Genomic DNA, 44,531 nt, shown 5'->3' with positions numbered 1-44,531 from the left:
CGCACCTCGCGCGCGCCGCCACGGCGCTCCGACGCGGCGACGTGCAGGGCGCAGCGGCCGCGGTGCCGGCGGTGCTCGGCGCCGGGGCGGCCACCGCCGCCACGATGCTGATGCCCCAGCAGGGCGCCACCGCGGCGACCACCGTGCTCCCCGCGGGCGGGGCGATCGTCGAGACCGAGGAAGAGGCGGTCGAGGAGAAGAAGCGCAGCCCGTGGACGTGGCCGCTGATCGTGCTCATCGCGATCCTCGCGATCGTGCTCATCGGCACGATCATCGCGCTCGCACTCAACTCCGGCGGCGACAAGCCGGCGGCCAGCACGACGAAGCCGCCGGCCTCGTCGACCGCGGCGCCGCCCTCGTCGAGCACGCCTCCGCCGCCGCCCACGAGCGAGGCGCCCGAAACGGTGCAGATCGACCGCGCCGCCTACATCGGCATGAACGTCGACGACGCGCGCGCCGCGATCGAGGCCCTCGGCCTGCCCGTGAGCACCCAGGAGGGCGCGGCCGCGACCACGCCCGACCAGGCGAACACGGTGTCCGACGTGAACCCGAGCGGTCCTGTGGCGCCCGGCACCACCATCACGCTCACCTACCTCGCCGAACCGGTCTCCCCCGATGCACCCGGCGCCGCGCCGACCGTGAACCCCGCGGTCGCTCCGGCCGGCAGCCTCGTCAATGTGAGCTGGCCGGCCGCGTCGTGCCCGGCGGGCCAGACGCTCAGCGGGTACGAGGTCGCCGTCACCGGCGACGCGACCCCGCCGAGCCCGGTGGGCGCGAACACGACCAACGTGAACGTGCAGGCCGGCACCCAATCGTTCGAGGTCACCTACCGCTACTTCTGCGGCCAGCTCGACTCGCCGTTCTCGCCTGCGGCGCCGGTCACGATCGCACCGTAGGCCGACCCGACACCGAATCCCATCGACAGCAGGCAGACCGAGGACGGAGGCACCGTGGAGGATGACGGACGCATGCTCGCGGGACGCTACCGCGTGGGCGCCCTCATCGGGCGCGGTGGCATGGCCGACGTGCATGTCGGGACCGACACCCGCCTCGGTCGCCGGGTCGCGATCAAGCTGCTGAAGCCGCAGCTCGCGACCGACCCCGCGTTCCGCATGCGGTTCCGCCAGGAGGCGCAGTCCGCCGCCCGCATGGCGCATCCGACGATCGTGCGGGTGTTCGATGCCGGCGAGGAGACGGTGATCGACCCCTCCGGCCACGAGGTGCAGCTGCCGTTCATCGTGATGGAGTTCGTCGAGGGCCGGCTCCTCAAGGACATCATCCACGAGGGCCCGCTCGACCCGGCCGCGGCCGTGCGCGTGATCGACGGGGTGCTCACCGCGCTCGAGTACTCGCATCGCGCCGGAGTCGTGCACCGCGACATCAAGCCCGGGAACATCATGATCACCACCACCGGCCAGGTGAAGGTCATGGACTTCGGGATCGCCCGCGCCGTCTCCGACTCGGCGACGACCGTCGCGCAGACCACCGCGATCCTCGGCACCGCCTCGTACTTCTCGCCCGAGCAGGCGAAGGGCGAGACCGTCGACGCGCGCACCGACCTCTACTCCACGGGCGTGGTGCTCTTCGAGATGCTCACCGGGCGGCCGCCGTTCCGCGGCGACACGCCCGTCGCGGTGGCGTACCAGCACGTCAGCGAGCGGCCCGTGAAGCCGAGCGTCATCAATCCCAAGGTCTCCCCTGCGCTCGACGCGGTCGTCATGCACGCACTGGCGAAGGATCGCGACGTGCGGTACCAGACGGCGGCCGAGTTCCGTGCCGACGTCGACACCGCGGCATCCGGTCGTGTTCCGGTGCACGAGAAGCCCGACGAGACCGCGCTCCTCTTCGGCGCGCCCACCGGGTCGCTCTCCTCGTCGGAGCTCGCACTGCGGCAGCTCACCGAGGACGACACGATGGCGCGCACGCAGCGGCGTCCGCCGGCCGTCTGGATCTGGTCGGGCATCATCGGCGTGGTCGTGATCGTCGTCGCCGTCATGTACTGGGCGTTCAACCTGCAGCCTGCCGACGAGATCCCGTCGAACGCCCGCGAGGTTCCCACGCTCACGGGCCTCACGTGGGAGGAGGCCGCCGACAAGCTCCAGTCGCTCACGCTCCCGGCGACGAAGCTCGAGGAGACGAGCGACACGGTGCCGGCCGGACAGGTGATCCGCTCCGAGCCCGCCGCGGGCGAGATCGTCGACACGGGCACGCCGGTGAACGTCTACGTCTCGAGCGGACGCGCCGCAGTCCAGGTTCCCGAGCTGAAGAACAAGCTCATCGACCAGGCGAAGGCCGATCTCCAAGCGGCAGGCCTCACGCCCGGCAGTGAGACGCGCCAGAACTCGCCGACCGCGGCTGCCGGCACCGTGCTGTCCACCTCGCCGGCCGGCGGCGAGTTCGTCGAGGCCGGCACCACCGTGAACTTCACGATCTCGAGCGGCAACGTGACGCTTCCCGACCTGATCGGACAATCCCTGGCCGCGGCATCCTCGTACCTGACCGCCGACAACCTGCAGCTCGTGGCGACGCCCGTGCCCGATCCGAGCTGCAAGTCGGAGCCGGGCTCGCCCATCACGAAGCAGTCGCTCGCCCCCGGCGACGTGCCGCAGCGATCCGAGGTCGAACTCACCTACTGCGCCGGCTGATCCGCTCGGCGGCGCAGGATCGCCGGCGGCATCGAGCGGGGCGCGCACCGGGTGTCCGCCCGCGGGCGTCAGTCAGTTCGAGCGCACCAACGGGTTGAGCGACAGCGCCCGATGCTTCGCCTCGGGAAGGCCGGCGGTCGCGAGCCAGTTGCCGAGCATGCGATACCCGCCCTCGGTGAGCACCGACTCCGGATGGAACTGCACGCCGTAGATGGGTGCGCTCACGTGGCGGAGGCCCATGATGACCCCGCCCTGGGTGCGGCTCGTCACGATGAGGTCGTCGGGCACGGTGCCGTCGACGACCGCGAGGGAGTGGTAGCGGGTCGCGGTGAAGGGTTGCGGCACGCCGTCGTAGAACTCGCTGTCGTCGTGGGTGATGCGCGACGTCTTGCCGTGCATGAGCTCCTCGGCGTTGGTGACCGTGGCTCCGAACGCCTCGGCGATGGCCTGGTGCCCGAGGCAGACCCCGAGCAGTGGCTGGCCGGTCGCCAGCGCCGCCTCGACGACGGGGATCGACACTCCCGCATCCGCCGGCTTGCCGGGCCCCGGTGAGATGAGCACCCCGTCGTACTCGGCGATGCGGGCGGGCACGTCGGCGACCGCGATGTCGTCGTTGCGCACGACCTCGGTCTCGGCGCCGAGCTCCTGCAGGTAGCCGTTCAGCGTGTAGACGAAGCTGTCGTAGTTGTCGATGACGAGGATCCGGGTCATTGCTCCACCGTGACGTCTCTGGGGGTGATGATGCCGTCGACCCAGGGGAAGACCCAGGTGAACAGCGCGTACACGACGCCGGCGGCGATCGCGATCAGGATGATGACGCGGACCCACACCGGACCGGGGAGGATGCGCCAGAGGGCTCCGTACATGCTCACGCCCCCCACGTCGCGACCTGCGCCGCGATCTCGGCCGGCGGACCCGCGGAGGCGGGCTGCCAGGACTCGAGCACGCCGTAGGCGATGATGCGCTCGGCGGTCGAGTAGAGCGGGTTGCAGCTGGTGAGCGTGATGATGCGGTCCGTCGGAGTCAGGTCGGGGTGGTGCGGCACCGGCGCGAGCACTCCGACGGCATCGGGCGTGACGTACTCGAGGTCGCGGAACCGGTAGGTGTACCACCCGTCGCGCGTCTGGATGTAGATGGCGTCGTCGAGCTGCAGTTGCTCGATCTCGTGCATGCCGCCGCCGTAGGCGCTGCGGTGCGAGGCGATCGCGAAGTTGCCGATCTCGCCGGGCATCTGCGTGCCCGGATAGTGCCCCACGCCGGTGTCGTAGCTGTTGAGCACGTCGAATCCCGTGCCTTCGGCGATTCCGCGCTGCGATCCCTCGCCGAACCGCGGCACGTACATGATCGCGAACGCCTCTCCGTTCGCGTGGTCGCTCGTGTCGACGAGCGGGTCGCCGTAGTCCCCGGTCGCGGGCGCCGCCGCGTCGCCGTGCGTCGCGCGATCCTCCTCGGCCCATTGCGCCGAGAGTCCGGATGCCGCGTCGGACTGCTGCGCGGCCATGATCGCGTCGTTCCACCAGAGCTGCCAGCCGAGGAAGAGCAGGATCAGCGCTCCGGCGGTGAGCAGGAGCTCGCCGAGCACGCCGACCACGCTGACGCGCCGCCGCGCCGCAGGCGCGGACTGGTGCGCGAGCGTCGTCGCGTCGGGATCCGGCTCGGGCATACGGGAGATTCTATTCGGCCCGGATCGGGGGGCGCTCGGGAAGGGGCCCGCGTCGATTAGAATCACCCGCATGGCACGTACGAATTCCTCGAAGCCCGCGCGCGCGGAGCAGCCGAGCGGCGAAGAAGCGCCGAACCCAGTCTGGTTCAAGCCCGTCATGTTCGGCTTCATGCTGCTCGGGCTCGCGTGGATCATCGTGTTCTACGTGAGCCAGGGCGCGTACCCGGTCGCGGCGCTCGGCTCGTGGAACATCCTCATCGGCTTCGGCATCGCATTCGTCGGCTTCCTCATGACCACTCGCTGGCGCTGACCGGCTGATTCGAACCCAGGGCGGATGCTGCGGCATCCGCCCTTCGTCGTGTCCGGGATGCTTCTCCCCAGTTTTCTCCACATTCTCCACAGGCTGTGGAGAGACGGTTCTCGCGTGTTTCCGGGCGACTGCCGGAATCACAGCCGTGTAACTCTCCCCAACTGTGGACGGTGTTGTGGATAACTCCGGGCCGCCGGTCTAGAAGGCGGGGAGATAGAAGTAGCGCAGGCTGAGCACGACGAGCACGAGCACGAGGGCGACGAGCAATCCGATCTGCAACGCCTTCTGCTCGCGCTTGCGCGTCTCGACGAAGATGAGACCGACGAGCGCGCCGCCGACCAGCCCGCCGAGGTGCGCCTGCCAGGCGATGTTGAAGCCCGGCACGAAGCCGATCACGAGGTTGATGCCGACGAGCACGAACAGCTGCGTCGCGTTGCCGCCGAGTCGACGCTGGATGACGAGGAAGGCGCCCATGAGGCCGAAGATCGCGCCCGATGCGCCGACGACGCCCGTGAGCGGATTGCCCAGCCAGAGCACGCCCACCGACCCCGCGAAGCCCGAGATCAGGTAGAGGGTCAGGAAACGCCCCCGCCCGAGCAGCCCTTCGAGCAGTTGCCCGAAGATCCACAGCGTGTACATGTTGAGCAGCACATGGAACAGCAGGGTGGTCGAGTGCACGAACACGGAGGTGAGCATGCGCCAGGGCTCGAAGTTGCCGGGCGTGGAGTAGAGCCCCGCGTACAACAACCGGTCGGTGAGGGCCAGGCCCGGGATCAACTGCAGCACGAAGATCGCGAGAGTGATGCCGATGAGGGAATACGTCACCACCGGGGCGCCGCGACCCGCGGCCGAGCGCACGCGCGTGAGCACGGCCGGCTTGGTGCGAGGCGCGGTGGCGCGCTGCTGCGCCATGCACTCCGGGCAGATCACGCCGACCGGCGCCGGCGTCTGGCATTCACCGCAGATGGTGCGACCACACCGCTGGCACAGCACGAAGCTCTGCCGATCGGGATGCCGATAGCAGAAGTTCGAGCGCTCCGGCGTCTGGTCGGTCACCGACGCAGGCTCAGAGCTGTTCGATCGTCACGTGCTCGAGCACGACGTCGTCGAGCGGGCGGTCGCGACCGTCGGTGGGCACGGAGGCGAGCTTCTCGACGACCGCCTGGCTCGCGGCATCCGTCACCTTGCCGAAGATGGTGTGCTTGCCCTGCAGCCACGTGGTGGGACCGACGGTGATGAAGAACTGCGAGCCGTTCGTGCCGCGGCCGCCCTGCGTGCCCGCGTTGGCCATCGCGAGCACGTACGGCTCGGTGAAGTCGAGCTCGGGGTTGATCTCGTCGTCGAAGCGATAGCCGGGGCCGCCGACACCCTGGCCGAGCGGGTCGCCGCCCTGGATCATGAAGCCGGGGATGATGCGGTGGAAGACGACGCCGTCGTAGAGCGGCGCGTTGGACTTCTCGCCGGTGGCCGGGTGCGTCCACTCGATCTCGCCGGTCGCGAGCCCGACGAAGTTCTTGACGGTCTTGGGCGCGTGGTGCCCGTAGAGGTCGACCTTGATGTCGCCGTGGTTGGTCGTGAGGGTGGCGATCGCGGTGGGATTCGGCATGTCGTCCATTCTCGCATGGTCGGATTCGCCGATCGGCATGGAAACCCGGCACTCCCACCTCGCTTCCAGCCGGTTCGGTGGCAAGATGGAGTGGTTCGCTGCACAACGATGGAGGTCGAGATGAGCCTGTCACGCAAGCGCCGGAAGGAACTCAAGCGGCTGCGCAGTAGTGCGGAGGAACTGTGGGGGAACCAGCAGAACGTGCTCGAGCACGCGAACGCCGTCGCACGTGAGGCCAGCCGGCAACTCGGTTACCTCACTCGCGAGGAGGTCGTTCCGCGTGTGCGCACGGGCTACGAGAGCTACGTACGTCCCGGACTCACGCAGGCGCGCAACGTCGCGCGTGGTGCCGGCGACTCGGTGGAGCGCGGACTGGGCACTGCGCTCGGGTCCGTGCTGTCGATCGGCGACATCGCCAACGACGCCCGCGTCCGTCGCGCGCTCGAGCGCGTGACGCCTCGCTCCGTCGTGGTCGAGAAGAAGGGCCCCGGCGTGGGCACCTATCTCGCCATCGGGGCCGGCATCATCGCCGCGGCGGGTGTCGCCTACGCGGTCTGGCAGACGTTCCGCGCCGACGACGAGCTGTGGGTCGCCGACGACGAGCCCACGCCGGCCGAACCGGCGTCGCCGTCGATCTGACCCCCGGAGTTCCGACGCTCCCGAAAGCCCCGCCTGCACCAGCAGGCGGGGCTTTCGATGTGTCCGCGTGCTCACCGAGAGCTGGATTCGCATGTTTTCGGCGAGAACACTTGCGGCGCTGCACGGGATGCCGCTATCGTCGTCACTCGGCCAGAGATTCTGAGCTGTGAGAGGAGGGATACCCGATGTTCATCACGCCGCACATTCACGTTGCCGCCCACACCGGAGGAACCCTCCGCGTGTACACGGCCTGCTAGCACCGGTGTTTCGGCGCGCCTGATTCGCGCGCTCCGCACGCCCTGTCGCCCCTGACCGCTTCGACGCCTTCCGTCGTCCGCGCTGTCGCTCCCCGGTCCTCGAGACGATCGTCCGACTGACCGGGTCTCCCACCCAGCACGCATTCGCCGTCGCGCGAGTCCGGGTCGAGCCACCTGCGTTCGTCCGGTCGCGCGCGCCTGCATCCGAGGCGGCACGTGCCGTCGACCCGGCGTGAGGCGATCGCCCACGCCGTCACCACACCGATACCGATGAAGGAATCACCGTGAATACCACCTCACTCACCGCAAGCCGATCCGGTTCGGATCAAGCTGCCGTCGTGCGCGATGGCGCGCGCCGCGTACGCGAACGCGCGTCCGTGCGGCTCGGCCTGGCGCTCGTCGCCTGGGGTCGCCGTGCCGACGCGCGACGCACTCGCGAGGCGCTCGCGCTCCGTCGCTCCAACGAGCTCGCAGCCGACCGACTGCGCGAGGGCAACTTCGCATCCATCGTGCTCCGCACCGGTCCGTCGTTCTGACGGCCGTGATCGACATGGAGCGGCCGATCGCAACGGCCCCGTCTGCTGGTCAGACGGGGCCGTCTGCGTCTGCGGCCGGTGCGATGCCGTCGGCCGGCTCGGCCTCGTTGAGCCGCAGCGCGATGTCGAGCAGGCTCACGCGCTTGAGCCGCGAGACCTCGTCGAGGGTGAACCATCGCGCCTCGTCGCTCGAACCGCCGACCTCGTTCCGCAATGAGCCGCCGATGACGCTCGCCCGGTACACCACGCGCATCGCGTACAGCGGCGCGGCTCCGGAGTGCCGCTTCGCGGCAGGGACGACCATCGTGTCGATGCCGAGCAGCCGGTCGATGGATGCCTCGTAGCCCGTCTCCTCGAGGATCTCGCGCCTGGCCGCGGCCGCCGGGTGCTCCGCGCCCTCGATGCCGCCACCGGGCAACGTCCATCCGGACCGTCCGTGCTCGTTCCAGTGGGACAGCAGGATCCGGCCGTCTCGGATGATGACCCCGTACGCGGCGATGCGGATGTCCATCCCGCAACTGTACGTCGTGCGCGACGCCCGCGTCGGGCCGGCGCCCCGCCCCGATGCAGGCGGTGGGACACGCCGGCGCGGTGCGACCTCCGGCAGTGGGCAGCTGCCGAGCAGACGAGCGACGACGAACGCTGCGGTTCGACGGGCGCGGAGGGAAACTGTGGAGCCTAGGAGATTCGAACTCCTGACATCCTGCTTGCAAAGCAGGCGCTCTACCAACTGAGCTAAGGCCCCGGGCGGATGCCGTGGCATCCAGGTGTGGAGTTGTTCGGAGTGGGGATACGAGGACTTGAACCTCGGACCTCTTCGTTATCAGCGAAGCGCTCTAACCGCCTGAGCTATATCCCCGAATTTCGGCCGAACAAGAGACTACCCGACGCTGCGGGAATCTCCGAATCGGGCCGAGATCGGCCTCAGTTGTTGGTGAAGCCCACCAGGATGCCGCCGGTGATCTTGACGCTGAGGTTGTACAGCACGGCGATGATCGCGCCGAGCGCCGTCGTGACGACGAGGTTCAGCAGCGACGCGACGACGGCGAACCCCATGACGTTGCCGAGCGAGAGGATCGACGAGAGGTCGCCGCTCGAGCCCGCGACATCCCGAACCAGGTTGTTGACCTGGTCGAAGATGCCGGTGGAGTTCAGGACCGTGTAGATCAGCAGTGTCGCGACGATGTTGATGACCGCGAGGCAGACCGCGACGAGGAACGACAGCTTCACTGCCGACCAGAAGTCGATGTAGACGAGCCGGAGGCGCACCTGCTTGGCAGGGGGCTTTCGGTTCGACTTGCGGGCCAGCTTCTCGGCGACGCTACTCATGGACGGTTACTCCTCTCCCGCGGGCTCGGCCGCTTCGGACTCTGCGGCCTCATCCACGAGATTCCGTTCGGAATTCTGCGCGATGGCGATGATGCGGTCGTCGTCCGCGAACTTCGCGAACACGACGCCCATCGTGTCCCTGCCCTTGGCGGGGACTTCGGCGACGTCAGAGCGTATCACCTTGCCGCTGGCAAGAACCACGAGGACCTCGTCGCCCGACGCGACGATGAGGGTGCCGGCGAGGTCGCCGCGCTCTTCGCTCAGCTTTGCCACCTTGATGCCCAGGCCGCCGCGCTGCTGCTTGCGGTAGTCCTCGACGCGCGTGCGCTTCGCGAAGCCGCCCTCGGTGACGACGAACACGTAGGTGTCGCTCGGGCTCGAGCCGTTCCCCTCGGCCTCGACCGCCGCGGCATCCGCGGAACCGGAGACGACGGATGCGGCGAGCAGTTCGTCGCCCGAACGGAACGACATGCCCTTCACGCCCGAGGTCGACCGGCCCATGGGGCGCAGCGCCTCGTCGGTCGCGGCGAACCGCAGCGACATGCCCTTCTTGGAGACGAGCAGGATCTCGTCGTGCTCGTCGGCGAGCATGGTCGAAACGAGCTCGTCGCCCTCGCGGAGGTTGATCGCGATGATGCCGCGCGAGCGGTTGGTGTCGTACGCGGTGAGCTCGGTCTTCTTGACGAGGCCGTCGCGCGTGGCGAGCACGAGGTACTGCGCCACTCCGTAGTCGCGGATGTCGAGGATCTCGGCGATCTGCTCGTCGGGCTGCATCTCGAGCAGGTTCGCGACGTGCTGGCCCTTGGCGTCGCGGCCCGCCTCCTGGATCTCGTAGGCCTTCGCGCGGTACACGCGCCCCTGGTTGGTGAAGAACAGGAGCCAATGGTGCGTCGTGGTCACGAAGAAGTGGTCGACCACGTCGTCGGCGCGCAGCTGCGCGCCCTTCACGCCCTTGCCGCCGCGGTGCTGCGAGCGGTAGTTGTCGCTGCGGGTGCGCTTGACGTAGCCGCCGCGCGTGACCGTGACCACCATCTCCTCTTCTGGGATCAGGTCTTCGACCGACATGTCGCCGTCGAAGCCCGGGAGGATGTGGGTGCGACGCTCATCGCCGTACTTGGCCACGATCTCGGCGAGCTCGTCGGAGATGATCGAACGCTGGCGCGCCGGGGTCGCGAGGATGTCGCGGTAGTCGGTGATGTCGGCCTCGAGCGCCTCGGCCTCGTCCATGATCTTCTGGCGTTCGAGGGCGGCCAGGCGTCGAAGCTGGAGCTCGAGGATCGCGCGGGCCTGCAGCTCGTCGATCTCGAGGAGCTGCATGAGCCCGTCGCGGGCCTCCTCGACCGTGGGCGAGCGCCGGATGAGGGCGATGACCTCGTCGAGCGCGTCGAGCGCCTTGAGGTAGGCGCGCAGGATGTGCATGCGCGCCTCGGCCTCGCGGAGGAGGAACTGGGTGCGGCGCACGATGACGTCGACCTGGTGGTCGACCCAGTGGGCGATGAAGCCGTCGATCGAGAGGGTGCGCGGCACGCCGTCGACGATCGCGAGCATGTTGGCGCCGAAGTTGTCCTGCAGCTGCGTGTGCTTGTACAGGTTGTTGAGCACGACCTTCGCCACCGCGTCGCGCTTCAGCACGATCACGAGGCGCTGGCCGGTGCGGCCCGAGGTCTCGTCGCGGATGTCGGCGATGCCGCCGATCTTCCCGTCTTTCACGAGGTCGGCGATCTTGATCGCCAGGTTGTCGGGGTTGACCTGGTACGGCAGCTCGGTGACGACGAGGCAGGTGCGGCCCTGCAGCTCCTCCACGTTCACGACGGCCCGCATGGTGATCGAGCCGCGACCGGTGCGGTAGGCGTCGTTGATGCCCTTGACGCCGAGGATCTGCGCGCCGGTCGGGAAGTCGGGACCCTTGATGCGGGTGAGCAGCGCCTCGAGCAGTTCCTCGCGCGAGGCCTCGGGGTGCTCGAGGTACCACTGCGCACCGGATGCCACCTCGCGGAGGTTGTGCGGCGGGATGTTCGTCGCCATGCCCACGGCGATGCCGACCGAGCCGTTCACGAGCAGGTTCGGGAAGCGCGCCGGCAGGATGGCGGGCTCCTGGGTGCGACCGTCGTAGTTGTCCTGGAAGTCGACGGTCTCCTTGTCGATGTCGCGCACCATCTCGAGCGCGAGCGGAGCCATCTTCGTCTCGGTGTACCGGGGTGCGGCCGCGCCGTCGTTGCCCGGCGAGCCGAAGTTGCCCTGGCCGAGGGCGAGCGGATACCGCAGGCTCCAGGGCTGCACGAGTCGCACGAGGGCGTCGTAGATCGCGGTGTCGCCGTGCGGGTGGAACTGCCCCATCACGTCGCCGACGACGCGGGCGCACTTCGAGAACGCCTTGTCGGGGCGGTAGCCGCCGTCGTACATCGCGTAGATCACGCGGCGGTGCACGGGCTTGAGTCCGTCGCGCACGTCGGGAAGCGCGCGGCCCACGATCACGCTCATCGCGTAGTCGAGGTAGGAGCGCTGCATCTCGAGCTGCAGGTCGACCTGGTCGATGCGACCGTGGATGCCGGGGTCCTCGCCCTCGGCTGCGCCGGGGTTCACAACGTCAGATGTCAAGGAAACGCACGTCCTTCGCGTTCTTCTGGATGAAGTTGCGGCGGCTTTCGACGTCTTCGCCCATGAGCGTGGAGAAGATCTCGTCGGCGGCGGCCGCGTCGTCCATGGTGACCTGCAGCAGCGTACGGGTCTCGGGGTTCATCGTGGTCTCCCAGAGTTCCTGGTAGCTCATCTCGCCGAGGCCCTTGTAGCGCTGGATGCCGTTGTCCTTCGGGATGCGCCAGCCCTTGGCCTGCCCGTCGACGAGCAGCGCGTCCCGCTCGCGGTCGGAGTAGACGAACTGGTGCTCGGCGTTCGACCACTTGAGACGGTAGAGCGGCGGCTGCGCGAGGTAGACGTAGCCGAGCTCGATGAGCGGCCGCATGTAGCGGAAGAGCAGGGTGAGCAGCAGCGTGGTGATGTGCTGGCCGTCGACGTCGGCGTCGGCCATGAGCACGATCTTGTGGTACCGGGCCTTCTCGGGGTTGAAGTCCTCGCCGATGCCGGCGCCGAACGCCGTGATCATCGCCTGCACCTCGTTGTTCGCGAGCGCCCGATCGAGGCGGGCCTTCTCGACGTTCAGGATCTTGCCGCGCAGCGGCAGGATCGCCTGCGTCTCGGGGTTGCGGCCCTGCACGGCGGAGCCGCCGGCCGAGTCGCCCTCGACGATGAAGATCTCGCTGGCCGAGGGGTCCTTCGAGGAGCAGTCCTTGAGCTTGCCGGGCATGCCGCCCGACTCGAGGAGCCCCTTGCGACGGGTCGCCTCGCGCGCCTTGCGGGCGGCGAGCCGGGCGTTGGCCGCTTGGATCGCCTTGCGGATGATGTCGCGCGCCTGCGACGGATTGCGTTCGAACCAGTCGCCGAGCTGGTCGCCCGTGACCTTCTGCACGAACGACTTCGCCTCGGTGTTGCCGAGCTTCGTCTTGGTCTGGCCCTCGAACTGCGGCTCGGAGAGCTTGACCGAGATGACGGCGGTGAGTCCCTCGCGCACGTCGTCGCCGGAGAGGTTGTCGTCCTTCTCCTTGATGATGCCCTTCTCGCGCGCGTAGCGGTTGACGAGCGTCGTCAGCGCAGCGCGGAAGCCCTCTTCGTGGGTGCCGCCCTCGTGGGTGTTGATCGTGTTGGCATAGGTGTGCACGGACTCGGTGTAGGCCGTCGTCCACTGCATCGCGACCTCGAGCGCGATCCGGCGATCGGTGTCCTCGGATTCGAAGGAGATGATCTCCTCGTTGACGAGGTCGGACTTCTTCGAGCGGTTGAGGTACTCGACGTAGTCGACGAGGCCCCGCTCGTAGAGGTAGGTGTCGGTGCGCGGGGCGGATGCCTCGCCGGTCTCGGCGGTCTCGGCCGTGTCGTCGGGGTCGATCTCGACGTGGCCGCTGCGCAGGTCGGTGAGGGTGATGCGCAGTCCCTTGTTGAGGAACGCGTACTGCTGGAACCGGGTGCGGAGGGTCTCGTAGTCGAACTCGACGGTCTCGAAGATGTCGGGGCTGGGCCAGAAGGTGATGGTGGTGCCGGTCTGGTCGCTCGCGCCGCCCTTCGCGAGCGGTGCGTCGGGAACGCCCACCGTGTACGACTGCGTGTAGACGGCGCCCTGCCGTCGCACCTCGACATCGAGGCGCGACGAGAGGGCGTTGACCACCGACGAGCCGACGCCATGCAGGCCGCCCGACACGGCGTACCCGCCGCCGCCGAATTTGCCGCCGGCGTGCAGCACGGTGAGCACGACCTCGACCGTGGAGCGCCCCTCTGCCTTGTGGATGTCGACCGGGATGCCGCGGCCGTTGTCGGCGACGCGGACGCCGCCGTCGGCGAGGATGGTGACGTCGATCGTGTCGCAGTAACCGGCGAGGGCCTCGTCGACCGAGTTGTCGACGATCTCGTACACGAGGTGATGCAGGCCTCTGGGCCCGGTCGAGCCGATGTACATGCCCGGCCGCTTGCGAACCGCTTCGAGGCCCTCGAGTACCTGGATCTCATCAGCGCCGTATTCGGGCTGCTGCTGGGCCTTCGTGGGTTCGGCTGTCATGTGTGAATCGGGCTCCTGACCGTCATTCTGGCGACCCTTCATCCTATCAAGTCCAGGGCTCGCCGCAGGCCGGAAGCGCCGATCTGGGGCGTTCGGACGGCACGAGTGACCGATTTTGCCTTGTCAGCCGTAGGTATCGCGTGGACCGCGCCCTGGGACCGATCTGGGACCCTTTTTCCAGGTGGGGGCGTCGGGCCCTTGGAAGCGGATCGTCTCGACCCCCGCCCCGGGGTACCGCTCGAGGATCGCGGAGAGGAGGTCGACGCGCATGAGCCGCAGTTGCGTCGCCCACGCCGTGGACTCGCACCGGACCTGCAGCACACCGCCCTCGACGGCGATGGGCTCCGAGTGCCGGGCGGTCTCCTCGCCGGCGATCTCGCCCCAGGATGCGAGGAGCTCGTGCTGTGAGAGCGGCCCGCTCCAGCCGAGCTGCGAGGTGAGCGCGTCGATCGTCGCGCCGAGCGGCTTCGGATCGCGGCCCGGCGTGAACGGCTCGCTCCCGGATGTCTCGCGCACGCGAGTACGGCTCCGTCCGGGTCGCTGGCGGGGCTCGCCGCCAAAGATCTCACGGAAGTGCTGGTAGGTGCGTGCGGCCTCAGACATCGGATGCCTCCGGCACGGCCGGTGACGGAACCGGCGCATCCACGATGCGCCCCGCCTCGATGTGCACGACCCGCGCCGCGAGCGGCGCCGGCACGTCTTCGAGCACGGCGGCGGTGACCAGTACCTGCTCGAACCCGCCGATCGCGGCGGCGAGCCGCTCCCGCCGAAGGCGGTCGAGTTCGGCGAACACGTCGTCGAGCACGAGCACCGGATCGCCCGTCGTCGAGTCGCGGCGCAGCAGCTCGGCCGAGGCGAGCCGCAGCGCGAGCGCGAACGACCACGACTCGCCGTGGCTCGCGTAGCCCTTGGCAGGCAGTCCGTTGAGCAGCAGCAGCACGTCGTCGCGGTGGGGGCCTGCGAGGGTCACGCCGCGCTCGAGCTCCTTTCGCCGCAGCGTGCGGAGTGCCTCGGTGAAGCGCGTCGCGGTGTCTCCGGCGGATGCCGCGGCATCCGTGCCTGCGCCGGCTGCGTCGCCGCCCGTGGTGTCGCCATCGTCGGGGTCGGCCCCGTCGATCGAGAGCACGGCACGCAGTTCGGGTGCGTGGTCGTCGTCGACGATCGAGCGATAGGCGGCGGCGAGCGGCTCGGCCAGGTCGGCGATGAGCGCGAGCCGGCGATCGATGAGCTCGGTGCCGAGCGCGACGAGCCGCTCGTCCCAGATGTCGAGCGTGGTGAGCTGCGCGGCCGCGAGTCCGCGGGCGCGGGCGCTCTTCAGAAGCGAGTTGCGCTGGCGGAGCACGCGGTCGTAGTCGGCCATGACACCGGAGAGGCGCGGGCTCTGCTGCACGAGCAGCTCGTCGAGCAGTCGCCGACGCACCGAGGGCTCGCCGCGCACGATCGCGAGATCCTCCGGGGCGAAGAGCACGGAGTGCGCGTAGCGCGGAAGCTCCCTCGTCTTCGCGGGCGCGCGATTGAGCTGCGCGCGGTTCGCGCCCTGCCGGTTGAGCTGCAGTTCGATGAGGAGCTCGCGCCCCTCGTGCGAGAGCACGGCGCGGATGATGGCGGCATCCGCCCCGGCCCGGATCAGCGCCTGGTCACCGGACACCCGGTGGGAGCCGAGGGTGGCGAGGTAGCCGATCGACTCCACGAGGTTGGTCTTGCCCTGGCCGTTGCGCCCGACGAGCACCGTGGCGCCCGGCTCGAGCGCGAGCTCGGCCGTGCGGTAGTTGCGGTAATCGGTGAGCGAGAGCCGGGCGACGTGCACGGTGGGCTCCCTTCGACGAGGCACCACGCTACCGCGCGGCACCGACAGCCGGATGTCAGCGCAGGAGCAGGTTGGGCTGCAGCAGGTAGCGGTAGGTGTCGGCGCCCGCCTGCTCGCGCGAGGTCTGGCTGGTGATGAGCACGGGGCCCGGCTTGTTGGGGTTCTCCGTCTTCGTGAACGAGATACGCACGAACTCGGAGTGCACGGCGCCGAGGCCGTCGAGGAGGAACTGGGGCTTGAGCGACACGACCGTGTCGTCGCCCGTGAGTATGGCGTCGATCGACTCGGACGCCTGGGCCTGCTCGCTGCCGATCGCCTCGAGGGTCAGGCCGTCGGTCGTGAACGTGTAGCGCAGGGCGGCCTCGCGTTCGAGCACGAGCGCGACGCGGCGGGTGGCCTCGATGAGGTCGGCGGTGTTCATGACCGCGTAGTTGTCGACGCTCTCGGGGAACAGCCGGCGCACGGGCGGGAAGTTGCCCTTGATGAGCAGCGACGTGACGGTCTTGCGGTCGGCGCTGAACGCGATGAGCTCGCGATCGTCGCGGCTCGTGATCGCGACGGAGATCGTGCCCGAGTGGCCGAAGGTCTTGCCGACCTCCTGCAGCGTGCGCGCCGGGACGAGCGCGGTGACGGCGGTGTCGGATGCTTCGCCGGCGGCGACGCTGCCGCCGTCCCAGTCGATCTCGCGTACGGCCACCCGGTAGCGGTCGGTGGCGACGAGGCTCAGGCTGTTCTGGCGCACCTCGAGCTGCACGCCCGTGATGACCGGGGTGACATCGTCGCGGGATGCGGCGACCGCGACCTGCGCGACCGCCGACGCGAACTCCTCGGCGGGCACGACACCCGACTGCTCGCCCATCTCCGGGATCGCGGGATACTCCTCGACCGGCATCGACAGCAGGGTGAAGCTCGCGGAACCGCAGGCGACGGTGATGCGCGAGCCGTCGGTCGCGACGGTGACCGGGGCGTTCGGAAGCCGGCCGGCGATCTCGGCGAGCAGGCGACCCGAGACGAGCACGGTTCCCGGCTCCTCGACGTCGGCCTGGATCTCGGTCTGCGACGACACCTCGTAGTCGAACGAGGAGAGCACGAGGCCGTCGCCGTTCGCCTGGATGAGCACGCCCGAGAGGATCGGCAGCGTCGTTCGCTGCGGCAGCAGCTTGACGGCGAACGAGACAGCCTCGCTGAAGACATCGCGATTGACCTGGAACTTCACGGTTCTCCCGTCGTGGAGGTGCTTGATCGCTCCCATGCTATCCGCAGCGTCGTTCCGGACGCGGGGAGAAACGGGGCGAGCTGGGGACTCGGCGACTCGATCCACCACGAGGTTGTGGGGTGCCCACCCTTAACCCTCTATCTCTTAACGGTGTTAACCGGTGTGGAAACTGTGGATGGTGTTCGGTGATCCGCGGAACGACGGGCGAAGCGGCCCCTCGGAGCTGTGCACAGTGTGTGGACATCGAGCCGTCGACCTCGACCGGCGTCCGGTGCCGTCCGGCGGTTGTGCACAGGCGGCTTCCCCGTCTCAACAGTGGTGGCGCGGTTGCTCGTTAACAATCCACAGGTTCTCCACAACTGTGGGGAAGCCCTCGAACGGGGTGCAAACGGGCGCCGTGCGGCCGCCTGAGGGCGCTGCGGATGCCTCGTGGCGCGCGGTCGCGATGGGACCCGTCCGCTGCGCGGCATCCGCTCATTCGACGATGCAGCGTCTCAGCGGTAGCGCGAGACCTGCTTGATGCGGGCGGTGAGTTCGGTCACCTGGTTGTAGATGGAGCGCCGTTCCTTCATGAGCTCGGAGATCTTCTTGTTCGCGTACATCACCGTCGTGTGGTCGCGGTTGCCGAAGAGCTGCCCGATCTTGGGGAGCGAGAGGCTCGTGAGCTCGCGGCAGAGGTACATCGCGATCTGCCGCGCGGTCGCGACCGCCTGCGACCGGCTCGAGCCGTAGAGGTCGTCGACCGTGAGCTTGAAGTAGTCGGCGGTGGCCGTGATGATGTCGACCGGCGCCACGACGTTGTCGGTGTCGTCGGTGATGAGGTCCTTCAGGACCGTCTGCACGAGCGGCATGTCGACGGGCGTGCGGTTGAGGCTCGCGAACGCGGTCACGCGGATGAGCGTGCCCTCGAGCTCGCGGATGTTGCTCGAGACCTTGGAGGCCATGTACTCGAGGATGTCGTCGGGCACCTGGAGGCGTTCGCTCTGCGCCTTCTTGCGCAGGATCGCGATGCGGGTCTCGAGGTCGGGCGCCTGCACGTCGGTGATGAGGCCCCACTCGAAGCGGCTGCGCATCCGGTCCTCGAAGCCCGTGAGGTGCTTCGGCGGCACGTCGCTCGTGATCACGACCTGCTTGTTGTGGTCGTGCAGCGTGTTGAAGGTGTGGAAGAACGCTTCCTGCGTCTCCGCCTTGCCCTGCAGGAACTGGATGTCGTCGATCAGGAGGATGTCGATGTTGCGGTAGCGCTGCTGGAAGAGCGATCCGCGGTTGTTCGCGATCGAGTTGATGAAGTCGTTCGTGAACTCCTCGGAGCTCACGTAGCGCACGCGGATGCCCGGGTACAGGCTCATCGCGTAGTGGCCGATCGCGTGCAGGAGGTGCGTCTTGCCCAGCCCCGAGTCGCCGTAGATGAAGAGCGGGTTGTAGGCCTTCGCCGGCGCCTCGGCCACGGCGACCGCGGCCGCGTGCGCGAAGCGGTTGGACTGGCCGATGACGAAGCTGTCGAACCCGTACTTCGGGTTGAGGCGGGAGTCGCGCGGCCGGTCGGGATTGTTGTTCTCGAACACCGACTGGGGCGAGGCCGGGAGCTCGACCGAATCGGCCAGGGGGTCGGGCATGCCACCGAGGGCACCGGGGCCCATGCCGCCCATGCCGACGCCGGCCGGCCCGGCCGGTACGCCGAGTCCGGCCTGGGGTTCGGCCGGGCGCGACTCCTCGAGTTCGGGATTGACGACCACGTAGAAGGAGGTGACGGGTGACGGGGCATCGATGACGCTCATCGCCGAGAGCAGGGAGACCCGCATCCGCTGGTTGAGCATGCTCGCCGTGAAGTCGTTGGGCACTTCGAGGTAGAAGGTGCCGGCCGCGATGCCCTTGGGCTCGACGAGGTTGAGGAAGCCCTGCAGCATCGGCGTGATCGCCTCGTCGCCCGACAACCGGTCGAGAACCGTCGCCCACGTATCGGAAATGGGCTGTTCTGTCATGGCTCCCCGCATTCTTGATGCATGTTCGTCTCCCGCTCGTCGATCCCCCGATCGATGGGTCGAGCGGTGCGAGGCGATTCTTCACAACGTTATCCACGCCTGTGGGGAGAATCCGGGAGTTGCCCGGGATTCCGCGCGACAGGCTGGGGATAACTGGTGTCACACGCTAGCGAATCCCGGTGGCTGCGACAAATGCCCGTCGGGTGATCGACAGACCCGGGCGTGTCGTTCCCGGCTCGAAGCTGGGGATCGGTGCAGAATGTGGGGTTACGACTGTGCCCGGTTTGACCGCAGCCCCGCCAGGCCCTAGTTTTAATCAGTTGACCCCAGCCCTTTCGGGCACCCAGTTTTCCCGCCGGACGCACTGTCGACGCTGCCGCGCGAGGAGATCCGAAGCCGGAGTAGAAGAATGAGCAAGCGTACCTTCCAGCCCAACAACCGTCGTCGCGCCAAGAAGCACGGCTTCCGCCTGCGGATGCGCACCCGTGCGGGCCGCGCCATCCTCTCGGCCCGCCGCGCCAAGGGCCGCACCGAACTCTCCGCGTAGTTCGTCGGTGCTCGCCAAAGCCAACCGCATCACGAGCGCCGACGACTATCGGGTCATCGTGCGCCGTGGTGCCAAGGTTGCCGGTGCCCACACCGTGAGCTATCTGCGCTCTCGGGAGTCGGGCACCGACGCACGCTTCGGCTTCATCGTCTCCAAGAAGGTCGGTTCGGCCGTGCGACGCAATCTCGTTCGTCGGCGGCTCAAGGCCGCCTGTCGTGAACTCGTCGACGACGGCACTGCCGGCGTCGACGTCGTCGTACGCGCGCTGCCGTCGGCGTCCGGAGCGGACTTCGGCGCGCTGCGTGCCGACGTCGTCTCCGCCGTCACGTCACGGCGGTTCCGCACCGCTGCGGTGACGAGCCATCCGAAAGATTCGTGACGTGCGCGACCTCGCCTGGTTCCTGCTGCTGATCCCCCGCAACCTCGGGGTACTGCTCATCCGGGCCTATCGCGCCGTGATCTCGCCGCTGTACGGCGACGTCTGCCGGTACTACCCGTCGTGCTCGGCATATGGCCTCGGCTCCGTGCAGCAGCGGGGCCTCATCGTCGGGTCGCTGCTCACGGGCTGGCGGATCCTGCGATGCAACCCCTGGTCAGCGGGTGGCATCGACGATGTGCGGGCCGCCGAGCATGACCGCTACCGCGTGACGCGCTTCGGCTGGGTCGTTCCGGCCGGGTGGTCGGCGCCCGCGGCCGGCGGTGCGGATGCCGCCGCCGCCCTGCACGCAGCAGATCTGCACGATCACGCGAACCACTCACACACCCGCTCGCCGCGAGCCGAGGCATCCGCCCCGCACGACGTGAGCCGCACACTCTCCCCCACCGTGTCCCGGAAGGACTGATCCGACCCAATGGATATCATCAGCATCATCCTCTGGCCCATCAAGTGGGCTATCGAGCTGATCCTCGTGGCGTTCCACTCCATGTGGGACGCCTTCGGGTTGGACCCCAACGCGGGCATCACGTGGGTGCTCTCCATCGTCGGCCTTGTGATCGTGGTGCGGGCCGCTCTCATCCCGATCTTCGTGCGCCAGATCAAGAGCCAGCGCCGCATGCTCGAGGTCGCGCCGCAGCTCAAGAAGATCCAGGACAAGTACAAGGGCAAGAAGGACCAGTTCTCGCGCGAGGCGATGTCGCGCGAGACCATGGAGCTCTACAAGCGCACCGGCACCAACCCTCTCTCCTCGTGCCTCCCCCTCCTGCTGCAGATGCCGATCTTCTTCGGCCTGTTCTCGGTGCTCAACGACGCCCAGCACGACAAGGCCGGCGTCGGAGCGATGACGCAGGAGCTGGCGAACTCCTTCGCGAACTCCGAGTTCCTCGGGGCACCGCTGAAGTCGACGTTCATCGGCGAGTGGAACCTCATGATCGCCGGGCAGCCCTACAGCGTGTCGACGCTCTGGATCGCGCTCACGATGATCGTCCTGATGACCGCCTCGCAATTCATCACGCAGCTGCAGATCGTCTCGAAGAACATGTCGCCCGAGACCAAGGCGAGCCCGATGTTCCGGCAGCAGCGCATCCTCCTCTACCTGCTCCCCCTCGTCTTCGCGTTCTCCGGCGTCGCCTTCCCGCTCGGCGTGATGTTCTACTGGCTCACCTCGAACTTCTGGACCATGGGGCAGCAGTTCGTCGTCATCCGCAACATGCCGACCCCCGGCAGTGAGGCCGCGAAGGCCCGCGAGGCCCGACTCGCCAAGAAGGGCAAGCTCGTCAACGAGGAGCAACAGGAGCCCGAAGACGACGCCGCGCCGAAGAAGCCGACCACGACCCAGCGCCAGCAGCCCACGGGCAAGAACCGCGCGAAGAAGCAGAACCGGAAGTAGACACCCATGACCGACGTGCAGCACGAGACCGCCGACCGCACCCTCGCCCAGCTCGAGGAAGAAGGCGACATCGCCGCGGACTACATCGAGGAGCTCCTCGACATCTGCGACCTCGATGGCGACATCGACATCGACGCCCGGAACGGTCGGGCGTACATCTCGGTCAACGCGGCGGACAGCTCGAGCCTCTCGCTCCTCTCCCGCGCCGAGACGGTGAGCGCGCTCCAGGAGCTCACCCGCCTCGCGGTGCAGACCAAGACCGGCGCGTTCTCGCGGCTCATCCTCGACATCGGCGGTTCCCGCGACGCCCGCCGCGACGAGCTCGGCCGCCTCGTGTCGCGTGCCGCTGAGCGCATCGAGGCCGGCGCAGCCGAAGCCGCCCTGCCCCCGATGTCGTCGTACGAGCGCAAGCTGGTGCACGACCTCGTGGCGGAGCAGGGCTTGCACTCGGAGTCCCGCGGCGAGGGTGCCGAGCGTCACACCGTCATCACCCGCGGTCACTGACCGTTCCACGTGAAACATCGATGATCGACGCACTGGAACCCGAGCCGGAGGTCGCCGCCACCGTGTTCGGCGAGCACCTCGATGGCGTCCGCGCGTTCACGGAGGCGCTTGCGCGACACGGCGAGGAACTCGGACTCATCGGCCCCCTCGAGTTGCCGCGGCTGTGGACGCGCCACATCATCAACAGCGGGCTCGTCGCGCCGCTGTTGCGCCCGGGTCGCGTCGGTGATGTCGGGTCGGGCGCCGGCCTGCCCGGTCTCGTGCTCGCGATCAGTCGGCCGGATGTCTCGTTCACGCTCATCGAGCCGATGGAGCGCCGTGTCGCGTGGCTCGAGCGACAGGTCGCCGAACTGGGTCTTTCGAACGTCGAGGTCGTGCGGGCGCGTGCCGAGGAGACGAAGCTCAAGGGGCGACTCGACCAGGTCACTGCGCGCGCGGTGAGCGCGCTGCGCACCCTGATCCCGATCACCGCTCCCCTGGTCCGACCCGGTGGCGAGCTCGTGCTCATGAAGGGCGCCGGCGTCGATGGTGAGATCACCGCCGCCGAGAAGGTGATCCGCAAGTTCCGCCTCTACGATGTCGAGGTCATCGTGCTCGGGGAGGGTGTCGCCACGGAGGTCACTCGCGTCTTCCGGGCCACCGTGGGTACTTCGGCCTGAGGGTCGTCGTCGCGTCCGCGCCCACTGTTTCACCGACCACGGTTGCCGAGACGGCGATGTGTCGGAACCGCGTCACCTGCTCGGCACCTTCGCTCAGCCACCCGCGACACGTCCGACGAGCGTCTGACCGATCCCTTCGGATGGCGCGAGCGGTCCGAACGCCCGCACGTGTTCGCCTCGGCTGCCTCCCTTCTCGCCGCCGACCGGAGTGGTTGGCCGTGCACCCGTGACCTGCGCGGCAAGGTCCTTTCCCCTGCGCTGGGCGCTGAGTCACGCCTGGCTGCGACCAGGTAGACCGGATCTGTCGGGTGACGTGTCGCTGGGCGCTCGTCGTGAGCGCGTCTGTTTCGGCGGCGAGGCGCAGCCGTGCTCTGGCGCGGCCAACGAGGGCTCGTGCAGGCCGCACCCCACATCGAGCGGCGATGAGGCAGCGACATCCCCGTGGCCATACCGTCTCGTCGGCGCGATGGGCCGCGCAGCTACTCCCCCGGCGACTCCCGGCTGCTCAGCACGGCCACAACCCGAGAGGTGGGTTCGTCGCAGTCCTTTCCCGCTTCGAATGCGCGTCATCTCCATGCGCCGCCGCCGGGGTCGGATCGACTGTCCGGCGGTCGTCGGCAGGATCCCGTCCCGCGCCGCCGCCGACGTCGGCAGGCTCGGCGATCCTGACGGAGGGCCCACAGGTCGACGTCTCAGTCACCCCGCCTGGTCTCAGCCACCCCGCCTGTACCCATGGTGAGCCTACGGATCGCCGTTTCACGTGAAACATCTGATGGTCCGGCCCACCTTGCTCCTCGCGGCCACGACTGGTCTCCGGCGAGGCGCGGGCGATGCTGGACCGTTCCTGACGCTGCCGGCGCGCAATCCGGCTCCGGAGTCGGAAGTTGGCGTGCGATCCGACCAAGCCAGGTCGGCCCGACGCGCTGAGGGGGCTGAAGACGCTGTGACCGGTCGCTCGAATGGGAGCTGTTCGTTCCACGCCTTCGGAGGTTTGGTGGGAGCGCGCGTCACATGTTTCACGTGAAACATGTGCGCCAATGCCATATGTGGCGGTGCCTGCTGCAATTGCGTCCCGCGCAAGCAGGCGGAGACCGCCTGGCCCGCGTCCGTCGGTCTCAACCGGGTGGCATCGAGGTCGACCCGACGGTCGACGGATGTCGCAGCCTCGTTCGCGCGCGAGGCCGTCTCCGCCCCGGACGTGACGGCGGCGACCGGAGTTGTCGCTCAGCCGTTCCGCGCTGCGGTCCGCGTCTTCCGTGACACGGTCCCCCAGGGTCGAGGGCTCGCCGTGTCACGACGACAGGCTGCTCCGCGGAAAGTCGGCGCAGTCGGACCGGCTGACCGTTGTGGGAAGTGGATCCTTGAGCGCTCGAGCTCGGCCGCGGCGGGCATCCCTCGGAGGAGCTTCCGAGCGCGCCGGCTCAACGGAGCGCACCGCCCGACGACGTGCTTCCGGCAGTCACAGTGGACCACCCCCGAGGAGCCGTCGATCTGGAGGGCGTCCGACGGAACTCTTCGGCCCGCTGAGTGCGTTCTCGACCGTGACGTGGACACCGCGCCCGCAGCGGAGTGGTCGCGAGAACCCGCGTGCGGCGTGGAGCTCAGACCTGCGGGTACGACATGGTGATGCGGAGAGATCGGGTGTGCGGCGAACCGGCGAGGCGCGCACCGGCCAAGCTCCCCCAGGCGCATCGGGCGATTCGCCCGCCGAGCGGCGGACACGGTCACCGGGAGCGCGCGCAGGGCGGGATCCTCATACGGCGGCGGCCGGTCGATCGCCCGCGTTCAGTACGCGGGCTGGGCAAAGCTCAGCCCACGCGCGCCGACGGCGATGTGCGCTCGGCATGGGCGTCGCGGGCCGCGCCGAGCAGCATGGTGATCTGGATGCGCGCCGGACGCGTCGCCGAGACGCGATGCCGCTCGCCGGCGTCAGGAAGGTGGACGAATCCAGGGGCTTGTATCGCATAGACGGAGCCGCCGACCTCGAAGTCCACGGCCCCGTCGAGGACCTGGACGATGATCGGCGCGGGCGCCGAGTGCTCAGTGAGCTCCGCGCCGGGACCGAACGCGATCTCCACCACGCGCAGCGCAGCGGTGCTGAGCACGGTCTGCGATGCGACGCGGGAATCGTCGGGAATCGGTCCATCCGTCGGCGTCGCCACGACCAGAGCGGGCAGCTCCTCCATGTCCAGACCCCTTCTCTTCTGAGCGATGTCCCGCTCCACCGTGGCGGTCATCGGATTCGACAGCCCGCACGGTGTCACTGAACCACACGCGCCGGCCCACCGCCACGTACTGCTCAGGCGGTCCGCGTGCTCGTGGCGGCAGGAAGATGGCCCGCTCGGACCGTGCGCAGCATGCGCGTGGGAGAGGTGCCTCTCCGTTGGCACCACGGGGCACCACGAGCTCGCGCCCGCCGCGCTGGAGATGGCGGCGTACCGCGGGACGCCGGTCGGGGCACGCCGCGTTGCAGTGAGAGACGGGTTTGGCTACGCAGACGCAGCGAGGTGCCACGCTCCCGCACCAAGCGGCGGCAAAACTTCGACCGTTTCACGTGAAACGTCGCGTTTCCGGCATCCGGAGGACGATTCGGCCAATGGTCGTCGTTCCACCGTGCACCATCGGAGGCGGCCGTTAGGCTGGGAGATCGGAAGTCCGTCAGGCCTACAGCCCGATGGTACGCAGGAGATGGGCGGGAGTACTCGGATGGCGCAAGGCGGGGGGCGTGGCTGGTTCCGGAGGCGCACGAAGACCTCGCCGGAGCCGGAGGCAGCGACCATCGAGCAACGGTCACCGGGAATCCAGGTGGGTCCCTCGCCGGTTGACGTCACGTCCGGCACCGACCAGCTCGACGAGCTCTTCGGTGAAGCGCAGTGGAGCCCCGAGGCTCGTCGAACACGTGGCTCCGAGAGCCTCACCGACGAGATCCAGGCCGACGTCGTCCCTGGGGACTCGCATCAATCCGCGTCCCTTTCCGCACCGAGCTTCACGCCGCCCACCGCCGGGTTCCCCGCACCTGAGCCCGCCACGCAGTCATCGCCTCCGGTCGTCCGCGATTCCGACGCGCCGCCGTCCCCCGATCGCGTGCAGGCCGCCGACTCCCGGCTCCAGGTCGAGCAGGCGCCGAGTACCCTTCCGCCGGAGGTGGCGTGGACTCCCACCGTCGTCGCACCGCAGAAGGGGCTGAGTGTCCCAGCGGGAGACGACACACTGCAGGAGTCCACACCGGTCGCCGAGCCATCCGCGATTCCGGAAGCCCCGAACGTGTCGGAGCAGTTCCCGCCCGCCGCGGCGCTGCCCGCCCCCGACATCTCGGCTGCACACCACGATGGACTCGAGGGCTCCGCTGATGCCGCCGCGCCTGCGTCCGTCGCGCACGACGCCCGGTTCGACTGGGATGCTGCGACCGCTGCAGCATTGAGCGGGGATCCCCTCGATGCGCGCGACACGATGGCGCCGAGCGCCGTGCGAGGAGACGCCGACCGGCTGCTCGAGGACATCATCCGCGAGATCGTGGGCGATGCGGCCGCGGAGACCGTGTCGAGCCTGCAGCAACCGCGCACGCGCACGGGTTCGCCGCCACTCGACGAGCCGCTCCGATACTCCGCCCCCGGTGGGGCGGCCGACAGGAGTGATCGCGCCGCTGGCGAATCTGTCATGGATGCGGATGCCGAAACCGCGCAAGCAGGAGAGAATGGTGTGTTCGCGACCGAGGGGCCAGTCTCTCCGGTCTCACCCGCAGGAGTGGTGTCGCAGGCATCCACTCCGCCGTCCGGCGACGTAGCCCAAGCAGCCCAGACGAGCGCCGTGCCCGTCGAGCCATCGACGAGCTCGGTGCCTGATGCGACACCGAGCTACGACACCGCCCGCTTCGTCCCCGATGTTTCACGTGAAACGCACCAAGTCAACGGAGGAACTCCCCTGGCCGATCAGATCGCCGACGAGACACGTCGTCGGCTCGCGCTCGAAGAAGCGGTGCTCCCCCTGCCCCCGGCGACCCGCGTCTTCACGATCTCCAACCAGAAGGGCGGCGTCGGCAAGACGACGTCCGCCGTGAACCTCGCGGCAGCCCTCGCTCGTTCCGGCGCCAAGGTGCTCGTCGTCGATCTCGACCCGCAGGGCAACGCATCCACGGCACTCGGCGTCGACCATCGATCCGACCAGCAGAGTGTGTACGAAGTGCTCGTCGCCGACCTCCCACTCTCGCAGGTCGTACGCCCCTCGACCGAGCACGAGCGACTCGACTGCGTTCCCGCGACCATCCACCTCGCGGGCGCCGAGATCGAGCTGGTCTCGCTGGTCGCCCGCGAGCAGCGGCTTCGCCGCGCGCTCGACGTGCACCTGGCCGAAATGGACGAACCGTACGACTACGTCTTCATCGATTGCCCGCCATCACTCGGCCTGCTGACGATCAACGCGTTCGTCGCCGCGCGCGAGGTGCTCATCCCCATCCAGTGCGAGTACTACGCGCTCGAGGGTCTCTCCCAGCTGCTCAGCAATATCGAGCTCATCGAGAAGCACCTCAATCCCGACCTGCGACTCTCGACCATCCTGCTGACCATGTACGACTCGCGGACCAACCTCGCGCAGCAGGTCGCGCAGGAGGTTCGCGACCACTTCCCCAAGCAGACGCTCGACACGATCATTCCCCGATCCGTGCGCGTATCCGAGGCGCCGAGCTACGGGCAGAGCGTGATCAGTTACGACTTCGGATCGACCGGATCCCTGTCGTACCGCGAAGCCGCCGCTGAGATCGCCTGGCGCGGTGCATCCGAATCCAAGGAGTCCAACTGATGGCCACCAAGCGAACCGGTCTCGGTCGAGGCATCGGCGCCCTCATCCCCACCGACGACGCGCCCCGCGCGAACCGTCCGGTCGACGTCTTCTTCCCCGATTCGGATGCCCCGGCTCCCGCCATGGCAGCGGTCGAGGTCGCTGCGAACGCGGAGGGCCTCGTCACGGTTCCCGGCGCGCGGCTCATGCACCTCGACCCCGACGACATCGTGCCGAACGCCGCCCAGCCGCGCAGCGTCTTCGATCCGGAGGACCTCGCCGAGCTCGTCCACAGCATCCGCGAGTTCGGCGTGCTGCAGCCGGTCGTCGTGCGCCCCCACCCAGACCTGCCCGACAAGTACGAACTCGTCATGGGTGAGCGCCGTCTCCGGGCCACGAAGGCCGCCGGGCTCGACGCAATCCCTGCGGTCGTCAAGGACACCGCCGACGAGGCGATGCTTCGCGACGCGCTGCTCGAGAACCTGCACCGCTCCCAGCTCAACCCGCTGGAAGAGGCATCCGCCTACCAGCAGCTGCTCGCCGACTTCGGCATCACGCAGGAGGAGCTCGCGTCCCGCATCGGTCGCTCTCGACCGCAGATCTCGAACACGCTCCGCCTCCTGAAGCTCCCCGAGGCGGTGCAGCTCCGGGTCGCAGCCGGCGTCCTGAGCGCCGGCCACGCACGCGCGATCCTCGCCACGGGGGATCCCGAGGCGATGCAGCGTCTCGCTGACAAGATCGTCAACGAGGAGCTCTCGGTGCGCGCCGCGGAAGCGATCGCCGCCGCAGGGCCGAAGCCCGCCGCCCGCCCCAAGCCCGCGGCAGGAAAGCGACAGGACTTCCTCGACGACCTCGCGACGCGCCTGGGCGACCGGCTCAACACCCGGGTCAAGATTGCACTCGGTGCTCGTAAAGGCCAGATCAGCATTGATTTCGCTACAGTTCAGGATCTTCGTCGGATCCTCAACGACCTCGGCGAGGAGCTCGAAGGGGTCTAGAGACGGGGCATCCGATCCCCACGACCTGGCCCCAGGAACTGGTGGAGACGATGCCGACGGCCGATTCCGATCGGCGCGGCGCTCCGGAGCGCGCGGCTCGATGCGACGGGGCGGCGCGCCTTCCGGCTCAGCCGCGGGCGAGCGCCGCGCGCACGAGCGCGTCGTAGACGGTCGGTGCGTCCGTGTCGGACGCCTCGATGGCCAGGGGGACGAGCGAGGTCTCGGTGAGTCCCGGAAGCACGTTCGCCTCGAGGAACCACGGACGACCGCTCCCGTCGACGATGAAGTCGACGCGCGAGAGGTCGCGCAGGCCGAGCGTCTCGTGGGCGAGCACCGCGGCATCCGTCACGGCCTGTACCGCCGCCTCGTCGAGACGGCAGGGTGCGTAGAACGTGGTCTCCCCCGCGTTGTACCGCGCTTGGAAGCTGTACACGCCGTCGGTCGGCTCGATCTCCACCGCCGTGAGTGCGCGCGGGCCGTCGCCGGAGTCGATCACGGCGATGGCGATCTCGGAGCCGACGATGCGCCGCTCGACCACCGCGACATCGGCGTACGTGAAGGCGTCGACCATCGCTCGGGGTAGGTCGTTCGGATCGCCGACGATCGTCACGCCCTGCGCCGATCCGCCGGAGCCGGGCTTCACGACGAGATCGCCCTCGAGCGCCTGCCGTACGACGCGAAGCACGCTCGCGGCGCCGAGTTCGCGGAACGCCTCGTGCGACAGCACGATCGACTCCGGCACCGCGATGCCGGCACCGGCGACGATCGAGCTCGCGACGGGCTTCGACCAGGCCCGCCGTGCCGCGGCGCCCGACGAGCCGACGGTGGGCACCCCGAGGGCCGCCAGGAGCTCGAGCAGGGATCCGTCCTCACCGCTCGACCCGTGCAGTGCCGGGAACACGACGTCGGGCCGGCGCTCCGCGAGGAACGGCAGGAGACCGGCATCCGGATCGCGCAGCTCGACGCGGTGCCCGGCGGCGATGAGCGCGTCGGCGACACGACGGCCGGATCGCAACGAGACGTCCCGTTCGTGCGAGATGCCACCCGCGAGGACGACGACGTAGAGACCGGTGGAATCGCTCATGATCAGGGTTTTCTCCACTACTTGAGGTCGGTGGGCGGCGCGGCCTCGATGCCCGGCCGATCGGGGAGCTGGAGCGTGCCGGTGCCGGCGAAGGTGTCGAGCAGGTCGAGCTCGCCGTTCACCACGGTCGCCAGTCGACGGATGCCGAGCCGGATCGCGTCGGGCGTCGGGTAGCAGAACGACAGCCGCATCGCGTGGCGACCTCGCCCGTCGGCGAAGAAGGCGGTGCCCGGCGTGTACGCCACGAGCTCCCGAACCGCGCGCGGCAGCATCTGCTTGGAGTCGAGCACGTCGGGCATCGTGACCCAGACGTAGAACCCGCCGTTCGGGTTGGTCCACGAGAGCTGCGGCAGGTACTCCCCCAGCGCTTCGATCATCGCGTCCTTGCGCTCGCGATACACCCCGCGGAAGGTGTCGATCTGGCCGCGCCAGTCGGCCTGCGACAGGTACTCCGAGACGGCCAGCTGGCTGAACGAGCTCGGCGAGAGGATCGCCGACTCGGCCGCGAGGATGAGCTTCTCGCGGATGGCGTGCGGCGCGAGCGCCCAGCCCACCCGGAATCCGGGTGCGAGGGTCTTCGAGAACGAGCCGAGGTAGATGACGCCTTCGGGGTCCATCGACCGCAGTGCGTTCGGCGCCGGCTCGTCGAAGTGGAGGAGACCGTAGGGGTTGTCCTCGAGCACGAGGATCTCGTTGGAGCGGCAGATCTCGAGGATCTCGGGTCGCCGCTCGGCAGAGAGGGTCACGCCGGCGGGGTTGTGGAAGTTCGGGATCGTGTACAGGAACTTGATGCGCCGCCCCTGGCCGCGCAGGTACGAGATCGTCTCGCGCAGCGCTTCGGGGATGAGTCCGTGCTCGTCCATCGCGACGTGCACGACGCTGGCCTGGTACGACCGGAACACGCCCATCGCGCCGACGTAGCTCGGCGCCTCGGCGAGCACGACGTCGCCCGGGTCGAGGAACAGCTTCGCCACGAAGTCGAGGGCCTGCTGCGATCCGGTCGACGTCACGACGTTGTCGACCGACCCGCGGATGCCCTCGAGCGCCATGACCTCGAGGATCTGCTCGCGCAGCGCGGGGATGCCCTGGCCGGAACCGTACTGCAGCGCGACCGGCCCTTGGTCGCGCATGACGCGCTCCATGGCCTGTGTGATCAGGTCTTGCGGCAGAGCCGAGACGAACGGCATTCCCCCCGCCAGCGAGACGACCTCGGGGCGCGAGGCGACGGCGAACAGGGCCCGGACCTCGGACGCGGCGAAGCCGGCGGCTCGCTCGGCGTAGTTCGCGTACCAGGGGTCGAGGTTGTTGCCGGTCCGCTGGGGGACGCCGTCAGAGGTCACTGCGATTTCCGTTCTGCTCAGGATTCTCATGGTAGTCACCGTGCGAGGACGGTGACGCGGATGCGGCGACGCAGCGTCATCCGCAGTGCATGCCGCTCGCGGCATCCGTCGGTCGCCGCGCCCGGAGAGCGTGAACGACCAGCCCGGGTACGCGAAAGACCCGCCCGGGTACGCGAAAGACCCGCCCGGCGTGCGCCGGACGGGTCTCGATGCGTGAGGCCGCCGACTAGTGGATGTAGGCGGCGAGGTCGGCCTCGAGTGCGGGCTTCGGCTTGGCGCCGATGACGGTCTTCACGACCTCGCCCTTCTCGAAGACCTTGAACGCGGGGATCGCGGTGATCTGGTACTTCATCGCGAGGTTCGGGTTCTCATCGACGTTGAGCTTGACGATGTCGAGCTTCTCGGAGTGCTCCGAGGCGATCTGGTCGAGGATCGGGCTCACCGCGCGACACGGGCCGCACCACTCGGCCCAGAAGTCGACCAGGACGGCCTTGTCGTTGTTGAGGACCTCCTGCTCGAAGGTGGCCTCGGTCACTGCGCGTGCAGTCATTTGCGTTCTCCTTTTGCGTGAAGCGTGAAGCGTGCGGGGTAGGGCGGATGTCGCGAGGCGGAACGCGCCGGAGCGGTCAGTTCACCTCGGCGAACCGGGCGATGGCGGCGGCCTCCTCGGCCGCTTCGGACTCGGACTCCGCCTCCTCGGGCGACGAGGTGTCTTCGAGCGCGGCCAGGTAGTGCTCCGCGTCGAGGGCGGCGACGGTGCCCGAGCCGGCGGCGGTGACTGCCTGCCGATAGAACGGGTCGATCACGTCGCCCGCGGCGAAGACGCCCGCGACCGAGGTGCGCGACGAACGGCCGTGCACCGCGATGGTGCCCTCGGGGGTGAGGTCGAGCTTGCCGTGCACGAGGTGGGTGCGGGGGTCGTTGCCGATCGCGACGAACAGGCCGTCGAGGTCGAGCGCGCGCACGTCGCCCGTGACGGTGTCGCGCAGGGTGACACCGTTGACCTGGCCGTCGCCGTGGATCGCGGCGACCTCGGAGTTCCAGATGAACTCGATCTTGGGGTTGTCGAATGCACGCTGCTGCATGATCTTCGACGCCTTGAGCGAGTCGCGGCGGTGGATCACGTAGACCTTGTCGGCGAAGCGGGTGAGGAAGGTCGCCTCCTCCATCGCGGAGTCGCCGCCGCCGACCACGGCGATCTGCTTCTCGCGGAAGAAGAACCCGTCGCACGTGGCGCACCACGAGAGGCCGTGGCCCGAGAGGACCTCCTCCTCGGGGAGGCCGAGCTTGCGGTATGCCGAGCCGGTCGCGAAGATGAGCGACTTCGCCTCGTGCACCTCACCGCTGCCGAGCTCGACCCGCTTGACGGGGCCCTCGAGCTCGAGCTCCACGACGTCGTCGTAGACGACCTCGGTGCCGAAGCGCTCGGCCTGCGCCTGCATCTTGCCCATCAGGTCGGGGCCCATGATCGCCTCGGGGAAACCGGGGAAGTTCTCGACCTCGGTCGTGTTCATGAGCTCGCCGCCGATCTCGACGGAGCTCGCGATGAGGAGGGGCTTCAGCTCGGCGCGAGCGGCGTAGATGGCGGCGGTGAAGCCGGCCGGTCCCGAGCCGATGATGATGATGTCGCGCAAAGCCGCTCCTGTCGTCTGTGTGATGCCCGCGGCATCCTACCCACCGGACGCCACGACAAGGTGAACACAGTCTAGGCGGCGCCTATTCCGCGTTCCTGAGGGCGTGCGGCGTGCGCTCAGGTTGGCCCGCCGGGGCCCGAGGCGGCGCCGATCGTGGCCGCCGCCGGTCCGTCGGCAGTCTGTCACCGGGCGTCACGGATGCCGCGGAGCGGTCGGCATCCGCCGGTCACCGTCGTCGCAGGCGCGCCACGACCGGCTCGGCGAACCCGCGCAGCTCGGGCGAGCGCAGGAGCCACAGGATGCCGAGGTAGAGCACGGCCATGACGGAGCCGATGATCGCCATCGACACGATCGCGCCGACGCGGCTGCCGATCGCGAAGCCGTCGTCGCGGAACCCGCCGAGCGCGATGAGCAGGCCGACGCCCGCGGCGATCGGCAGGATCACGGCGGCGAGGTCGCGCAGGAGGCTCACGACCACGCGCTTGCCGTCGAGGCGGGCGAGCGGCCGACGCAGCAGCACCACCGCGAGGATCAGCTGCACCGTGGTGGCGATCGTCGTCGACAGCGCGACGCCCACCGCGATCCACTCGACGGGGAGCAGGGTCGAGGCGAGCGCAGCGAGGGTGAACACGATCACCTGCACGAGGGTGAAGACGAACGGGGTGCGCGTGTCGCCGAGCGCGTAGAACGTGCGTTGCACGACGAACAGGATGCTGAAGCCCACGAGCCCGATCGCGAACGCGATGATCACGTTGCCGAGCGCTGAGGCGTTCGCCAGGTCGCCGGGCTGGAAGACCGCCGCGAAGGGGTATGCGATCACGACGAGCACGGCAGTCGCGAGCATGAGGATGAGCGAGACGCCGCGGATCGCGCCCGAGAGGTCGTCGCGCACGAGGTCGAGCTTGCCGTCGCGCGCGTGCTCGCTCATGCGTGTGAAGTACGCGGTGGCGATCGACACGGTGATGACCGAGTGCGGCAGCATGAACACCAGCCAGGCGCTGTCGATGGCCGCGATCGATGCGTCGTCGCCGGATGCGAGGCTCACCACGTTCGTCTGCACGATGCCCGCGAAGGTCGTGAGCAGCAGCATGCCGAAGGTCCAGCCGGCCATGCGGCCTGCCGCTCCGAGGCCGACCCCGCGCCACCGGAAATCGGGCCGGTAACGAAGCCCGATGCGGCGCCAGAACCACAGGAGCACGAGCGCCTGCGCCGCGATGCCGAGCGTGGCGGATCCGGCGAGCAGCGCGATCATGCCCGGCGTCCAGTCGCCCGGCGGACGTTCGCCCGTGGCGTCGAAGCCGAACGCGAGGCCGAAGACCACGAGCCCGGCGAGGGCGACCACGTTGTTGAGCACCGGGACCCACGTGAACGGGCCGAAGCTGCGGCGTGCGTTGAGCACCTCGCCGAGCAGGGTGTACAGGCCGTAGAAGAAGATCTGCGGCATGCACCAGAACGCGAACGCGGTGGCGAGCTGGAGCGTCGAGTCGGGGAGCCGACCGCCGTAGATCCATGCGAGCACGGGGGCGAGCGCGGTCGCCACGACGGTGGCGGCGCCGATCACGACGAGCGCGAGGGTCAGCAGCTTGTTGATGTAGGCGCTGCCGCCGTCGGCGTGGGCGCTCGCGCGCACGATCTGGGGCACGAGCACGGCGCTCAGCACGCCGCCAGCGACGATGACGTACACGGTGTTGGGCAGTCCGTTCGCGACCGCGAACGCGTCGGCGCTCGCGGATCCCACCACGCCGATCGTCGCGGCGAGCACGATCGCCTTCACGAAGCCGAGCACGCGGGAGACGATCGTGCCCGACGCGAGGAACATGCTCGCGCGGGCGATGCGGTCGTCAGCCATCTCGGGGGTTCTCCAGGGGTCGGTCGGGCGACGGGGCGGTATCGGTATCGGTATCGGTATCGGTATCGGTATCGGTATCGGTATCGGGATCGGTATCGGGAGCGGTGGCGGTGGCGGTGGCGGCTTCGGGCTCGGTTCCGGATGCCGCGGCGTCGGCGTCGGCGGCATCCGCACCGCTCGCCTCGGCGGCCTCGGCGCCCTCGGACCCCTCGCTCCGGCGCCGGCGTCGACGGACGATGTTGCGCCACAGGCCGACGCCGAACACGATCACCGCGATCGTCGCGAGGATCGTGGCGCCCAGACCCTCCCAGTCGGCATGCACGTTGGCGGGGATGAGCACGGGATCGCCCACCGGGGTGTCGTCCTGCGCCGTGAGCGACACCTCGAGCGACACCTCGCCGTTGCCGACGCCCGCCGCGACCGGCACCACCACCGTGCTGCGCGACTCGGGCTCCACGGTGACGTCGACGGGCTCCTCCACGATGAGGCGGCCGTTGGTGGGCTGCACGTGCACCACGACGTCGACCTGGTAGGGCAGCGAGTTCTGCACGGTGATGGGAATCCCGGTCTCGCTCGCGACGACGAGCACGCTGCTCGACGGGACGACCGAGACCCCGTTGGTGATCGCGCGCTGGTCGATGAGCCACGTGCCGACGGCGCTCGTCCACTCCTCGCCCTGCGGAATCCATGCGACATCGAGCAGTGACAGCAGTTGGCGCCGCGTCGGCGCGGTGAGGACCGTGGGATCGTCGAGCACGGCCGAGAACTCGTCGACCGACCGCTCGGCCTGCAGCATCCGGTCGACGTTCGAACGCCGCTGGTCGTCCTCGGGCAGGTCGATGAGGGTGCGGGGCGTCGGAGGCGCGCCGATCGCGTCGGTCAGCGTCGCCGGCGTCGACCACGGCACGCCGTTGATCGCGTCGATGGTGGCCTGCACGCGCTCGGCCTTGTCGCCGGCCGAACGGTCGAACGTGGCGAGCAGCGTGACCGGCTGCGCCGCCCCTGCGTCGCCGGCCGCCACGGCGAGCTCGGCGAGGAGGCGACCGGTGCTGCTGCGCCACTCGGTGTCGGATGCCGCGGCCGCCGCCTGCCGGAGGGCGCCGGTGACGCGACCGTCGGCCACCACCGCAGTGGAGCCTCCGATCGTCGACGCCGCGCTCACGAGTGCGTCGGGCGATGCGACGTTGGCCGGGCCGAGGATCGTCGTCGTGAGGCCGGCACCGGCGAACCAGCCCAGGTTGTCGCTCGCGACGGTGGCGTCGGCCGGCCACGCGAGATCGGTGCGGGTGTACGACCAGTCGAGCAGGGCGGCGTCGTCGGGGAGCGTGGTCGGCATCGGCGTGGCCGTCGCGGCTCCGCCCGTGGCGTCGGCGCCGTCGGCGGGCGCGGCGAAGTCGCCGGGGTCGAGTGCGTCGTCGAATGAGATCGGCTCGAGCGGGGCGTCGAGTCCGAGCTGGGCCTGCACCGCGAGGTCGGCGTCGCCGTACTGGAGTGGGAAGATCTCGTTGGGCAGCGCGGCGAGTCGCTCGAGCCATGCCACGGCGGATGCGGGTGCCGAACTGCCGAGGGCGCGGATCGAGGCGATGATGCGCGGATCGACGCCGATCGCGACCGACCGATCGCCCAAGGCGTCGAGCTGCCGGGTGAGCAGGCCCGCGGGCGCCGTCCAGGTCTCGAGAAGGTCGGCGGGCAGTAGACCCGTGGATTGCGCGGGCACCGTCAGGGGAGCGGCGAGGGCGAGCCCGACCGGGGCGGATGCAGGAGCCGAGGCGCTCGCCAAGGCAGCCGTTCCCGTGGCGAGCAGCTCGCCGTCGACCTCGAGCTCGGCCGCGACGCCGACCACCGCGGCCTCGGCGTCGAAGGCCCCGGCCGGCACGGGGATGCGCACGGTCGCCGCCGATCCGGGGAGGATTCCGCGCACCTCGGCACGTCCGACCTCGGTCGATGCGGGGGCGTCGCCGGAGTCGCCTGCGCCGAGCGTGGACCACGCGTCGATGCCCGCCGTTCCATCGAGGGGATCGTCGGACACGAGGAGCCGCAGCATCCCGGCCGCCAGCGGTTCCGCCGTGTCGTTCGCGACCTCGACCGCCATCTCCTGGGCTGCGGTGGTGGTGACGTCGGCGGCGTCGGCGGGGGCGACGCTGATGCGGATGCCCGGCTCGGAGTCGTCGGGAGCGGCGGTCGCGGTGGTGGTGCGTGCCGCGGATGCCTCGGGGTCGCCCGCCTGGGCCCCGGCGATCGCGGCACCCGCGCCGACGGAGCACCAGACCACCGCGGCGGCCGCGAGAACGGGGACGATGAGTCGGCGGAGTCGACGCACAGGGTTCGACTCGGCCGTCATGCACGCGATTCTACGGCGTGGCACCTGCGCCCCTGATCCGTCTCCACGGCCCACCTCCGCCGCCACGCCCACGGGACCCGCCCGCTTAACATGGACGGATGCAGAGTGTCGCGGCGGCCCTCGACCGGCTGGGTGAGCTGGCGGCTTCGCCGACCGTCTCAACCCTCGCCTCGGCATTCGAAGCCGCGGGCCATGAGGTCGCCCTCGTCGGCGGCCCCGTGCGCGACGCGTTCCTCGGTCGGCCCACCAACGACCTCGACTTCACGACGGATGCCACGCCCGACGAGATCCTCGCGGTCGTCAAGCCGATCGCCGAGGTGCACTGGGACATCGGCCGCGCGTTCGGCACCATCGGCGCGAAGGTCGCCGGAGAGACGGTGGAGATCACCACGTATCGCGCCGACTCGTACGACGGAGCGTCCCGCAAGCCCGAGGTCGTGTTCGGCACGAGCCTCGACGAGGACCTCACCCGCCGCGACTTCACCGTCAACGCGCTCGCGTTACGGCTGCCTCGACTCGAGCTCGTCGACCCGTCCGGCGGCATCGACGACCTCATCGCGAAGGTGCTGCGCACCCCGGCGCCGCCCGAGGTCTCCTTCGGCGACGACCCCCTGCGGATGCTGCGCGCCGCGCGATTCTCGGCCCAGCTCGGCTTCGAGGTCGAACACGCCACGCGCGAGGCCATGACGGCCCTCGCGCCCGAGATCGACCGCATCTCCGCGGAGCGGGTGCGCGATGAGCTGTCGAAGCTCCTGCTGACCGCGGCGCCGCGCGGCGGCATCCGACTGCTCGTGGAATCGGGCCTCGCAGAGCGGGTGCTGCCCGAGATCCCGGCCCTGCGCCTCGAGGTCGACGAGCACCACCACCACAAGGACGTCTACGAGCACAGCCTCACCGTGCTCGACCAGGCCATCGACTACGAGCTCGCACGCGGCAAGCTCGACTCCCCCGACCTCATCGTGCGCCTCGCCGCGCTGCTGCACGACATCGGGAAGCCCGCGACGCGGCGCCTCGAACCGGGTGGGGTCGTGAGCTTCCACCACCACGACCTCGTGGGCGCGAAGCTCGCGAAGAAGCGCCTGCGCGCGCTGCGCTTCGACAACGACACGATCAACGCGGTGTCGCGCCTCATCGAGCTGCACCTGCGCTTCTTCGGCTACACCGACGGCGCGTGGTCCGACTCGGCGGTGCGCCGCTACGTGCGCGACGCGGGCGACCAGCTCGAACGGCTGCACATCCTCACGCGGGCAGATGTGACGACGCGCAACCGGCGCAAGGCCGACCGGCTCGGATTCGCGTACGACGACCTCGAGGAGCGCATCGCGAAGCTCGCCGAGGAGGAGGAGATCGCGGCAGTGCGCCCCGAGCTCGACGGTGCCGAGATCATGGCGGCGCTCGGCATCCGCCCCGGGCCGGTCGTCGGCGAGGCCTACCGCTTCCTGCTCGACGTGCGGCTCGACGAGGGGCCCATCGGCGCGGATGCTGCGCGCGAGCGCCTGCTCGCCTGGTGGGCGCAGCGCGACCCCGCCTGATCCGGGCCCGGCGGCGCGTCACTTCGCGACGTCTCCGTGTGCGATCCGTGCGGTCTGCGGCGCGAAGTGACGAGTTCGGCGGCGGACTCGTCCTGCACGCGGCGGGACCCACCCCGCGATCCCACCGGAAGCGCGGCGCCGCGTCATCCGTGTTCCCCTCGCCGTGAGGCTGGTCGCGTGTCCGACTTCGACCCTGATGCGCGCCCGCTCGAACTCCGCCTCGCCGGTGCGCCGGGCGCGATGTCTGCGCGCACCCTCCAGCGACGTGCATCGAGCGGGGAGCTGCAGCGCGTCCGTCGTGGCGTCTATGCAGCGGCAGACGAGTGGAGCTCCACGTCGTCGGCCCATCGCGCTCGCTCGGCGCTCGGGGCCGTCGTGGCCAAGAGGGCGCAACGCCCCGTGCTGTGCGGCGAGTCCGCCGCGCTGATCTGGGGCCTGCCGCGACTGGGGCGCTGGCCGATCGAAGCGCAACTCGCCGACACCCGGCGCAGCCGGCCTCGTTCCCGACACGGCGTGCGCTGGATCCAGGCGGAGTTCGATCCCGCCGAGATCGTGGAGCTCGACGGCTACCTGCTCACCGACCTGCGCCGCACGCTGGTCGACGTCGCCCGCACGAGGTCCTTCGCGAATGCCGTCGTCGCGCTGGACCACGGGACCAAACGGTGGGTGCTGCTTCCGACGGGCATCGAGGTACCGGGGGTCGGCCGAGCGGCGCTGCTGGATCGCCTCGACGGATGCGGATCGGGACGCGGCATCCGCGGTGCTCGAAGTGCGATCGGGTTCTCCGACCCGGCGGCGGCGAATCCCGGCGAATCGCTCAGCGTGCGGGGAGCGGGTGCGGGGTTCGGGAGTGCGCGGGCGGAGCGGAGCGGCGCCGAAGTGCGCCGGCACGCGGCATCCGCTATGCTGTCAAGGTTGCCCGTGTGCCGCATTGCGCGGCCTCCACGACGCGACGTATGCACAACCCTCCTGCTGCAGAGATCCTGCAGCCGTTTGAGTCCGAAGGAGGTGGGTTAGTCATGCACCAGTACGAGCTGATGGTCATCCTCGATCCCGAGATCGACGAGCGCACCGTTGCTCCCAGCCTTGACAAGTTCCTCAACGTCATCCGTAACGATGGCGGCACCGTCGACAAGGTCGACATCTGGGGTAAGCGTCGTCTGGCCTACGAGATCAACAAGAAGAACGAGGGCATCTACGCCGTCGTCGACTTCACCGCCGAGTCCGCGACCACCAACGAGCTCGACCGCCAGCTGAACCTCAGCGAGGCAGTCATGCGCACGAAGGTGCTCCGCGCCGAAGAGGCGATCGCCCAGGTCGCCGCGCACGCCAAGGCCGAGGAGGCGAAGGCCGCCAAGAAGGCCGCCGCGTCCGCGAAGGCTGCAGCCAAGAAGGACGCCTAGTCCCCATGGCCGGCGAGACCATCATCACCGTGGTGGGCAACCTCACTGCAGATCCCGAGCTGCGTTACACGCAGAACGGCCTGGCGGTTGCCAACTTCACCATCGCGTCCACTCCCCGCACGTACGACCGTCAGTCGAACGAGTGGAAGGACGGTGAAGCGCTGTTCCTGCGCGCGAGCGTCTGGCGTGAATTCGCCGAGCACGTCGCCGGATCACTCACCAAGGGTTCCCGGGTCATCGCTTCCGGGCGTCTCAAGCAGCGTTCCTACGAGACGAAGGAAGGCGAGAAGCGCACCACCATCGAGCTCGAGGTCGACGAGATCGGCCCGAGCCTGCGCTACGCCACCGCGTCCGTGACGCGCGCCCAGTCCAACCGCGGTGCGGTCGGCGGCGGTTCCTTCGGCGGCGGCCAGTCCGACGACGCGTGGGCACCCAGTGCTCCTGCTGCCTCGTCGGGTGGCGGCGACGTCTGGAACACGCCGGGCACGAGCTACGGCGACGAGACCCCCTTCTAACATTCGGCGGTTCGGAGACGGTCGCTGAGCGATCTCCTCGATCCGCAATTCTCAAGACAGGAAGACCAATGGCTGGAAAGAGCAGCGGCGACCGCCGCAAGCCGAGCCGCGGGAAGGGCGCGAAGAACGCCGCCCCGGCGAAGTCGATCAAGGTCGGCGTCATCGACTACAAGGATGTCGCGACCCTCCGCAAGTTCATCTCGGAGCGTGGAAAGATCCGCGCCCGTCGCATCACCGGCGTTTCCGTGCAGGAGCAGCGCCTCATCGCCCGTGCGGTGAAGAACGCGCGCGAGATGGCGCTCCTGCCCTACTCGGGCTCCGGCCGCTAAGGAGCACGACCATGGCAAAGGTAATTCTCACGCACGAGGTCACCGGCCTCGGCACCGCAGGTGACGTGGTCGAGGTCAAGAACGGCTACGCCCGCAACTACCTCGTCCCCCAGGGCTTCGCGGTCGCATGGACCCGCGGCGGCCAGAAGCAGGTCGACTCGATCAAGGCGGCCCGCGCCGCCCGCGAGCTCCACTCGCTCGAGGACGCCCAGGCACTCAAGGCCAAGCTCGAGTCGGCCAAGGTCAAGCTGGCCGTCAAGGCCGGCGTCGGCGGCCGCCTGTTCGGCTCGGTCAAGACGGCGGATGTCGCGGCAGCGGTCGCAGCGGCCGGCCTCGGCGAGGTCGACAAGCGCAAGATCGAGATCCCGACCCCGATCAAGTCGGTGGGCGAGCACGAGGCGACCGTTCGCCTCCGCGACGAGCTCTCGGCGACGATCACCCTCCAGGTGGTCGCAGCGAAGTAGTTCGCACGCACGCGCGAAGCGGCGGCGGGCCCTCACGGTCCGCCGCCGCTTCTGCGTTCCGGGGGGTGTCCTCGTGTACCCCGTATGCGTTCGCATCGGCGGCTCCGACCGGGCGGAGAGCCCTCTCCGCATACACCTCGTACGGCTGGCTTCGCAAGTCCGCATTTGAGCGGTTTCTCACATGGTTGTACACAGGTGAGAAACCCGGTTCCGTGGAATCTCAAAGAAGTTTTCCCCCACAGGTGTGGAATCAGGAAATGCCAGTTCAGATCAGAATTCAACTCGTGTAATTCACATGAATTCCACAGTTCTCCACAGGCGGAGTGCACACATTCGACGGCGTTTCGCCCAGATTCTCCCCAGAGTTATCCACAGGCCGGGTTGTGCTGTGCAGAGGGCTTCCCTATGGTGAGTCAGCGCCACCCGATCACGTCCCGCACCGGCCCGCCGAAGCGCCGGTGTCGGCAGTCGGTGATATGCCTTGAACCAGGGCACGGCGCACTCGCGCGCGAATCGGAAATCGGAGGTCATCGAGTTGTCGATCGCACACATCGGGCTCGCTGACACCTACGACGACGAAGGGGCCCGGCGCGGCGAACGCACCCCTCCGCACGACCTCCTCGCAGAGCAGAGCACCCTCGGCGGCATGATGCTCTCGAAGGACGCGGTCGCCGACGTGATCGAGACGTTGCGCGGCGTCGACTTCTACGTGCCAAAGCACGAGGTGGTCTTCAACGCGATCCTCACCCTCTACTCGCACGGCGAGCCCACCGACGTCATCGCCGTCACCGACGAGCTCACCAAGTCGGGTGAACTGCAGCGGGCCGGCGGTGTCGAGTACCTCCACACCCTCACGAGCCTCGTGCCCACGGCGGCGAACGCGGGGTACTACGCCGAGATCGTCGCCGAGCGTGCACTCCTGCGCCGCCTCGTCGAGGCCGGCACCCGCATCGTGCAGATGGGCTACGCGGGCGAGGGCGAGGTCGTCGAACTCGTCAACAACGCGCAGGCCGAGATCTACGGCGTCACGGGCTCGGTCGAGACCGAGGACTACGTGCCCCTCACCGACGCGGTCACCGCCGCGATCGACGAGATCGAGGCGGCCAAGCACACCGACGGCAAGTTCACGGGCGTGCCCACGGGCTTCGCCGACCTCGACGACCTCACCAACGGATTCCACCCGGGCCAGATGATCATCGTCGCGGCGCGTCCCGCCATGGGCAAGTCGACCCTCGCACTCGACTTCGCGCGTTCGGCGGCGATCACCCACGACCTGCCCACGATCTTCTTCTCGCTCGAGATGGGGCGCTCCGAGATCGCCATGCGACTGCTCTCGGCCGAGGCATCCGTGCCACTGCAGAACATGCGCAAGGGCACGGTCGACGGCCGCGACTGGACCACGATCGCGTCGACGCGAGGCCGCATCAACGACGCGCCGCTCTACATCGACGACTCCCCCAACATGACCCTCGTCGAGATCCGCGCCAAGTGCCGCAGGCTCAAGCAGCGCGTGGGCCTCAAGATGGTGGTCATCGACTACCTGCAGCTCATGACGAGCGGCAAGCGCGTCGAGAGCCGCCAGCAGGAGGTCTCGGAGTTCTCACGTGCGCTCAAGCTCCTGGCAAAGGAGCTGCAGGTGCCGGTGCTCGCGCTGTCGCAGCTGAACCGTGGCCCCGAGCAGCGTGCCGACAAGATGCCGGCCCTCTCCGACCTGCGCGAGTCGGGTTCGATCGAGCAGGACGCCGACATGGTGATCCTGCTCCACCGCGAGAGCGCCTACGAGCGCGACAGTCCCCGCGCGGGCGAGGCCGACCTCATCGTGGCGAAGCACCGCAACGGCCCGACGCGCACCGTGACTGTGGCCTTCCACGGGCACTTCTCCCGGTTCGCGGACATGGTGCAGGTCTAGCGCCTCCGTCCACGGAGCGACCGTCTTCGCCTGTGACCACATCGGGGGTTGCCGCCCCGGCCGAACCAGAGTAGTTCTGGCGCCAGGGAGGCGCGTCGGCATGAGCAGCACCAGGATCACCGCGTCAACGGGCGCCGAGGCGTCGACGGCTGACCGGCCGAGACCGTCGGCGGCGGCGCACGTCGCGGTCGGCGCAATCGCCGGGCTGGCCTGGGCGGCGGCCTTCCGGGGCTTCATGGCCGGTCTCGCAGGCGGGGCATCCGCCTTCGACTGGTATGGCACGTACGTCGCGATCCTCCTTCCCGGCGTCATCGCCGGAGTCGGACTGGGTTGGGCGGAGTACCTGCGACGAACGGGCGGGCGCCCCCACTGGCGGTGGCTCGCCCTCTCGGTGCTCGCCTTCACCGTCGCCCCGCTCACGATGCCGGGTGCGTTCGAAGCGCTGTTCACCCAGGGGCTGGGCGGCGGAGCGATCGCGGTGCCCCTCGCCGCGCTGGCCGGGGGGTACGCGCTCGCGCGGAACGGCCCGCTCTGGGCGCGGATCGGCTGCGGCATCCTCGCGGCCCTCGTGCTTGCGGCACTCGCGGCCCTTCCGTTCGGCGACGCGACGAGCCGACTGGCACACGACCTGCCACGTGGCGTCTGGGTCGCCACCCTCGCCGCCTCGTGCTTTGCGGTGCTGTGCATCGCGTGCATGATCCCCTTCCGGCGCGTCGATCGAGTCCGGATCCCCCCGAGAGGCGACCGAGCATCCGGTTGAATCCGGGATCGTCGGTCCAGTACCTCGGCCGCGACCCATCCCGCCTGCGTCCGCATGCCGCCGGGTGCTGTGCGAGTTCCGCGGGGTGAAAGATCCGCGGATGTTTCCGTCCGGATCGGACCGAATCGTGGAGCGGGGCGCGCGGCGCGACGTAGGGTGATCCCACGTGCAGCAGCGCCGCGCACCCGGCTCCCGGAGTCCGCGCACCGCTGCACTCGGTGTGAGAGGAGCAGCATCCGTGAGAGTCGGCATCGCCCAGGAGCGGCGTGAGGGAGAGCGACGCGTCGCCGCGACCCCCGAGACGGTGCGGCAGTTGGCGTCGCTCGGGCTCGAGGTGCAGGTCGAGCGAGGTGCGGGCGTGGCATCCGGATTCGCCGACGGCGCGTACGCCGAGGCCGGTGCGGAGCTCGTCGACCGCCTCGATCCGGCCGTCGTCGACGTGCTCGCCCATGTGCGGCCGCTCGAGCCCGAGCAGCCCGGTCGGCTTCGCCCCGGCACGATCACGGTCGGCCTCGCGTCCCCGGCGAGCGAGCTCGGCACGGTGGTGGCGCTCGCCGAGGCGGGCGTGACCGCCTTCGCCCTCGAACTCGTGCCGCGCATCTCCCGCGCGCAGTCGATGGACGCGCTCACGAGCCAGGCGCTCGTCGCGGGCTACCGCTGCGTGCTCGAGGCGGCGATGCGGCTGCCCCGGTTCTTCCCGCTCTTCATGACCGCGGCGGGCACGATCCCGCCCGCCACCGTCGTGGTGCTCGGCGCGGGCGTCGCGGGCCTGCAGGCGATCGGCACCGCGAAGCGCCTCGGAGCGCGGGTCTCGGCGAACGACGTGCGCGCGGCATCCGCCGACGAGGTCGCATCGATGGGCGGCACGTTCATCGACCTCGACCTCGATGCGGCCGCCGATGCGGCAGGCGGCTACGCGAAGGAGCTCGGCGAAGACCGAGCGGCACTGCAGCGCCGGCTCCTCGCACCGCACATCGCGGCGGCCGACGTGCTCATCACCACCGCGGCGATCCCGGGCCGTCCGGCGCCGCTGCTCGTCACCGCCGACATGGTCGCGGCGATGAAGCCCGGCTCGGTCGTCGTCGACCTCGCCGCCGAGTCCGGGGGCAACGTCGAGGGCTCGGTCGCCGGCGAGGATGTCGCCGTCGCGACCGCCGACGGCCTCGGCACGGTCACGATCGTGGGCATGAAGGATGCCGCGTCGCGGATGCCGTCCGACGCCTCCCGCCTCTACGCCAAGAACGTCGCGAACCTCATCGCCCTCATGACCGTCGACGGCGCGGTCGCCCCCGACTTCGACGACGAGGTCGTCGCCGGCGCGTGTCTCACCCACGGCGGCGAGGTGCGGCACGCCCCCACCGCGGCCGCCATCGCCGACGCGCTCGCCGAGGCGGCCGACGAGATGGCGCCGCCCACCGACGTCGCGCCGCCGGCCCCGCCGGCCCCTCCGGCCCCGCCTGCGCCGCCG

At 69.3% G+C, this 44,531-nt stretch carries 41 protein-coding genes, 2 tRNA genes and 1 pseudogene; 22 read left to right on the top strand and 22 right to left on the bottom strand.

From position 1 onward, the window contains the following. On the top strand, window positions 1-896 hold an 896-nt coding region (locus EDM22_RS11935; RefSeq protein WP_122937272.1), incomplete at its 5' end, for a PASTA domain-containing protein. Window positions 897-968: 72 nt separating this feature from the next. Beyond that, complete coding sequence (gene pknB / locus EDM22_RS11930; RefSeq protein WP_122937271.1) at window positions 969-2,645, top strand: Stk1 family PASTA domain-containing Ser/Thr kinase; 1,677 nt, start codon at window positions 969-971, stop codon at window positions 2,643-2,645. A gap of 72 nt (window positions 2,646-2,717) precedes the next feature. Here pknB and EDM22_RS11925 read toward each other — a convergent pair whose 3' ends face one another. From EDM22_RS11925 to EDM22_RS11920, 3 genes are read right to left on the bottom strand one after another with little or no spacing between them, the layout of a single operon-like run. Next, window positions 2,718-3,356 carry an anthranilate synthase component II gene (locus tag EDM22_RS11925; protein ID WP_122937270.1) on the bottom strand — a complete coding sequence of 213 codons (639 nt, stop codon included), beginning with the start codon at window positions 3,354-3,356 and terminating at the stop codon, window positions 2,718-2,720. Next, entirely contained in the window at window positions 3,353-3,517 is a 165-nt protein-coding gene (locus tag EDM22_RS19580; RefSeq protein ID WP_170964108.1) for a hypothetical protein, read from the bottom strand. Before EDM22_RS19580 ends, EDM22_RS11925 begins: the two co-directional genes overlap by 4 nt. Next, on the bottom strand, window positions 3,514-4,308 hold the full coding sequence (locus EDM22_RS11920) for a class E sortase (protein ID WP_122937269.1): 795 nt from the start codon (window positions 4,306-4,308) through the stop codon (window positions 3,514-3,516). Before EDM22_RS11920 ends, EDM22_RS19580 begins: the two co-directional genes overlap by 4 nt. A 70-nt stretch (window positions 4,309-4,378) precedes the next feature. On the opposite strand from EDM22_RS11920, the gene EDM22_RS11915 reads away from it, so the two are divergent. After that, window positions 4,379-4,618: a cell division protein CrgA gene (locus EDM22_RS11915; RefSeq protein WP_122937268.1), complete on the top strand. Its 240-nt coding sequence runs from the start codon at window positions 4,379-4,381 to the stop codon at window positions 4,616-4,618. Between the two features lie 198 nt (window positions 4,619-4,816). Here the strand turns inward: EDM22_RS11915 and EDM22_RS11910 are convergent, their stop codons facing one another. Together EDM22_RS11910 and EDM22_RS11905 are read right to left on the bottom strand one after the other, a co-directional pair. Continuing rightward, window positions 4,817-5,674: a rhomboid family intramembrane serine protease gene (locus EDM22_RS11910; protein WP_122937267.1), complete on the bottom strand. Its 858-nt coding sequence runs from the start codon at window positions 5,672-5,674 to the stop codon at window positions 4,817-4,819. Between the two features lie 10 nt (window positions 5,675-5,684). Then, window positions 5,685-6,224, bottom strand: a complete 540-nt coding sequence (locus EDM22_RS11905) for a peptidylprolyl isomerase (protein ID WP_122937279.1) — start codon at window positions 6,222-6,224, stop codon at window positions 5,685-5,687. 120 nt (window positions 6,225-6,344) lie between these two features. Between EDM22_RS11905 and EDM22_RS11900 the strand changes: the two genes are divergently transcribed. Beyond that, window positions 6,345-6,863 (top strand): hypothetical protein, encoded by a 519-nt coding sequence (locus tag EDM22_RS11900; protein ID WP_122937278.1) that lies wholly within the window; start codon window positions 6,345-6,347, stop codon window positions 6,861-6,863. Between the two features lie 595 nt (window positions 6,864-7,458). Further along, window positions 7,459-7,656, top strand: coding sequence for a hypothetical protein (locus tag EDM22_RS11895; RefSeq protein ID WP_122937266.1), 198 nt, complete (start codon window positions 7,459-7,461; stop codon window positions 7,654-7,656). 49 nt (window positions 7,657-7,705) lie between these two features. Here EDM22_RS11895 and EDM22_RS11890 read toward each other — a convergent pair whose 3' ends face one another. The 10 genes from EDM22_RS11890 to dnaA form a co-directional block, all read right to left on the bottom strand. Beyond that, complete coding sequence (locus EDM22_RS11890) at window positions 7,706-8,167, bottom strand: NUDIX hydrolase (RefSeq protein WP_122937265.1); 462 nt, start codon at window positions 8,165-8,167, stop codon at window positions 7,706-7,708. A 161-nt stretch (window positions 8,168-8,328) separates the two neighbouring features. Continuing rightward, window positions 8,329-8,401: transfer RNA gene (locus tag EDM22_RS11885), tRNA-Ala, on the bottom strand. A 40-nt stretch (window positions 8,402-8,441) separates the two neighbouring features. Beyond that, window positions 8,442-8,515, bottom strand: a tRNA-Ile gene (locus EDM22_RS11880). A gap of 65 nt (window positions 8,516-8,580) precedes the next feature. After that, window positions 8,581-8,985, bottom strand: a complete 405-nt coding sequence (locus EDM22_RS11875) for a DUF3566 domain-containing protein (RefSeq protein ID WP_122937264.1) — start codon at window positions 8,983-8,985, stop codon at window positions 8,581-8,583. Between the two features lie 6 nt (window positions 8,986-8,991). Beyond that, on the bottom strand, window positions 8,992-11,583 hold the full coding sequence (gene gyrA / locus EDM22_RS11870) for a DNA gyrase subunit A (protein WP_122937263.1): 2,592 nt from the start codon (window positions 11,581-11,583) through the stop codon (window positions 8,992-8,994). Then, window positions 11,573-13,591 (bottom strand): DNA topoisomerase (ATP-hydrolyzing) subunit B, encoded by a 2,019-nt coding sequence (gyrB, locus tag EDM22_RS11865; RefSeq protein WP_122937262.1) that lies wholly within the window; start codon window positions 13,589-13,591, stop codon window positions 11,573-11,575. The genes gyrA and gyrB overlap by 11 nt, the downstream gene beginning before the upstream one ends. A 123-nt stretch (window positions 13,592-13,714) precedes the next feature. After that, window positions 13,715-14,107 (bottom strand): DciA family protein, encoded by a 393-nt coding sequence (locus tag EDM22_RS11860; protein ID WP_245989340.1) that lies wholly within the window; start codon window positions 14,105-14,107, stop codon window positions 13,715-13,717. Window positions 14,108-14,186: 79 nt separating this feature from the next. Continuing rightward, complete coding sequence (gene recF / locus EDM22_RS11855; RefSeq protein ID WP_122937260.1) at window positions 14,187-15,398, bottom strand: DNA replication/repair protein RecF; 1,212 nt, start codon at window positions 15,396-15,398, stop codon at window positions 14,187-14,189. A 55-nt stretch (window positions 15,399-15,453) separates the two neighbouring features. Continuing rightward, a complete protein-coding gene (dnaN, locus tag EDM22_RS11850; RefSeq protein ID WP_122937277.1) occupies window positions 15,454-16,614 on the bottom strand; it encodes a DNA polymerase III subunit beta in 1,161 nt (386 codons plus the stop codon). Window positions 16,615-17,108: 494 nt separating this feature from the next. Beyond that, a complete protein-coding gene (gene dnaA, locus EDM22_RS11845) occupies window positions 17,109-18,521 on the bottom strand; it encodes a chromosomal replication initiator protein DnaA (RefSeq protein ID WP_376917964.1) in 1,413 nt (470 codons plus the stop codon). Window positions 18,522-19,005: 484 nt separating this feature from the next. Here dnaA and rpmH point away from each other — a divergent pair, with 484 nt between their 5' ends. From rpmH to rsmG, 6 genes are read left to right on the top strand one after another with little or no spacing between them, the layout of a single operon-like run. Beyond that, window positions 19,006-19,143: a 50S ribosomal protein L34 gene (gene rpmH, locus EDM22_RS11840; RefSeq protein WP_022889115.1), complete on the top strand. Its 138-nt coding sequence runs from the start codon at window positions 19,006-19,008 to the stop codon at window positions 19,141-19,143. A 7-nt stretch (window positions 19,144-19,150) separates the two neighbouring features. Next, window positions 19,151-19,522 carry a ribonuclease P protein component gene (rnpA, locus tag EDM22_RS11835; RefSeq protein WP_122937258.1) on the top strand — a complete coding sequence of 124 codons (372 nt, stop codon included), beginning with the start codon at window positions 19,151-19,153 and terminating at the stop codon, window positions 19,520-19,522. 1 nt (window position 19,523) lies between these two features. Next, window positions 19,524-19,985: a membrane protein insertion efficiency factor YidD gene (gene yidD / locus EDM22_RS11830; RefSeq protein ID WP_122937257.1), complete on the top strand. Its 462-nt coding sequence runs from the start codon at window positions 19,524-19,526 to the stop codon at window positions 19,983-19,985. A 9-nt stretch (window positions 19,986-19,994) separates the two neighbouring features. After that, a complete protein-coding gene (yidC, locus tag EDM22_RS11825) occupies window positions 19,995-20,969 on the top strand; it encodes a membrane protein insertase YidC (RefSeq protein WP_122937256.1) in 975 nt (324 codons plus the stop codon). 6 nt (window positions 20,970-20,975) lie between these two features. Further along, on the top strand, window positions 20,976-21,473 hold the full coding sequence (locus EDM22_RS11820) for a Jag family protein (protein WP_122937255.1): 498 nt from the start codon (window positions 20,976-20,978) through the stop codon (window positions 21,471-21,473). Between the two features lie 20 nt (window positions 21,474-21,493). Beyond that, window positions 21,494-22,132: a 16S rRNA (guanine(527)-N(7))-methyltransferase RsmG gene (gene rsmG / locus EDM22_RS11815; protein ID WP_122937254.1), complete on the top strand. Its 639-nt coding sequence runs from the start codon at window positions 21,494-21,496 to the stop codon at window positions 22,130-22,132. 1,808 nt (window positions 22,133-23,940) lie between these two features. On the opposite strand, the gene EDM22_RS11810 is transcribed toward rsmG, so the two are convergent. Next, entirely contained in the window at window positions 23,941-24,369 is a 429-nt protein-coding gene (locus EDM22_RS11810; protein WP_138708078.1) for a cupin domain-containing protein, read from the bottom strand. Window positions 24,370-26,053: 1,684 nt separating this feature from the next. Between EDM22_RS11810 and EDM22_RS11805 the strand changes: the two genes are divergently transcribed. Both EDM22_RS11805 and EDM22_RS11800 read left to right on the top strand, forming a co-directional pair. After that, window positions 26,054-26,926, top strand: coding sequence for a ParA family protein (locus tag EDM22_RS11805; protein ID WP_245989341.1), 873 nt, complete (start codon window positions 26,054-26,056; stop codon window positions 26,924-26,926). Beyond that, window positions 26,926-27,903, top strand: coding sequence for a ParB/RepB/Spo0J family partition protein (locus EDM22_RS11800; RefSeq protein ID WP_122937252.1), 978 nt, complete (start codon window positions 26,926-26,928; stop codon window positions 27,901-27,903). The genes EDM22_RS11805 and EDM22_RS11800 overlap by 1 nt, the downstream gene beginning before the upstream one ends. Window positions 27,904-28,030: 127 nt before the next feature. On the opposite strand, the gene EDM22_RS11795 is transcribed toward EDM22_RS11800, so the two are convergent. From EDM22_RS11795 to EDM22_RS11770, 6 genes and pseudogenes are all read right to left on the bottom strand, one after another. Then, the gene (locus tag EDM22_RS11795; RefSeq protein ID WP_122937275.1) at window positions 28,031-28,987 is read right to left on the bottom strand and encodes a D-alanine--D-alanine ligase family protein; all 957 of its coding nucleotides are present in this window, start codon (window positions 28,985-28,987) and stop codon (window positions 28,031-28,033) included. 17 nt (window positions 28,988-29,004) lie between these two features. Beyond that, window positions 29,005-30,327, bottom strand: coding sequence for an aminotransferase-like domain-containing protein (locus EDM22_RS11790; protein ID WP_376917959.1), 1,323 nt, complete (start codon window positions 30,325-30,327; stop codon window positions 29,005-29,007). 226 nt (window positions 30,328-30,553) lie between these two features. Continuing rightward, a pseudogene (gene trxA / locus EDM22_RS11785) lies at window positions 30,554-30,883 on the bottom strand (thioredoxin); the annotation flags it as partial. A 70-nt stretch (window positions 30,884-30,953) separates the two neighbouring features. Then, the gene (gene trxB / locus EDM22_RS11780) at window positions 30,954-31,961 is read right to left on the bottom strand and encodes a thioredoxin-disulfide reductase (protein ID WP_122937249.1); all 1,008 of its coding nucleotides are present in this window, start codon (window positions 31,959-31,961) and stop codon (window positions 30,954-30,956) included. A 226-nt stretch (window positions 31,962-32,187) separates the two neighbouring features. Beyond that, a complete protein-coding gene (gene murJ / locus EDM22_RS11775; RefSeq protein ID WP_122937248.1) occupies window positions 32,188-33,810 on the bottom strand; it encodes a murein biosynthesis integral membrane protein MurJ in 1,623 nt (540 codons plus the stop codon). Beyond that, a complete protein-coding gene (locus EDM22_RS11770; protein ID WP_122937247.1) occupies window positions 33,803-36,151 on the bottom strand; it encodes a DUF6049 family protein in 2,349 nt (782 codons plus the stop codon). Before EDM22_RS11770 ends, murJ begins: the two co-directional genes overlap by 8 nt. Before the next feature lie 98 nt (window positions 36,152-36,249). Here EDM22_RS11770 and EDM22_RS11765 point away from each other — a divergent pair, with 98 nt between their 5' ends. The 9 genes from EDM22_RS11765 to EDM22_RS11725 form a co-directional block, all read left to right on the top strand. Next, window positions 36,250-37,683 (top strand): CCA tRNA nucleotidyltransferase, encoded by a 1,434-nt coding sequence (locus tag EDM22_RS11765; protein WP_122937246.1) that lies wholly within the window; start codon window positions 36,250-36,252, stop codon window positions 37,681-37,683. Between the two features lie 177 nt (window positions 37,684-37,860). Continuing rightward, entirely contained in the window at window positions 37,861-38,700 is an 840-nt protein-coding gene (locus EDM22_RS11760; protein ID WP_122937245.1) for a type IV toxin-antitoxin system AbiEi family antitoxin domain-containing protein, read from the top strand. Window positions 38,701-38,702: 2 nt separating this feature from the next. After that, window positions 38,703-39,086, top strand: a complete 384-nt coding sequence (rpsF, locus tag EDM22_RS11755) for a 30S ribosomal protein S6 (protein WP_122937244.1) — start codon at window positions 38,703-38,705, stop codon at window positions 39,084-39,086. Window positions 39,087-39,091: 5 nt separating this feature from the next. Then, window positions 39,092-39,601, top strand: coding sequence for a single-stranded DNA-binding protein (locus tag EDM22_RS11750; RefSeq protein ID WP_122937243.1), 510 nt, complete (start codon window positions 39,092-39,094; stop codon window positions 39,599-39,601). A 68-nt stretch (window positions 39,602-39,669) separates the two neighbouring features. Further along, window positions 39,670-39,930 carry a 30S ribosomal protein S18 gene (gene rpsR / locus EDM22_RS11745; protein ID WP_056727560.1) on the top strand — a complete coding sequence of 87 codons (261 nt, stop codon included), beginning with the start codon at window positions 39,670-39,672 and terminating at the stop codon, window positions 39,928-39,930. An 11-nt stretch (window positions 39,931-39,941) separates the two neighbouring features. Next, window positions 39,942-40,394: a 50S ribosomal protein L9 gene (gene rplI / locus EDM22_RS11740; protein WP_122937242.1), complete on the top strand. Its 453-nt coding sequence runs from the start codon at window positions 39,942-39,944 to the stop codon at window positions 40,392-40,394. A gap of 535 nt (window positions 40,395-40,929) precedes the next feature. Continuing rightward, on the top strand, window positions 40,930-42,303 hold the full coding sequence (gene dnaB / locus EDM22_RS11735; RefSeq protein WP_122937274.1) for a replicative DNA helicase: 1,374 nt from the start codon (window positions 40,930-40,932) through the stop codon (window positions 42,301-42,303). Between the two features lie 100 nt (window positions 42,304-42,403). After that, entirely contained in the window at window positions 42,404-43,063 is a 660-nt protein-coding gene (locus EDM22_RS11730; RefSeq protein ID WP_245989339.1) for a hypothetical protein, read from the top strand. Window positions 43,064-43,301: 238 nt separating this feature from the next. Then, the coding region (locus tag EDM22_RS11725) for a Re/Si-specific NAD(P)(+) transhydrogenase subunit alpha (protein ID WP_122937241.1) at window positions 43,302-44,531 on the top strand (1,230 nt) is incomplete at its 3' end.

The organism is Agromyces tardus, assembly GCF_003710805.1.
Classification (GTDB): Bacteria; Actinomycetota; Actinomycetes; order Actinomycetales; family Microbacteriaceae; genus Agromyces; species Agromyces tardus.
The sequence above is the reverse complement of the archived record's forward strand: the minus strand, read 5'-3'. Positions and strand labels throughout refer to the sequence as shown.

Bases quoted from the DNA above. Each gene is read 5' to 3' on its own strand.
- pknB (WP_122937271.1), top strand. From the start codon at position 969: ATGCTCGCGGGACGCTACCGCGTGGGCGCCCTCATCGGGCGCGGTGGC.
- EDM22_RS11925 (WP_122937270.1), bottom strand. From the start codon at position 3,356: ATGACCCGGATCCTCGTCATCGACAACTACGACAGCTTCGTCTACACG.
- EDM22_RS11920 (WP_122937269.1), bottom strand. From the start codon at position 4,308: ATGCCCGAGCCGGATCCCGACGCGACGACGCTCGCGCACCAGTCCGCG.
- EDM22_RS11915 (WP_122937268.1), top strand. From the start codon at position 4,379: ATGGCACGTACGAATTCCTCGAAGCCCGCGCGCGCGGAGCAGCCGAGC.
- EDM22_RS11905 (WP_122937279.1), bottom strand. From the start codon at position 6,224: ATGCCGAATCCCACCGCGATCGCCACCCTCACGACCAACCACGGCGAC.
- EDM22_RS11900 (WP_122937278.1), top strand. From the start codon at position 6,345: ATGAGCCTGTCACGCAAGCGCCGGAAGGAACTCAAGCGGCTGCGCAGT.
- EDM22_RS11890 (WP_122937265.1), bottom strand. From the start codon at position 8,167: ATGGACATCCGCATCGCCGCGTACGGGGTCATCATCCGAGACGGCCGG.
- EDM22_RS11875 (WP_122937264.1), bottom strand. From the start codon at position 8,985: ATGAGTAGCGTCGCCGAGAAGCTGGCCCGCAAGTCGAACCGAAAGCCC.
- gyrB (WP_122937262.1), bottom strand. From the start codon at position 13,591: ATGACAGCCGAACCCACGAAGGCCCAGCAGCAGCCCGAATACGGCGCT.
- dnaA (WP_376917964.1), bottom strand. From the start codon at position 18,521: ATGCTGCAGGGCTTCCTCAACCTCGTCGAGCCCAAGGGCATCGCGGCC.
- rpmH (WP_022889115.1), top strand. From the start codon at position 19,006: ATGAGCAAGCGTACCTTCCAGCCCAACAACCGTCGTCGCGCCAAGAAG.
- yidC (WP_122937256.1), top strand. From the start codon at position 19,995: ATGGATATCATCAGCATCATCCTCTGGCCCATCAAGTGGGCTATCGAG.
- EDM22_RS11820 (WP_122937255.1), top strand. From the start codon at position 20,976: ATGACCGACGTGCAGCACGAGACCGCCGACCGCACCCTCGCCCAGCTC.
- rsmG (WP_122937254.1), top strand. From the start codon at position 21,494: ATGATCGACGCACTGGAACCCGAGCCGGAGGTCGCCGCCACCGTGTTC.
- EDM22_RS11810 (WP_138708078.1), bottom strand. From the start codon at position 24,369: ATGACCGCCACGGTGGAGCGGGACATCGCTCAGAAGAGAAGGGGTCTG.
- EDM22_RS11800 (WP_122937252.1), top strand. From the start codon at position 26,926: ATGGCCACCAAGCGAACCGGTCTCGGTCGAGGCATCGGCGCCCTCATC.
- EDM22_RS11795 (WP_122937275.1), bottom strand. From the start codon at position 28,987: ATGAGCGATTCCACCGGTCTCTACGTCGTCGTCCTCGCGGGTGGCATC.
- murJ (WP_122937248.1), bottom strand. From the start codon at position 33,810: ATGGCTGACGACCGCATCGCCCGCGCGAGCATGTTCCTCGCGTCGGGC.
- EDM22_RS11770 (WP_122937247.1), bottom strand. From the start codon at position 36,151: ATGACGGCCGAGTCGAACCCTGTGCGTCGACTCCGCCGACTCATCGTC.
- EDM22_RS11765 (WP_122937246.1), top strand. From the start codon at position 36,250: ATGCAGAGTGTCGCGGCGGCCCTCGACCGGCTGGGTGAGCTGGCGGCT.
- rpsF (WP_122937244.1), top strand. From the start codon at position 38,703: ATGCACCAGTACGAGCTGATGGTCATCCTCGATCCCGAGATCGACGAG.
- EDM22_RS11750 (WP_122937243.1), top strand. From the start codon at position 39,092: ATGGCCGGCGAGACCATCATCACCGTGGTGGGCAACCTCACTGCAGAT.
- rpsR (WP_056727560.1), top strand. From the start codon at position 39,670: ATGGCTGGAAAGAGCAGCGGCGACCGCCGCAAGCCGAGCCGCGGGAAG.
- rplI (WP_122937242.1), top strand. From the start codon at position 39,942: ATGGCAAAGGTAATTCTCACGCACGAGGTCACCGGCCTCGGCACCGCA.
- EDM22_RS11730 (WP_245989339.1), top strand. From the start codon at position 42,404: ATGAGCAGCACCAGGATCACCGCGTCAACGGGCGCCGAGGCGTCGACG.